At 40.3% G+C, this 56,252-nt stretch carries 66 protein-coding genes and 1 riboswitch (2 of these 67 cut by a window edge); of the genes, 58 read left to right on the top strand and 8 right to left on the bottom strand.

Translation table 11 applies throughout. From position 1 onward, the window contains the following. Together V5M37_RS20930 and lysA are read left to right on the top strand one after the other, a co-directional pair. Positions 1 to 1,339, top strand: the 3' portion of a protein-coding gene (locus tag V5M37_RS20930) for a spore germination protein (protein WP_423798997.1). Its footprint begins 149 nt before the window's first position; only the last 1,339 of its 1,488 coding nucleotides appear in the window; its start codon lies beyond the left edge, outside the window; it ends in the stop codon at positions 1,337 to 1,339. Positions 1,340 to 1,513: 174 nt separating this feature from the next. Further along, positions 1,514 to 2,818 carry a diaminopimelate decarboxylase gene (gene lysA, locus V5M37_RS20925; protein ID WP_423798996.1) on the top strand — a complete coding sequence of 435 codons (1,305 nt, stop codon included), beginning with the start codon at positions 1,514 to 1,516 and terminating at the stop codon, positions 2,816 to 2,818. Positions 2,819 to 2,863: 45 nt separating this feature from the next. On the opposite strand, the gene V5M37_RS20920 is transcribed toward lysA, so the two are convergent. Beyond that, positions 2,864 to 3,730, bottom strand: a complete 867-nt coding sequence (locus V5M37_RS20920; RefSeq protein ID WP_423802659.1) for a DUF1002 domain-containing protein — start codon at positions 3,728 to 3,730, stop codon at positions 2,864 to 2,866. 471 nt (positions 3,731 to 4,201) lie between these two features. On the opposite strand from V5M37_RS20920, the gene V5M37_RS20915 reads away from it, so the two are divergent. Then, positions 4,202 to 4,552, top strand: a complete 351-nt coding sequence (locus V5M37_RS20915) for a GNAT family N-acetyltransferase (RefSeq protein WP_423798995.1) — start codon at positions 4,202 to 4,204, stop codon at positions 4,550 to 4,552. Between the two features lie 21 nt (positions 4,553 to 4,573). Here V5M37_RS20915 and V5M37_RS20910 read toward each other — a convergent pair whose 3' ends face one another. Both V5M37_RS20910 and V5M37_RS20905 read right to left on the bottom strand, forming a co-directional pair. Continuing rightward, the gene (locus V5M37_RS20910; protein WP_423798994.1) at positions 4,574 to 5,095 is read right to left on the bottom strand and encodes a DUF309 domain-containing protein; all 522 of its coding nucleotides are present in this window, start codon (positions 5,093 to 5,095) and stop codon (positions 4,574 to 4,576) included. A gap of 126 nt (positions 5,096 to 5,221) precedes the next feature. Continuing rightward, a complete protein-coding gene (locus tag V5M37_RS20905; RefSeq protein ID WP_213144979.1) occupies positions 5,222 to 5,323 on the bottom strand; it encodes a YjcZ family sporulation protein in 102 nt (33 codons plus the stop codon). 196 nt (positions 5,324 to 5,519) lie between these two features. Between V5M37_RS20905 and V5M37_RS20900 the strand changes: the two genes are divergently transcribed. From V5M37_RS20900 to V5M37_RS20810, 19 genes are all read left to right on the top strand, one after another. Continuing rightward, positions 5,520 to 6,293: a segregation/condensation protein A gene (locus V5M37_RS20900; protein WP_423798993.1), complete on the top strand. Its 774-nt coding sequence runs from the start codon at positions 5,520 to 5,522 to the stop codon at positions 6,291 to 6,293. After that, the gene (scpB, locus tag V5M37_RS20895; RefSeq protein WP_423798992.1) at positions 6,280 to 6,867 is read left to right on the top strand and encodes an SMC-Scp complex subunit ScpB; all 588 of its coding nucleotides are present in this window, start codon (positions 6,280 to 6,282) and stop codon (positions 6,865 to 6,867) included. The genes V5M37_RS20900 and scpB overlap by 14 nt, the downstream gene beginning before the upstream one ends. A gap of 92 nt (positions 6,868 to 6,959) precedes the next feature. Continuing rightward, positions 6,960 to 7,379 (top strand): hypothetical protein, encoded by a 420-nt coding sequence (locus V5M37_RS20890; protein WP_423798991.1) that lies wholly within the window; start codon positions 6,960 to 6,962, stop codon positions 7,377 to 7,379. A gap of 17 nt (positions 7,380 to 7,396) precedes the next feature. Further along, positions 7,397 to 7,885 (top strand): YpuI family protein, encoded by a 489-nt coding sequence (locus V5M37_RS20885; protein ID WP_423798990.1) that lies wholly within the window; start codon positions 7,397 to 7,399, stop codon positions 7,883 to 7,885. 111 nt (positions 7,886 to 7,996) lie between these two features. Then, positions 7,997 to 8,893, top strand: a complete 897-nt coding sequence (locus V5M37_RS20880; RefSeq protein WP_423798989.1) for a superoxide dismutase — start codon at positions 7,997 to 7,999, stop codon at positions 8,891 to 8,893. Between the two features lie 92 nt (positions 8,894 to 8,985). Further along, complete coding sequence (locus V5M37_RS20875) at positions 8,986 to 10,131, top strand: D-alanyl-D-alanine carboxypeptidase family protein (protein ID WP_423798988.1); 1,146 nt, start codon at positions 8,986 to 8,988, stop codon at positions 10,129 to 10,131. Further along, positions 10,124 to 10,711: a nucleoside recognition domain-containing protein gene (locus V5M37_RS20870; protein WP_213144986.1), complete on the top strand. Its 588-nt coding sequence runs from the start codon at positions 10,124 to 10,126 to the stop codon at positions 10,709 to 10,711. The genes V5M37_RS20875 and V5M37_RS20870 overlap by 8 nt, the downstream gene beginning before the upstream one ends. A 6-nt stretch (positions 10,712 to 10,717) precedes the next feature. Further along, positions 10,718 to 11,254, top strand: a complete 537-nt coding sequence (locus V5M37_RS20865) for a spore maturation protein (protein WP_423798987.1) — start codon at positions 10,718 to 10,720, stop codon at positions 11,252 to 11,254. Positions 11,255 to 11,561: 307 nt separating this feature from the next. Then, a complete protein-coding gene (locus V5M37_RS20860) occupies positions 11,562 to 11,684 on the top strand; it encodes a hypothetical protein (protein WP_423798986.1) in 123 nt (40 codons plus the stop codon). Between the two features lie 461 nt (positions 11,685 to 12,145). Continuing rightward, on the top strand, positions 12,146 to 12,889 hold the full coding sequence (rluB, locus tag V5M37_RS20855) for a 23S rRNA pseudouridine(2605) synthase RluB (RefSeq protein WP_423798985.1): 744 nt from the start codon (positions 12,146 to 12,148) through the stop codon (positions 12,887 to 12,889). Between the two features lie 98 nt (positions 12,890 to 12,987). After that, positions 12,988 to 13,512, top strand: a complete 525-nt coding sequence (resA, locus tag V5M37_RS20850) for a thiol-disulfide oxidoreductase ResA (RefSeq protein WP_213144989.1) — start codon at positions 12,988 to 12,990, stop codon at positions 13,510 to 13,512. A 22-nt stretch (positions 13,513 to 13,534) separates the two neighbouring features. Next, positions 13,535 to 15,154 (top strand): cytochrome c biogenesis protein ResB, encoded by a 1,620-nt coding sequence (resB, locus tag V5M37_RS20845; RefSeq protein WP_423798984.1) that lies wholly within the window; start codon positions 13,535 to 13,537, stop codon positions 15,152 to 15,154. Further along, a complete protein-coding gene (ccsB, locus tag V5M37_RS20840; RefSeq protein ID WP_423798983.1) occupies positions 15,155 to 16,339 on the top strand; it encodes a c-type cytochrome biogenesis protein CcsB in 1,185 nt (394 codons plus the stop codon). It abuts the gene before it with no gap. Positions 16,340 to 16,518: 179 nt separating this feature from the next. Next, positions 16,519 to 17,235 (top strand): response regulator transcription factor, encoded by a 717-nt coding sequence (locus tag V5M37_RS20835; RefSeq protein ID WP_213120323.1) that lies wholly within the window; start codon positions 16,519 to 16,521, stop codon positions 17,233 to 17,235. Further along, positions 17,232 to 19,013: an ATP-binding protein gene (locus tag V5M37_RS20830; protein ID WP_423798982.1), complete on the top strand. Its 1,782-nt coding sequence runs from the start codon at positions 17,232 to 17,234 to the stop codon at positions 19,011 to 19,013. Before V5M37_RS20835 ends, V5M37_RS20830 begins: the two co-directional genes overlap by 4 nt. Before the next feature lie 170 nt (positions 19,014 to 19,183). Next, positions 19,184 to 19,756, top strand: coding sequence for an RNA polymerase sigma factor SigX (gene sigX, locus V5M37_RS20825; protein ID WP_423798981.1), 573 nt, complete (start codon positions 19,184 to 19,186; stop codon positions 19,754 to 19,756). Next, entirely contained in the window at positions 19,731 to 20,909 is a 1,179-nt protein-coding gene (locus V5M37_RS20820; protein ID WP_423798980.1) for a negative regulator of sigma-X activity, read from the top strand. The genes sigX and V5M37_RS20820 overlap by 26 nt, the downstream gene beginning before the upstream one ends. Before the next feature lie 167 nt (positions 20,910 to 21,076). Next, on the top strand, positions 21,077 to 21,826 hold the full coding sequence (locus V5M37_RS20815) for a peptidoglycan DD-metalloendopeptidase family protein (protein ID WP_423798979.1): 750 nt from the start codon (positions 21,077 to 21,079) through the stop codon (positions 21,824 to 21,826). Between the two features lie 127 nt (positions 21,827 to 21,953). Next, a riboswitch (FMN riboswitch) is annotated at positions 21,954 to 22,086 on the top strand. A 167-nt stretch (positions 22,087 to 22,253) separates the two neighbouring features. Then, entirely contained in the window at positions 22,254 to 22,817 is a 564-nt protein-coding gene (locus V5M37_RS20810) for an ECF transporter S component (RefSeq protein ID WP_423802658.1), read from the top strand. A gap of 108 nt (positions 22,818 to 22,925) precedes the next feature. On the opposite strand, the gene V5M37_RS20805 is transcribed toward V5M37_RS20810, so the two are convergent. Beyond that, a complete protein-coding gene (locus tag V5M37_RS20805; protein ID WP_042355233.1) occupies positions 22,926 to 23,174 on the bottom strand; it encodes a ferredoxin in 249 nt (82 codons plus the stop codon). A gap of 247 nt (positions 23,175 to 23,421) precedes the next feature. On the opposite strand from V5M37_RS20805, the gene V5M37_RS20800 reads away from it, so the two are divergent. The 5 genes from V5M37_RS20800 (at position 23,422) to V5M37_RS20780 (ending at position 27,830) form a co-directional block, all read left to right on the top strand. Beyond that, positions 23,422 to 24,468, top strand: coding sequence for a helix-turn-helix domain-containing protein (locus tag V5M37_RS20800; protein ID WP_423798978.1), 1,047 nt, complete (start codon positions 23,422 to 23,424; stop codon positions 24,466 to 24,468). After that, the gene (locus V5M37_RS20795) at positions 24,459 to 25,967 is read left to right on the top strand and encodes a RecQ family ATP-dependent DNA helicase (protein WP_423798977.1); all 1,509 of its coding nucleotides are present in this window, start codon (positions 24,459 to 24,461) and stop codon (positions 25,965 to 25,967) included. The genes V5M37_RS20800 and V5M37_RS20795 overlap by 10 nt, the downstream gene beginning before the upstream one ends. Continuing rightward, a complete protein-coding gene (locus V5M37_RS20790) occupies positions 25,964 to 26,575 on the top strand; it encodes a lysostaphin resistance A-like protein (RefSeq protein WP_423798976.1) in 612 nt (203 codons plus the stop codon). Before V5M37_RS20795 ends, V5M37_RS20790 begins: the two co-directional genes overlap by 4 nt. Next, positions 26,568 to 27,284, top strand: coding sequence for a LysM peptidoglycan-binding domain-containing protein (locus tag V5M37_RS20785; RefSeq protein WP_423798975.1), 717 nt, complete (start codon positions 26,568 to 26,570; stop codon positions 27,282 to 27,284). The genes V5M37_RS20790 and V5M37_RS20785 overlap by 8 nt, the downstream gene beginning before the upstream one ends. 90 nt (positions 27,285 to 27,374) lie before the next feature. Then, positions 27,375 to 27,830 carry a DUF2663 family protein gene (locus V5M37_RS20780; protein ID WP_423798974.1) on the top strand — a complete coding sequence of 152 codons (456 nt, stop codon included), beginning with the start codon at positions 27,375 to 27,377 and terminating at the stop codon, positions 27,828 to 27,830. Positions 27,831 to 27,857: 27 nt separating this feature from the next. Here V5M37_RS20780 and V5M37_RS20775 read toward each other — a convergent pair whose 3' ends face one another. The 3 genes from V5M37_RS20775 to V5M37_RS20765 are packed head-to-tail and all read right to left on the bottom strand — an operon-like array spanning position 27,858 to position 28,967. After that, positions 27,858 to 28,427, bottom strand: coding sequence for a manganese catalase family protein (locus V5M37_RS20775; RefSeq protein WP_213145002.1), 570 nt, complete (start codon positions 28,425 to 28,427; stop codon positions 27,858 to 27,860). 52 nt (positions 28,428 to 28,479) lie between these two features. Then, the gene (locus tag V5M37_RS20770; RefSeq protein ID WP_423798973.1) at positions 28,480 to 28,740 is read right to left on the bottom strand and encodes a spore coat protein CotJB; all 261 of its coding nucleotides are present in this window, start codon (positions 28,738 to 28,740) and stop codon (positions 28,480 to 28,482) included. Beyond that, positions 28,737 to 28,967 (bottom strand): spore coat associated protein CotJA, encoded by a 231-nt coding sequence (locus V5M37_RS20765; protein WP_423798972.1) that lies wholly within the window; start codon positions 28,965 to 28,967, stop codon positions 28,737 to 28,739. Before V5M37_RS20765 ends, V5M37_RS20770 begins: the two co-directional genes overlap by 4 nt. Before the next feature lie 146 nt (positions 28,968 to 29,113). Here V5M37_RS20765 and V5M37_RS20760 point away from each other — a divergent pair, with 146 nt between their 5' ends. The 15 genes from V5M37_RS20760 (at position 29,114) to fni (ending at position 42,142) form a co-directional block, all read left to right on the top strand. Next, positions 29,114 to 29,746, top strand: a complete 633-nt coding sequence (locus V5M37_RS20760) for a CBS domain-containing protein (RefSeq protein ID WP_423798971.1) — start codon at positions 29,114 to 29,116, stop codon at positions 29,744 to 29,746. A 64-nt stretch (positions 29,747 to 29,810) separates the two neighbouring features. Continuing rightward, complete coding sequence (locus tag V5M37_RS20755) at positions 29,811 to 30,167, top strand: hypothetical protein (RefSeq protein ID WP_423798970.1); 357 nt, start codon at positions 29,811 to 29,813, stop codon at positions 30,165 to 30,167. Between the two features lie 22 nt (positions 30,168 to 30,189). Continuing rightward, on the top strand, positions 30,190 to 30,978 hold the full coding sequence (locus V5M37_RS20750; RefSeq protein ID WP_423798969.1) for a metallophosphoesterase: 789 nt from the start codon (positions 30,190 to 30,192) through the stop codon (positions 30,976 to 30,978). 75 nt (positions 30,979 to 31,053) lie between these two features. Further along, positions 31,054 to 31,635 carry an adaptor protein MecA gene (locus tag V5M37_RS20745; RefSeq protein ID WP_423798968.1) on the top strand — a complete coding sequence of 194 codons (582 nt, stop codon included), beginning with the start codon at positions 31,054 to 31,056 and terminating at the stop codon, positions 31,633 to 31,635. Positions 31,636 to 31,861: 226 nt separating this feature from the next. Then, positions 31,862 to 33,139: a Glu/Leu/Phe/Val family dehydrogenase gene (locus tag V5M37_RS20740; protein ID WP_213120339.1), complete on the top strand. Its 1,278-nt coding sequence runs from the start codon at positions 31,862 to 31,864 to the stop codon at positions 33,137 to 33,139. A gap of 104 nt (positions 33,140 to 33,243) precedes the next feature. Then, complete coding sequence (locus tag V5M37_RS20735) at positions 33,244 to 34,215, top strand: YpdA family putative bacillithiol disulfide reductase (protein ID WP_423798967.1); 972 nt, start codon at positions 33,244 to 33,246, stop codon at positions 34,213 to 34,215. Between the two features lie 7 nt (positions 34,216 to 34,222). Further along, on the top strand, positions 34,223 to 35,179 hold the full coding sequence (locus tag V5M37_RS20730) for an asparaginase (protein ID WP_213145009.1): 957 nt from the start codon (positions 34,223 to 34,225) through the stop codon (positions 35,177 to 35,179). A gap of 82 nt (positions 35,180 to 35,261) precedes the next feature. Further along, on the top strand, positions 35,262 to 35,951 hold the full coding sequence (gene prsW / locus V5M37_RS20725) for a glutamic-type intramembrane protease PrsW (RefSeq protein ID WP_213145010.1): 690 nt from the start codon (positions 35,262 to 35,264) through the stop codon (positions 35,949 to 35,951). A gap of 93 nt (positions 35,952 to 36,044) precedes the next feature. Beyond that, positions 36,045 to 36,800 carry a spore cortex-lytic enzyme gene (gene sleB, locus V5M37_RS20720; protein WP_423798966.1) on the top strand — a complete coding sequence of 252 codons (756 nt, stop codon included), beginning with the start codon at positions 36,045 to 36,047 and terminating at the stop codon, positions 36,798 to 36,800. A gap of 12 nt (positions 36,801 to 36,812) precedes the next feature. After that, on the top strand, positions 36,813 to 38,162 hold the full coding sequence (ypeB, locus tag V5M37_RS20715) for a germination protein YpeB (protein ID WP_423798965.1): 1,350 nt from the start codon (positions 36,813 to 36,815) through the stop codon (positions 38,160 to 38,162). Positions 38,163 to 38,264: 102 nt separating this feature from the next. Continuing rightward, positions 38,265 to 38,444, top strand: coding sequence for a YpfB family protein (locus V5M37_RS20710; RefSeq protein ID WP_423798964.1), 180 nt, complete (start codon positions 38,265 to 38,267; stop codon positions 38,442 to 38,444). Between the two features lie 114 nt (positions 38,445 to 38,558). Further along, complete coding sequence (cmk, locus tag V5M37_RS20705) at positions 38,559 to 39,233, top strand: (d)CMP kinase (RefSeq protein ID WP_213145014.1); 675 nt, start codon at positions 38,559 to 38,561, stop codon at positions 39,231 to 39,233. Between the two features lies 1 nt (position 39,234). Further along, the gene (locus V5M37_RS20700) at positions 39,235 to 39,816 is read left to right on the top strand and encodes a lysophospholipid acyltransferase family protein (RefSeq protein WP_423798963.1); all 582 of its coding nucleotides are present in this window, start codon (positions 39,235 to 39,237) and stop codon (positions 39,814 to 39,816) included. Positions 39,817 to 39,937: 121 nt separating this feature from the next. Further along, positions 39,938 to 41,077, top strand: a complete 1,140-nt coding sequence (gene rpsA / locus V5M37_RS20695; RefSeq protein ID WP_423798962.1) for a 30S ribosomal protein S1 — start codon at positions 39,938 to 39,940, stop codon at positions 41,075 to 41,077. A gap of 12 nt (positions 41,078 to 41,089) precedes the next feature. Then, entirely contained in the window at positions 41,090 to 42,142 is a 1,053-nt protein-coding gene (gene fni, locus V5M37_RS20690) for a type 2 isopentenyl-diphosphate Delta-isomerase (protein ID WP_423798961.1), read from the top strand. 156 nt (positions 42,143 to 42,298) lie between these two features. Here the strand turns inward: fni and V5M37_RS20685 are convergent, their stop codons facing one another. Continuing rightward, complete coding sequence (locus V5M37_RS20685) at positions 42,299 to 42,445, bottom strand: YpzI family protein (protein WP_213145018.1); 147 nt, start codon at positions 42,443 to 42,445, stop codon at positions 42,299 to 42,301. A 106-nt stretch (positions 42,446 to 42,551) separates the two neighbouring features. On the opposite strand from V5M37_RS20685, the gene V5M37_RS20680 reads away from it, so the two are divergent. From V5M37_RS20680 to aroH, 16 genes are all read left to right on the top strand, one after another. Further along, on the top strand, positions 42,552 to 43,160 hold the full coding sequence (locus V5M37_RS20680; RefSeq protein WP_423798960.1) for a YphA family membrane protein: 609 nt from the start codon (positions 42,552 to 42,554) through the stop codon (positions 43,158 to 43,160). A 161-nt stretch (positions 43,161 to 43,321) separates the two neighbouring features. After that, the gene (der, locus tag V5M37_RS20675; protein WP_423798959.1) at positions 43,322 to 44,632 is read left to right on the top strand and encodes a ribosome biogenesis GTPase Der; all 1,311 of its coding nucleotides are present in this window, start codon (positions 43,322 to 43,324) and stop codon (positions 44,630 to 44,632) included. 19 nt (positions 44,633 to 44,651) lie between these two features. Next, a complete protein-coding gene (locus V5M37_RS20670; protein WP_213145021.1) occupies positions 44,652 to 45,701 on the top strand; it encodes an NAD(P)H-dependent glycerol-3-phosphate dehydrogenase in 1,050 nt (349 codons plus the stop codon). A gap of 211 nt (positions 45,702 to 45,912) precedes the next feature. Then, positions 45,913 to 46,098, top strand: coding sequence for a DUF2768 domain-containing protein (locus V5M37_RS20665; protein ID WP_423798958.1), 186 nt, complete (start codon positions 45,913 to 45,915; stop codon positions 46,096 to 46,098). Between the two features lie 28 nt (positions 46,099 to 46,126). Next, positions 46,127 to 46,834 (top strand): hypothetical protein, encoded by a 708-nt coding sequence (locus tag V5M37_RS20660; protein ID WP_213145023.1) that lies wholly within the window; start codon positions 46,127 to 46,129, stop codon positions 46,832 to 46,834. Between the two features lie 308 nt (positions 46,835 to 47,142). Beyond that, on the top strand, positions 47,143 to 48,621 hold the full coding sequence (gene spoIVA, locus V5M37_RS20655; protein WP_423798957.1) for a stage IV sporulation protein A: 1,479 nt from the start codon (positions 47,143 to 47,145) through the stop codon (positions 48,619 to 48,621). A 344-nt stretch (positions 48,622 to 48,965) separates the two neighbouring features. After that, a complete protein-coding gene (locus V5M37_RS20650) occupies positions 48,966 to 49,238 on the top strand; it encodes an HU family DNA-binding protein (protein WP_213120357.1) in 273 nt (90 codons plus the stop codon). 154 nt (positions 49,239 to 49,392) lie between these two features. Continuing rightward, positions 49,393 to 49,959, top strand: a complete 567-nt coding sequence (gene folE, locus V5M37_RS20645; protein WP_423798956.1) for a GTP cyclohydrolase I FolE — start codon at positions 49,393 to 49,395, stop codon at positions 49,957 to 49,959. Between the two features lie 29 nt (positions 49,960 to 49,988). Then, positions 49,989 to 50,225, top strand: a complete 237-nt coding sequence (gene mtrB / locus V5M37_RS20640) for a trp RNA-binding attenuation protein MtrB (RefSeq protein WP_423798955.1) — start codon at positions 49,989 to 49,991, stop codon at positions 50,223 to 50,225. Positions 50,226 to 50,448: 223 nt separating this feature from the next. Further along, positions 50,449 to 51,255: a heptaprenyl diphosphate synthase component 1 gene (locus V5M37_RS20635; RefSeq protein ID WP_423798954.1), complete on the top strand. Its 807-nt coding sequence runs from the start codon at positions 50,449 to 50,451 to the stop codon at positions 51,253 to 51,255. A 3-nt stretch (positions 51,256 to 51,258) separates the two neighbouring features. Then, complete coding sequence (locus V5M37_RS20630; RefSeq protein WP_213145027.1) at positions 51,259 to 51,963, top strand: demethylmenaquinone methyltransferase; 705 nt, start codon at positions 51,259 to 51,261, stop codon at positions 51,961 to 51,963. 39 nt (positions 51,964 to 52,002) lie between these two features. Further along, the gene (gene hepT / locus V5M37_RS20625; RefSeq protein WP_423798953.1) at positions 52,003 to 52,965 is read left to right on the top strand and encodes a heptaprenyl diphosphate synthase component II; all 963 of its coding nucleotides are present in this window, start codon (positions 52,003 to 52,005) and stop codon (positions 52,963 to 52,965) included. Between the two features lie 97 nt (positions 52,966 to 53,062). After that, on the top strand, positions 53,063 to 53,509 hold the full coding sequence (ndk, locus tag V5M37_RS20620; protein ID WP_423798952.1) for a nucleoside-diphosphate kinase: 447 nt from the start codon (positions 53,063 to 53,065) through the stop codon (positions 53,507 to 53,509). Between the two features lie 164 nt (positions 53,510 to 53,673). Next, a complete protein-coding gene (gene aroC, locus V5M37_RS20615) occupies positions 53,674 to 54,846 on the top strand; it encodes a chorismate synthase (protein ID WP_423802657.1) in 1,173 nt (390 codons plus the stop codon). After that, complete coding sequence (gene aroB, locus V5M37_RS20610) at positions 54,846 to 55,916, top strand: 3-dehydroquinate synthase (RefSeq protein WP_423798951.1); 1,071 nt, start codon at positions 54,846 to 54,848, stop codon at positions 55,914 to 55,916. Before aroC ends, aroB begins: the two co-directional genes overlap by 1 nt. Before the next feature lie 20 nt (positions 55,917 to 55,936). Then, positions 55,937 to 56,252, top strand: the 5' portion of a protein-coding gene (gene aroH, locus V5M37_RS20605; protein WP_213145031.1) for a chorismate mutase. 59 nt of this gene lie beyond the right edge of the window; the window shows 316 of its 375 coding nt (coding positions 1-316); the start codon lies at positions 55,937 to 55,939; its stop codon lies beyond the right edge, outside the window.

Here is a 56,252-nt window from a genome sequence, read left to right as displayed (position 1 = left end):
CTACTATGTAAATGGTTTATGCGATACGATGTACATTATTCAATTGATCAAAGAGCTGGTCGGCATCAATAATCGAGAAAAGCTTTCTACCGACCTTTTTAAGCTAATTGAAAATAGATTAGTAAACCAATCGGTAGAGCAAATTACCCAGCTTGACCAATTGGTGGATAAGGTTTTATCTGGGTTAATCGCGATTGTCATTGATGGTGAAAGTACAGGGTTTGCGATTGATGTCAGGAGTTATCCAGGACGGTCGCCTCAAGAGCCTGATACGGAAAAGGTAGTGAGAGGCGCCCGTGATGGATTTGTTGAAAATATTATTTTAAATACAGCTTTAACAAGACGGAGAATTCGTGACGAACGGCTCCGCTTTGAAATGATTAAGGTAGGCAGGCGCTCAAAAGCAGACATTGCTTTAGGCTATCTGGAGGATGTGGCCGACCCTGATTTACTTAATATTCTAAGAAAAGAATTAAATGCGATAGATATTGACGGAATTCCCATGGCAGATAAAACTCTAGAGGAATTTATCGTAAAACAAGGATTTAATCCATATCCGATTGTCAGATATACGGAACGGGCAGATGTTGCTGCTGCCCATATCTTAGAGGGGCATGTAATTATTTATTGTGACACCTCACCAAGTGTCATTATTACACCTACTACATATTTTCATCATGTCCAGCATGCCGAGGAATTTCGAGAATCACCTGCAATGGGAACCTTCGTCCGTTGGATGCGGTTTTTGGGAGTTTCATCATCCATTTTTTTACTTCCATTTTGGCTGTTGATGGTCTTAGAACCATCCTTGTTGCCGGAGAAAATTGCCTTTATTGGTCCAAATGAGCAGACCAATATTCCATTAATTGTCCAACTGTTTTTGGCGGATTTTGGGTTAGAATTTTTGAAGCTTGCTGCCATTCATACACCAACACCGTTGTCAACGGCCATGGGCTTAATTGCAGCAGTATTAATTGGACAAATTGCCATTGATGTCGGCCTTTTTGTGCCTGAGGTCATCCTTTATGTAGCGGTCGCCGGCATCGGGACCTTCACGACCCCAAGCTATGAATTAAGTGTTGCCAATAAAATCGCCAGAATGATCTTGATGTTAGCGGTAGCATTTTTCCATGCACCGGGTTTCATTATTGGATCAACCATCTTTTTTATCTATCTTATTCATATGCGGGCGCTCAACACCCCTTATTTATGGCCGTTTCTTCCGTTCGAACCAAAAGGATTTTTACAAATTGTCTTCCGGCGGGCCATCCCGGGTGCTGTGCTTAGGCCAAGCATTGTCCATCCGAGAAACCGTTACCGTCAGCCTCCAAATGGGTAAGTTGTTTCAAAACAAATTGCAGAATGTGTATAATTATGCTAAAGTGTTTAATTAAATAAAGGATTAAAGAAATAAAAATAGGCAGGTTCTAATGCGGATTCTGTCTATTTGTTTATTATTTTTACTCATTGTCTACATAGACTGTAGTGAGTCGTTACGGAGAGAGGGAAGGGAATGTATTTTTACGGTACAACAGGTGTAAATAAGGATGGGCATCTGGAAATTGGCGGTCTCGATGCTGTCGAGCTTACGAAAAACTTTGGAACTCCCCTGTATGTTTATGATGTTGCTTTAATCAGGGAACGTGCAAGGGGATTTAAACAAACCTTTGAACAACAAAATGTAAGGGCTCAGGTTGCATATGCCAGCAAAGCATTTTCGACCGTTGCAATGGTGCAGCTTGCGGAGGAAGAAGGTCTATCATTGGACGTTGTTTCCGGCGGTGAATTATATACAGCCATAACAGCTGGTTTCCCTCCCGAGAAAATTCATTTTCATGGAAATAATAAGAGCAGGGAAGAATTAGAAATGGCAGTGGACCAAAAAATCGGCTGCATTGTTGTTGATAATTTTTATGAAATGGAACTATTAAAAGCAATCTGTTTGGAGAAACAGGTGAAGACAAATATTTTGCTGAGGATCACTCCTGGCATCGAGGCACATACCCACGATTATATTTTGACTGGTCAGGAAGATTCGAAATTTGGCTTTGACTTGCAAAACGGCCAAGCGGAAAAGGCATTAACCACCGCTATTCCGTTTGACCATTTTAATGTGCTGGGGATCCATTGTCACATTGGTTCGCAAATCTTCGAAACAACCGGATTCATATTAGCAGCACAAAAAATAGTTGAAAAGCTGGCAGAATGGAAGGAACGTATTGGCTTTGAGTCAGAAGTTTTAAATCTTGGCGGCGGTTTTGGAATCCGCTATACAAAAGAGGACGAGCCAATTCCACCGTCGCAATATGTCAGTGAAATCATTAAAGAGGTTAAAAAGCTGGCTGGCGAATATTCACTTAAAATGCCAGAAATTTGGATTGAACCAGGGCGCTCTCTTGTAGGAGATGCCGGGATTACTCTTTATCAGGTCGGAGCTTCCAAAGATGTTCCGGGTGTCAGGAAATATTTGGCGGTTGATGGCGGGATGAGTGATAATATCCGTCCGGCACTCTACCAGGCAAAATACGAGGCGGTCTTTGCCAACAGGCCGCTGGCACAAGCATCAGAAACTGTCTCGATTGCAGGCAAATGCTGTGAATCAGGAGATATGCTGATTTGGGATTTGCCATTGCCGGAGCAAGAGGATGAGGATATTTTAGCCGTATTCTGTACTGGTGCTTACGGCTATTCCATGGCCAACAACTATAACCGGATTCCACGTCCGGCAGTAGTTTTCGTCGAAGATGGAAAAGCCACCCTCGTCGTGAAAAGAGAAACATACGAAGATCTTGTAAGATATGATTTACCATTAAAATAATAAAACTGCCGCTCGCGAGCGGCAGTTTTCATTTATAGAAAAAAACTATGAGAATAGGGCCTTAATGGCATCAATGAGCCAAATGAAGAATTGTTTGACCTTCTCCAGGAATCCCTGCCCTTCCTCAGATTGCAGGAATTTGGAAATACGGTCTTTTGCTTTGTTGAGTTGGTCACTAACCTGATTCCAGTCAATATTCAAGCTTTTCAATTTATTAAATAAATCCATCAACCTTTGAATCTGTTCCTCAGTAAGAGTTACATTTAGTTCTTTCGCCGCTTGCTCGATAATGGCCCGTAATTCCTGATCGTTTTTCGGCTGGTTCTTGGCAATTTCCTCTTTTATTTTTGCGATTAAGGCGGCTGCATTTTCTGCACCGATGGCGTCACCAAGCTTTGCTGTTTCTACCATTTCCTGATTGGCCGCTTGCTTTACTTCCTCAGGGATTGTTTTATCGGCGGAAATTTCATACGCCTTAATAATCCCTGTCAGTGCTGCGGTGCCCGAAACAGAGATAGGAGCGGTTATATAGATGTCAGCATCCTTCACGCCAGCCGTGATCAAAGCATTGACATACATTTCATCTGTAACCCAGTTAATGTTTTTCGTTTTTACTTTTATGCCAGAGCCGCTTGGTGCAATTGTAATCGCTGATGAAGAAATTGCCTTCGTTCCAATCAATGATTTTGAGACATATTTCCCTAAATATTGATGCTCTTCTTGATTGGATACGGTCACAATTTGAACATCCTTCGGCGCGCCCATTTCCTCCAACAATTGATTTTTTTGCGTTTCAGTTAAATTTTCACCTAATGTTACAATCATATCTCCTTCAGCCATGTCTGCAAAACTGCGGATCGGAACGAGAAATAAACAGACTGCCGTGAGGAGTATCAATAATTTTTTCATAATAGCCTCCTTGATTTTTAAAACGCTTTTGACAATAATAAAGATTCTTCTTTAATAATATAACCGATTCCATTATTATATAACGATAAAAACAAATTAGAAGTTTCATAGGTTCAAATTATTCACGAAAAATTGTCTGACTTAGGAGAAATGGATTATTTTTGTATTTTGGTGTAGAATGTAGGACAGGTAAGTAAGTTAATGGGGGATTTGTATGAATAGAAATAACTGGGCTTTATTTGGCATTCTTATTGTGATATCAATTATTTGGGGAATTATCTATTGGATGTTCATAGCGCCAGGCAAGTAGAGATTTTCCATTGAAGAATGATGACGAATTCGGTATGATTATGGTTAGTGAACATAAAGATTTTCTAATACATATACTGCATAAAGAAAATCATTAAACCAGTTTGAAAAATACACTATTGTTAAACCAAACCATTGGTTTATTGAAAATAATGAGGGATACGTATGTTAATTCGCTATAAGAAAACATTCGAAAAAATTGCGATGGGGTTAATGTCTTTTATGCCAACTGAAAAAGATCTCAAGAAACTCCAGCAAACCATGAAGGAATACGAAACAGAAGAGAATCACAGGCTGTTCCTTTGGAAGGAAGAAGATATTATTGGACTGATTGGGGCGATTTATCATCAGGATACCAATACTTTGGAAATTCAACATGTTTCTGTTAATCCCTCACACCGCTTCCAAGGAGTAGGCAAAAGAATGGTTAAAGCTTTAAAGGAAATGTATCCGGATAAAAATATTACTTCGAACGCGAACACAGCTTCTTTTATTGAGAAATGTGATGTTTGCTAAATATAGGAAAAGGCAGCGGCCTCATGCCCCGCTGCCTTTTTTAAATTTCGCGTTGTTTCTTTCTACAATGACACTTGACCGGTCCCGTAATTTGTGGCGATGGATGATTTCTAGATCCGCCAAATCACTTTCCCTTTGCCAGTCAAAACCTTTTTCATCACACAATTTCATACAGGCTTGGAGCAATTCAGGATCGCTTATGGGCAGATTCATGCTTTTATATTCTTCACGATTTTGCAGACCTATTAACTGTTCTTTTATGGTCTGAAGGAAAATCCGGCCATCCAAACCCAGATCCGGTAGTAAGGAAGATTGGTCAGAAATGATTGTAATCGCCTTTTCCAATGTTCTCTGTGCACCGTTAAAATTCTTGCGGCGATGGTGGTAAGCCGATACTGCCAATAATATAAACCCTACCCAAATAGACTCTTTGTTGCCGGGGTCAGACCCTTTCCAAAAGTCTTCGAGGATCTCATGGCACTCAAAATAATCCCTGTCGCCATGAAAATGACTTAAAAATTCGATATATTCTTTTGGGTACAAGCATTTCCCCTCCAGTTTCTTTATATATGTACAGTTTAACATATTCGGCAATTGAAGGTCATGACCAGGCTGTAAAACAATAGACCCGTTTGAAACGGGTCCTTTAGTTATTAAAATCATTTTTAATTACCAAACCCAGGAAGCACCGATGATAATTAATAAAATGAACAGTACGACGATTAACGCAAAGCCGCCGCCGAGTCCGAAGCCTGCTGCTCCATCAGCCATAATTATTACCTCCCGTCACTTTTTCTCTTTCCATGTCATCATATGTGATGAATTTGTCCATTGTTATGGGCGCACTTACCAGTATTTACAGAAGGGCAGAGTGTTCAGTTGATTTTTCTATTGGATAACCATCCTGAATCCTCTATACTATTAGTAGTTGTTTGTATAATATGATTTTAGAATTTTGGTGAGATGAATGCCTTATCAGGTGAAAATTGATGCATTTGAAGGGCCGCTTGATTTGCTGCTCCATTTAATAAACAGGCTTGAAATTGATATTTATGATATTCCCGTGGCACAGATAACGGAACAATATCTAATCTATATTCATACCATGAAGGAATTAAAATTGGATGTTGCCAGTGAATATTTGGTAATGGCGGCAACACTGCTGGCGATAAAAAGCAAAATGCTTCTTCCTAAGCATGAGGAAGAGTTTGAAGACGTTGATCCACTTGAGACAGCCTACGAGGAAGACCCGAGGGATGAACTGGTTGAGCGATTGATAGAATACCGAAAGTACAAGGAGGCTGCTCACGATTTAAAAACGATGGAAGAAGAGCGATCACTTATATACACCAAACCGCCAAGTGATTTATCCGATTTTACGAAGGAAGTACAGTCTGGGAAAAAAGATATGAATGTTTCCCTTTACGATATGCTGGCTGCGTTCCAAAAACTAATGAGAAGAAAGAAACTGCAGCGGCCGCTTGCCGCGAAAATTACTCGGCAGGAAATTTCCATTGAGACAAGAATGACCGAGATCATGGAAGAATTAAAGCATCTTAAGGGCAGGAGAAATTTTACTGAATTATTTCCTTTTCCGGCAAAGGACCATATCGTTGTTACTTTTCTAGCTATTTTAGAACTGATGAAAAGAAAGGAAGTTAACGTCCATCAACAAGAAAACTTTGGGGACATTTTAATTGAAGCAGTAATAGAAGGAGCAGATGTTGGTGGATATCATTAATTGGACAAGTATATTGGAAAGCCTGTTGTTCGCCGCAGGAGACGAAGGGCTTTCCCTTAAACAAATCGCCGAGGTCCTAGAAGTGGATGATCTTCATGCAAGTGAGATTATTGAGAATTTAAAACAAGAGTATGAATCTAATGAAAATCGAGGAATTATGATAGTTCAACTGGCCGGAACGTTTCAGCTTGCCACAAAGAAAGACAATGCAGACTACTTAAAAAAGCTTGTTGATTCTCCACACACCTCGACATTGTCGCAGGCTGCTTTGGAGACTTTGGCAATTATCGCGTATAAACAGCCAATCACCAGGGCTGAAATTGAGGAAATCCGTGGTGTCAAAACGGAACGGCCGTTAAACACGCTTATGGCAAAAGCCTTGATCAAAGAAGTCGGCCGTGCTGAGGGGACTGGACGCGCCATTTTGTATGGTACTACCAAAGAGTTTCTTGATTATTTTGGGTTGAAGAACTTGAATGAACTGCCGCCTCTTCCTGAAAAAGTGGAGGATGAATTTGTTCAGGAGGAAGCCGATTTATTTTTTGAAAAATTTCAAGAAACATTGAACTCATAATATCCGCACAGAGAATATGTGATAAAATAAAGCTATCCATATTTTTTTATGCAACAATGGTTTAAGCATATTTACAAGGAGCGGGATTTAAGTTGCTGATTAAAGAATGTAAAGGGTATGAATTAGAAAAAGAAAAATCCAATACTTCAGAGGATTTCTTTAACAGAAGTGAGATAACATTTGTGGAAGATGGGACTGAAAAAACATTGCATGTTTTGTATGTCCGTTATTTTGATTCTATTTTTCAAGAACTTACTCCATTTAAGCAAGATCCCATTTTTGCCCAAGATGGACTTGAGGTGAGCTTTAAAGATATTGTTGCCCTTGTTTGTTTACTGAAAAATCCAGGCTTACGCGGGCGCAAACGGCTTTATATTAATTCCAAACAAGAATTTGCTTCCTATTTTCAAGGTATCAATTTCGAAAAATTGCCGGAAATCTTTTCAAGCCTAAAGCAAAAAAACGGCTATCAGCTGCGTTCGCCACTAGAGTTTATCTTGCAGCCTAATTAAACATAGGAGGGGTTAAGATGGGGAATTCATTAGTTCATTCACAATTACACGATGTCAAAAATTTCCTTGCAAAGACCATTACCGCGATTGGGGATTTTTTAAATGAAACAACAATTTCACAATTGCAATTAGAAAATGAGGAAGACGTTAACTATCATAAATTAATCTTTTCAACGTTAAGAAAGCTTGCTGTGTACAGCGAGGAGGGTTTCGAAGCATGTACGGTTATTTTGCAGGGAGATCCGTTTCAAAAAGCTGCTGCTGAGAAAACATTGTATAAGATTTATCATCAATGCATCGAAGAATTCTTCTCACCAAAAAATGATGCCTGGTTTGAAAACAGCCGTTCTGCTTATACCGGGAAAAATTCCATCAAGTTTTACCGGATTGCAGCCGAGCAAATCCAGCAATTGGTTAAAAGCTTGGAAGGTGAGTTTCAGCGCATAAGAGAAGAACTGGAATATTATGAAACAGATTATCGCACGAAGATGATTCAATCCAAATAATTAATATTTTAAGGCTGTCCTTGCAAAGGTCAGCCTTTTCTCTTGTTCTTACCGACCTTATTTCCTCATACCTTTTAGGGAGACTCGTGCAGTGGAAAGGAAGGGGAGAAAATGAGCCGGTTTAGCGGGTATGTAAATGAATTATTTAAATGGAATGAGCAGATGCGGCATTTTCTGCAGTCTGAACGGGTCAGCCAAAACTCTGAATTATGGGATGAACTTGATGAATTTACGGATATGATTGAAGGTTCAAGAAAAGAGCTTTCCAATGAAGAACTGATTGGTCTTCAGGCAAGAGCTGAACAAATCCATGGTAAATTGGAAAATTATTTTAGCCAAAAACGTGACCAGGAGATAGGGACCATTTGGGCAATTGAAAAACAAATCCCACCGGGAGGCCACAAACTACCCGAGCTGCCCTATCCTTATAACGCGTTAGAGCCATATATCTCTGAGGAGATCTTGCAGCTTCACCATGATAAGCACCACCGTGCATATGTTGAGGGATTAAACAAGGCAGAGTTAAACCTAAAATCAGCAAGGGAAAGAAACGATTTTTCCCTCGTCAAGCATTGGTCAAGGGAGCTGGCATTCCACGGGTCCGGTCATTATCTTCATTCGATATTTTGGAAAAACATGAGCCCAAATGGCGGAGGTAACCCGTACGGATTAGTGCAAAAGGAAATCACCAATTATTTCGGAACCATCACGGCTTTTAAGAACCATTTCACCGAGGCCGCCAAACAGGTTGAAGGGTCAGGCTGGGCGTTATTGGTTTGGTCGCCAAGAGCACACCATTTGGAAATTTTACAAACGGAACGGCATATGCTGCTGACACAGTGGGATACCATCCCACTGCTTGTCTTAGACGTATGGGAGCATGCCTATTATCTTCAATATCAAAACAACCGGGCCGAGTACATCAATAACTGGTGGAATGTTGTAAACTGGCACGATGTAGAAATGAGATTTGAAAAAACAGTGGACACGAAATGGTCTCCCCTATGACAAGGAAGCGGCGCCGCCGCTTTCTTTTTTGTCATATCACACTTTGTCCTGCATAAAATTTACTAAATAACGAGGAGGACGAGGTATATCTAATGAGAAGTATATTGAAAATAGCCTGTTTTTGCCTCATAGTCTCACTTTTTGCCGCTAATCATCCTCAGAGAGCCGAGGCTTCCTTTGATGTTAGTGCTGCTAGTGCGGTTCTAATTGAGCAAAATTCCGGCCGCATTCTTTATGAAAAGGATGCTTTTACGAAAAGACGAATCGCCAGCATTACGAAAATTATGACCGCGATTCTAGCAATCGAATCTGGAAAACTAGATCAATATGTAAAGGTAAGTGAACAAGCAGTCCGTGCAGAGGGCTCATCCGTGTACTTGAAGCCGGGTGAAAAAATAAAACTTGAGGATTTGGTCTATGGGTTAATGCTGCGGTCCGGAAATGATACAGCTGTTGCCATCGCCGAATATGTCGGTGGAAGTGTCGATGGCTTTGCTTTTTTAATGAACCAAAAGGCAAAGGAAATCGGCATGTTAAACACTCATTTTGCAAATCCCCATGGCTTGGATGACCATGAAAACCATTATTCAACTGCCTATGATATGGCCATTTTGACACGTTATGCGATGCATAACAAAATCTATCAAAAAATTTCCGGCACAAAGGTGCATCGCGCTCCTAATCCAACCGAAAGCTGGGACAGGGTATGGAAGAACAAAAATCGGTTATTAACAAAATATAAATATACAACCGGAGGTAAGACAGGCTATACAAAACGGGCCAAGCGGACGCTGGTAACGACAGCGGCAAAAGGTGATATGAATTTAATCGCGGTCACCTTGAACGACCCAAATGATTGGGATGATCATATTTCCATGTATGAATACGGATTTAAAGATTATGATATGGCAGAAGTCTTAACAAAAGGGAAAATTGATATCAAAAGTCCGAAATATTTTCAAAATCATTTGTTCTTAAAGAAATCAATTGTTTACCCGGCAACCAGCCAAGAGATGGACTTATTCAGCATTAAGTATAAGTTAAACAAGCCTGATAAAAAATGGGATGATGAAAATAAACAAGAGAGAGTAGTCGGAAAAGCTATTGTTTATTTGGATGGAAGGGCCGTAAAGGAATCGCCTATTTACTATCAAAGCTTGCCGAAAAAGGAGAAGGGTCTGTTCGAAAGTGTTAAAAAAATATTTTTTTCACTAATAGGTGTGAACGCGCATGGTTAATTATATCTGGGTTGGAATGACCGTCATTGGGATTGTGTTTGCCCTGTTTAATGGGACCATTGAGGATGTAAACAGGGCGGTATTTGATGGGGCGAAAGAAGCGGTTACCTTATGTATCGGCTTGATCAGCGTGCTTGTCTTTTGGCTTGGAATGATGCGGATTGCGGAGGAATCAGGACTTCTTGAAAAACTGGCTAAATTATTTCGCCCGCTTGTAAAGATATTGTTTCCGGACGTTCCAGTCCAACATCCAGCGATGGGATATATGCTGTCAAATATGATTTCCAACATGTTTGGCCTTGGGAATGCCGCAACGCCGCTTGGCATCAAAGCAATGGAGGAGCTAAAAAAGTTAAATGGCGGAAAAAACTCGGCTTCAAGGTCCATGGTCACATTTTTGGCGATTAATACGGCGAGCATTACCATTATCCCGACCACCGTCATTGCTATCAGAATGACCTATCATTCAACATCCCCTACCGAAATTGTTGTTCCAACCATTATTGCCACCATCCTTTCGGCGATAGGGGCCGTTCTCATCGACCGTTACTTCTATTATCGCAGAAGCCGAAAAGGATGATCATTTATGGAATTTATCTCATTAATATCTTTGACATTTATACCCTTATTAATAGGCTTTATCCTGATTTATGGCACTATTAAACAGGTGCCGACTTACGAAAGCTTTGTTGAGGGCGGTAAGGAAGGGATAAAAATCGCTGTTTCGATTATCCCGTTTTTAGTCGGAATGATGGTGGCCATCTCCATTTTCCGGGCATCAGGTGCACTGGATGCCATCATGGATTGGTTTCGTCCATTTATGAAGATGATGGGTGTACCAGCAGAAATCGTTCCGTTATTATTGATTCGTCCCATTTCCGGTACGGCAGCCTTGGGTATGACCAGTGACTTAATCGCTGTGTACGGACCGGATTCCTTCATTGGCAGACTAGCGTCCGTATTGCAGGGGAGCACCGACACGACCTTTTACGTTTTAACTGTTTATTTCGGTGCAGTCGGCATCAAAAAAATGGGCGATGCCTTAAAAGTAGGGCTCTTGGCAGACGTATTCGGCATCATAGTATCCATCATCGTCATCACCTTCATTTTCGGAACAAAATAACAAAAAGCAGGTTCTTGTATAATGTTTCTTAGGCTGTTGAAAAACTTTCGATAGCCTTTTTATTTTTTTCATTAATCAACGCTTTATAAATATAAAGGCATAACAATAGGTCTGTTGATTGGCGCTCCAGGCGCGAGCGGTTCGCGGGCGTGCCGGGGAGCCTCCTCGGCGCTGAAGCGCCTGCGGGGTCTCCCCAGCCCCGTACTCCCGCAGGAGTCTTCGCGCCTTCCGCGCCAATCAACAGGTGTATTCAATAAAGACTTCAACTCACAACAAAAAATAAGTGGTGAAATATAGAGAGAAAAAAATGAGTGAAGCTTTGAAGACAAAAAAAACTGCAAGGCACTTCGCTCCTTCTGGTTACGGAGCTAAAAATGTAAGTGAACAGGCTCTCCCTACTGGCATCCTGCCAAAATACAAAAAAGATTAAAACACACTTAGCTATGTTGAAAAATGTGTTGCAGTACTTTTAATTGATTTGCCTCCTGTTGATTGGAGCGGAGGGCACTCGACTCCTGCGGGATATAGAGGTCACTGGAGACCCCACAGGCGCCCTGCGCCGAGGAGGCTTCAGGACCTCCCCGCGGAAAGCGAGTGCCCGTAGCGGAAATCAACAGGCCCATTAGCAGGGACAATCAATAAATATCGGTTTTTAATTCTGGTAAAGTAAGAAATTGTCGATAAAAACAAACTATCTCGACAATCTAAGCAGGTTCTTAACAGAGCCTGCTTTTTGTATTTTATCTGGCACGCCGCTTAGGCTTTGAAAAGTGGAGAATTTGTGTCATAATTCAGTAGGATAGAACAAATGCATTTTTAAAATAAGAATTATTACTATAGCAAAATTATATTTGTTCCCTATACTATGGATAGATTTTTTGAGGTGAAAGAATGGAAAGATTGCAGAAAGTAATTGCCCGCGCCGGAATTTCTTCTAGAAGGAAAGCGGAAGAACTGATCAAAGAGGGCAGGGTAAAAGTAAATGGAAAAGTCGTCACCGAGCTAGGTGTAAAGGTTTCACCCTCCGATAAAGTAGAGGTAAATGAAGTACCGCTTGAGAAAGAGGTGCCTGTTTACTTCCTATTATATAAACCAAGAGGGGTTATTTCGAGTGTCAGCGATGAAAAAGGCCGAAAGGTAGTAACAGATTTCTTTCCGGCTATAAAAGAAAGAATCTTCCCTGTAGGGCGCCTGGATTATGATACTTCTGGGTTATTGCTGCTTACTAACGATGGTGAATTTGCCAATCTACTAATGCATCCTAAGAACGAAATCGAAAAGGTTTATGTCGCTAAAGTAAAAGGCCTTCCTTTAAGGGAAAATCTTAAGAAGCTTGAAAAAGGAATCCGTTTAGAGGATGGAAAAACAGCGCCGGCGAAAGTGAAGCTGCTGTCAACTGATAAGAAAAAACAAACCTCTATCGTTGAGATTATTATTCACGAAGGCAAAAACCGTCAGGTAAGGAGAATGTTTGAGGCAATCGGCCATGAAGTTTTGAAGTTAAAGAGGGAACGTTATGGATTTTTAACCTTAACAGGGCTAAGGGCTGGAGAAGCTAGAGAACTAACTACCCATGAGGTGAAGCAGATAAGGGCACTTGCTTTGGATGTATCGAAGCGGCGAAAAAATTCATAGAATCGTCACAATTAGATTCTGTGGTAATCACTGTGGGTACATTGATAAATGATATAATTTAGACTAACTGTGCTCTGTAGTAAATGGAGGAGATTCGAATGAAAAAACGGCGATTGGTGATGAGAACGATTATTCTGCTTATTCTCGGTGCTGCCGTTGCTTACAGCCTATATGCCAATTTGACAAAGGATACGAAACAAAAGGTAGCCGTTGGGGAAAAAGCTCCTGATTTTGTATTAACGGATATGGACGGGAATAAACATCGTTTGTCCGATTACCGCGGTCAGGGAGTTTTCTTAAACTTTTGGGGAACATGGTGTCCACCATGCAAGAAAGAGATGCCATACATCAATAATCAATACCAACAATATAAAGACAAAGGGGTTCAAGTTTTATCAGTTGATATTCAGGAATCCGAGCTGCAAGTAAACCAATTTGCTGAGCATTATAAGCTGGAATTTCCGATTATGATCGATACCGATAAAGAAGTCATGACGGCTTATGGTATTAACCCGCTGCCAGCAACATTTCTAATCGATAAAAACGGGGAAGTTGTGAAATATCATACCGGCGAAATGACGGAAAAAATGGTAAGGGAGTTTATGGAGAAAATTAAACCTTAAAGGTTGTTGGGAGTTTTTTTAAATGAACGATGTAAAATGTGAATGCGGTCATGTGAATCCGCACGGCACTGTGTTATGTGAGGCCTGCGGTAAGGTGCTGGATGAAACAGACAACAAGAAAGAACTTCTTGATATGCGCTATGAGGGCAGTGCGCGCCGCTCGCAAACCTATAACAAAACCATCATTGATAAAATATGGAACTTCTTTTCCTCTGTAAAGGTTGGCGTCTGGCTGATTATTATCACGCTGATAGCTTCTATTCTGGGCACGATTCTGCCTCAGGAAATGTATATCAATCTGCCGCCGGATGTCTATTACGAGCAGGAATACGGCTGGTTTGGAAAATTGTACTACCAGCTAGGCTTTCATGATTTGTATGGGTCATGGTGGTATTTATTATTAATCGCCATGATTGGCATTTCCCTTGTTATTTGCAGTCTTGACAGGGTAGTTCCTTTGTATAAAGCATTAAAAGCACAAAGGGTCACAAGACATGAGGGATTTCTCAAACGTCAGCGGGTGTTTGGCACAAATTCCGAGGCTGAGCAAACCGACCTTGAAACGGTGAAAAAACATTTGCATGCAAAACGTTACCATGTCCGTGAAGAAAATGGCGATATTCTTGCAGAGAAAAATCGTTTTTCCCGTTGGGGTCCATATATAAACCATATCGGACTAATAATTTTCTTATTTGGCGGAATGCTGCGCTTTATCCCTGGTTTTTATGTAAATGAGGACCTTTGGGTTCGTGAAGGGGAAACAGCATTAGTTCCGGAAACGAATGAACAATATTATATTAAAAATAATCAATTTATATTAGAACATTACGATAAAAACAATAAGACTTTCGAAAAGGCACTTAACCGGGCAGGCGAGGTTGTGAAGAACTATCAATCAAACGTCGTTCTGTATCAGCGGGAGGGAGAGAAAATCCCAGGGGAAAAGCCGAAGTTAAAGAAGTTAGAGGAATATAAGATTAGAGTAAATCAGCCACTATCCTTTGATGGTTACTCTGTCTTTCAATCTTCCTTTAAAACTGAATTTAAAGCGATGACATTTACTCTCACTAATAAGAGCACAAATCAAGCCTTTGGCGAGGTGAGGGTTGACTTAACTAACCCGCAGGAGAAGTACGATTTAGGTAATGGCTATTCAGTGGAACTTCTAAACTATTTCCCGGATTTCGAATTTGACGATAACGGGGAACCATCAACAAAATCGCGGGTACCAAATAACCCGGCCTTCATTTTCCGGATGAATACACCGGATAAGCCAAAAGGGGAAACAAGCTTTGTAGCCATCAGACAGACTATTGAACCGTTTGGTGATAATACCTATAAACTGGCCTTCAAGGGAATTGAAACAAAAAATGTTTCCGGATTTATTGTTAGAAAGGATTCCTCTTTATGGGTGTTCATTATTGGCGGAATCATTTTCATGATGGGGGTTATTCAAGGTGCCTACTGGAACCACCGCCGTATTTGGGTTCAGCGCAAAAACGGGCAGGTCTGGATTGCCGCCCATACAAACAAGAATTGGTACGGCATGAAACGGGAGCTTGAAACTATTCTAGCAGGCACTAAATTGACGATGCCGGAGGATCAGCTTCAAAGGGACAAAGAGGTTAAGGAGGTAGTATAGTTGGCAGCATTAAGCAGTAATCTATTGTTTGTAGCTTTTATTCTATATTTAATAGCGACGCTGTTTTTCGGCGGTTCAATCAAGGAGAAAAAAGGTTTATCTGAAAAGAAAGAAACGAATAAGTGGGGAAAAATTGCTGTATTTTTAACCATCGTGGGCTTTGTTTCTCAGCTTGGCTATTTTATTACCAGATGGATTGCGGCCGGACATGCACCGGTCAGTAATATGTTTGAGTTTACGACATTCTTTGGAATGGCCCTTGTCGGCGCGTTTATCGTGATTTATTTTATATACCGCACGACGCTGCTTGGTCTGTTTACAATGCCTGTAGCCATCCTGGTCATCGCGTATGCTAGTATGTTCCCAAGGGATATTACTCCATTAATACCGGCCCTGCAAAGCTATTGGCTGCATATTCATGTTACCACTGCTGCAATCGGGGAAGCCATTTTGGCAATAAGCTTTGCTGCAGGTCTTATCTATTTAGTAAAAGCCATTGATCAAACCAAATCCAGTAAACGAACCTTTTGGCTCGAGGCGGTTATGTTTTCTTTAGTTACGGTTTTGGGCTTTGTAGCCATTTCTTCGATCTTCTCCGGAATGGGGTACCAAGAGAAATTTAATTGGGTTGATAAGCATGATAACGAGGCAGTTGTCGAATATACGATGCCTGCCATTACAGGACCTCACGAAGGAGAACTGTTGACAAAGGATGGCTTTAAACCATTGGTTGAGATGCCAGCTATTGTTAATGCAAAAAAACTAAATACGGTCATTTGGTCATTGATCGGTGGAATTATCCTTTACGGACTTATTAGGCTGATTATTAGAAAGCGAATTTCCGCCGCTCTTAAACCGCTGGTTAAAAATATAAACCTTGATTTTGTTGATGAGATTAGCTATCGTTCTGTATTAATTGGATTCCCTGTTTTTACACTGGGAGCACTGATTTTTGCGATGATTTGGGCACAAATGGCTTGGTCCCGTTTCTGGGGCTGGGACCCTAAGGAAGTATGGGCATTAATAACCTGGTTATTTTATGCCGCCTTCATGCATCTTCGTCTGTCAAAGGGCTGGCATGGAGAGAAGTCTGCTTGGCTTGCCGTAATCGGCTTTGTTATCATCATGTTTAACCTTGTCGCCGTCAACCTCATCATAGCCGGACTTCATTCTTACGCAGGATAACTGTCAAAATTTAGCCTTCACTTTGATTAAGTGAGGGCTTTTTTCAAATAATAGTAAAAAATTATTTATCTTAATTCACATTGTCAAATTATTGACACTTTTTATCGGATTTATTAGCTTTCAACATATAGCAAAAATGGAGACCATTTTGTAAAATAAACAACATGGGGGGATTAATAATGGATCAGGACGTTAAAATCTTAGTTGTAGATGATGAAGAAAGAATTCGCAGATTATTAAAAATGTATTTAGAGCGCGAAGATTTTATAATTGATGAAGCAGAGGATGGTAATCAAGCATTAGCGAAAGCGTTGGCTAACGATTATGATGTCATTCTTTTGGATTTAATGATGCCTGGCAAGGATGGCATTGAGGTTTGCCGCGAATTAAGGGAGAAAAAGGCGACTCCTGTTATCATGTTAACGGCAAAGGGTGAAGAGGTGAACCGGGTACAGGGCTTTGAAGTCGGTACGGATGACTATATCGTTAAACCATTCAGCCCGCGTGAGGTAGTACTAAGGGTAAAAGCACTGTTAAGACGATCATCACAAACTACCTTCCTGCAAACAGAGACAACAACAAAGGATGTCATTGTATTTCCTCATTTAACAATAGATAATGATGCCCACCGGGTATCTGCTGATGGTAAAGAGGTTAGCTTAACGCCTAAAGAATATGAGCTGTTATATTTTCTTGCCAAAGCACCGGACAAAGTATTTGACCGTGAGCAGCTGTTAAAGGAAGTATGGCATTATGAGTTTTTCGGAGACCTAAGGACAGTTGATACACATGTAAAACGTCTTCGCGAAAAACTAAATAAAGTTTCGGAACAAGCTGCTAGAATGATCGTTACCGTTTGGGGAGTAGGTTACAAATTTGAGGTAGTAAATGAATGACCTTCTTAAGAAGTGTAGTCGGTAAGCTTTGGTTTACCATCATTTTATTAGTTTCATTTGTCCTGTTTATTTTAACAGTGATGCTCCTTGAGTTTTTTCAAAACTATAATATTAATGAAACAAAGAATGATTTGACCCATACAGCCGAAAAAATTGCCACTGTATTGGAGGAGCATCCAGCGGATAAATGGCCGCTCGGTTTGGAAATCTCGTGGGAAATCATTGATGATGTCACCAAAGTAGTCATTATAAAAGGTGATGAAGTTTATTATTCTCCAAACACAAAGGGAGGAAATAAATTAACGATTGATGATATACGGAACGATCCCGAGTTATCAAGTGTATTACACAAAAATAAACGGGTCGAAAAAATCTCTAATCTTTCATCCGAAAAAAATAGCGCTGGCACTGCCGCCAATTATTCAATCATCGGGGTGCCGCTTAAACTCTCCGGAAATCACAATGGGGCAGTGTTCATTTACCAATCTTTAAGGGTTATGCAGGAAACATCCCGGTCAGCAACCAAATTTATTTTGCTTGTGGCTGGTGTTGCCATTATTCTTACAACCATTTTCGCATTCTTTTTGTCCACAAGAATAACCGCTCCGTTAAGGAAAATGCGGGAAGCTGCATTTGAGGTGGCAAGAGGGAAATTTGATACAAAGGTCCCTATTTTGACCCATGATGAAATTGGTGAACTGGCTACTGCTTTTAATCAAATGGGCCGGCAATTAAAGTTTAACATGAACGCGCTCAATCAGGAAAAAGAGCAGTTGGCAAGCATCCTAAGCAGTATGGCTGATGGGGTTATTACCTTCAACCGGGATGGAACGATTTTAATCACAAATCCTCCGGCAGACCGCTTTCTTCAATATTGGTATTATGAGAAAGGGGTTATCTCCGGATCGGAAGCCATTCCTTCTCAAGTCATGAATCTTTTTCAAAAAGCAGTTGATACAGAAAAAGAGCAGATCGGGGAAATTTCCCTGCAAGGACGCCATTGGGTCATACTGGTAAGCCCTCTTTACAGTAATCGGTTTATTCGCGGGGCGGTTGCGGTCTTAAGGGATATGACTGAGGAACGGCAATTGGAGAAAATGAGAAGAGACTTCATTGCCAATGTTTCACACGAACTGAGAACGCCAATTTCCATGCTTCAGGGCTACAGCGAAGCGATTGTTGACGATATCGCGGAAACGCAGGAAGAGAAAAAAGAAATGGCAAAAGTCATTTATGATGAATCGCTAAGAATGGGCCGACTTGTCAATGAATTGCTGGATTTGGCAAGAATGGAAGCAGGTCATATTCAATTAACAATGGAAGAGGTCAATATCTCTACTTTTATCAAACGGATTATTCATAAATTCCAAGGATTAGCCAAAGATAATGGAATTCAATTACTGGCTGAAATCGACAACGAAATACCAACCTTTACAATGGACCCTGATCGAATTGAACAGGTTCTTACGAATTTAATTGATAATGCAATCAGGCATACGCCGAAAGATGGTTCTGTGACCTTAAAAGTCACTTCCGAGGACAAAGGCGTCAGAATGGATGTTGTGGACTCAGGAACAGGGATTCCTGAGGAAGATTTACCGTTTGTTTTTGAACGATTTTATAAAGCTGATAAGGCACGAACCCGCGGCAGGTCAGGAACAGGTCTTGGACTGGCTATTGCCAAAAATATCATTGATGCCCACCGGGGACATATTTCCGTTCAAAGTAAAGTTGAACAGGGAACGACATTTTCCTTCATACTCCCACGAAAATCGTAAAATGACCATGGATTTTGCCGATTTCTATTGATTCACAAGGAACATTTTTAAGAGGCTGGCTACTCGCGCCAGTCTCTTTTTATTTTTCCATTAAACACCTTCCTTTTCATCCCAAAAAAGTCTATATTTAAGAAAGTGTAACCTTTTATACATAAACATCGACTAATATTTTGAACGGGGAGGGGAAAAAGTTGGACTCCGTTTTCGATGAACTTTATCAAAAATATCACCATGATGTATTTCAATTTCTTTTTTATATGGTTAGAAACAGAGAGCAGGCGGAGGATCTTGTTCAAGAGGTTTATATTAGAGTGTTTAAGTCTTATAATCGCTTTGAAGGAAAAAGCAGCGAAAAAACCTGGCTTTTTTCGATTGCGAGAAATGTTGCGATTGATTATTTTCGAAAGCAAAAGGGCTGGAAGGAAAGAATCCTTGAGAAATTTGATTGGTCTTCAAATCAGGTAAAGGACGACCATCCTATCCCTGAGGAAATGGCTGTTCAAAGAGAAGAAATTAAATGGGTATATAAATGCTTGGAATATTGTACCGTGGACCAAAGGGCCGTCGTTATCTTACGATTTATTCACGATTTATCAATAGCGGAGACAGCAGATGCTCTAGGATGGACAGAAAGTAAAGTCAAAACGACCCAGCATCGCTCGTTGAAGGTTTTAAAGAAGCATATGGAAACATTTTACCGAAGGGAGGAGGGAAGTAGTGAGAAAGTCAGAGTGGAGCGATAAAGAGCTCATAGATTTGTTAAAACAAATGCCTAAAATAGAAGACTATCGCCATCCTCGTGACATTTACCAAAACCTTTCACGTAAAAAACGGAAAACTGTTTCATGGCTCCTGCCGGGTATTGCAGCTGCAGCGGCACTATTTTTATTTTTTATTTTGGCTCCTAAGTTTATGGATACGAATCATTATTCAATCAATAATGCCAAACAAGAATCAACAAAAGAAGCGAAAATTGCCAAGGATAATAGCGATGCGGGCGGTATGGCCAATCAGGAATCGCAAACGGGTCAAATTTCAACATTAAAGAAAGCCGAAGGGCAAAACGATCATGCCGGGAAAACGGCTGTTTATGATGATGAAATTAAAGACGGCGTCGTGTTGACCTATTGGATCCCTGATAATCAGGCGCTAAATCTAGTACCAGTATCAACTATAGTCAAAAATACTGAAGGAAAAGACTGGCTTACCCTATATAATGAACATATGGCAAACCTAAATGAATCGGAATGGGGCCTAAGTGAATTTTATCCGCTCAAGGCAACATTGCATTATGATAATGCTAATGAAACTGTTATTGTCGATGTACCTTCAGACCATCCATACCGCCAAGGCAGTGCAACGGAACAAATCTTTCTCGGTGCGTTAAAAAATGATATTTCTTCCAATAGCAGCGTCAAAACGATTAAGTTCACCACAAACGGCGAACCTGGAATCGAACTAAGCAATGACTTTTTAGAAAAATTGACCATCACTGATGTGAAAAAACATGCCTACCTCTTTTACTATCCTAATGGCAGTGATGTTCCGTTCTTGGTGCCAACACCTGAATCATATAAGGATATTAAGGCTGCAATTGATGCGATGAAGTCAGTGGTAGAGGAATATCAATTACAAAGATCTTTGTTGCCAAATTTGGCAATTCAGGATGTAACAGCAAATGATAACACGTTAACCATCACTTTTGCGAAAGATGCCAGTTTAGAAGATGAACGGTTGGCAGTCTGGTCGATGGAGGCCATCCTTTTAACGGCAAAAGAATTCGGATTTGAAAAAGTGGTTGTGAGCAATCCTCCCGCAGCAAATATTGGCCCGTTTGATTTAACAAAAGAAATCAAGGTGCCAGCGGCCCCAAATCTTCGGACAATCGAGAAATGATAAAAAAATCAACCAAAACGGTTGATTTTTTTATGCATAAAATAGCAATTGACTCCAAATTATAACAAATATGGTCAGGCCGTCCCATGCCTCACCATATGTTCTAAACTCGAGTATAAGAACATATGGTGAGGTATGGACAAGATGTAAGGAGGATTAATAGTGAAATGCGTGACTATATAAAGAGGTTTTTTATTGCCATTATCATGGCGATTTGTGTAGGTTTGTTGTTTCTCGGAGGGAGACACTCGGAAGCTGCAGGATTGCCTGAGGCGAAAACGGAGAAGGAGAGATGGATTTGGCCGGCGGATGGTGTTATTTCTGATACATATGGGACAAGACAGGGTAAGCATAAAGGAATCGATATCGCCGGAAAATATGGCACCCCGGTCTTGACAGTTGAAGATGGGGCTGTGATCAAGTCTTATTATTCCAATACATATGGTCAGGTTGTATTTATCAAGCACCCAAGCAATTTCGTTACGGTTTATGCCCACTTAAGCAAACGGGCCGTTGTGCCAGGTCAAATGGTTAAGCGAGGGGAGGCCATCGGAACTATGGGAAGGACCGGTCAGGCTACCGGCACCCATCTTCATTTTGAATCACACCAATTAGAATGGAGATATGACAAAAAGTTTGCCATTAATCCGGAACTCCTTTTGGGAGATGCCGATGTTGGTGAAGCGGTTCAGGGCGGAATTGCAGCCAGTGGCAAGGATGTTTTGGAGGTAAGCAGCCGTCCGCAAAATATTCCTGAACCCAGCGGGCAGCCGCTTGTAAACCAATATATTGTAATAAATGGTGACAACTTGTCCTCCATTGCCCAAAAGTTTAATGTGACAGTGGCAAGATTAAAGGAAATCAACAACCTAAACACGGATATAATCAAGCCTAATCAAGTCTTAATCGTCAAGTAAATTAAAACTTTTTAACCCGCAGCCTATTGCTGCGGGTGTTTTTTATCTAAATATTTAAAAAACGGAAACAACTTTAACTTAACAAAGTGACTGATTTTCAGTATAATAAACTTATAATTTTATAACGATCTATCTTCGGGGCAGGGTGAAATTCCCGATCGGCGGTATTAGAGTATAACTCTTCAGCCCGCGAGCCTAATTGGGCAGGATTTGGTGTGATTCCAAAGCCGACAGTATAGTCTGGATGGGAGAAGATGGAGGTTCTGCAAGCATTCGAAAATTTTTCTTGGATCGAATGTTTATTAAGCGTACCTAAAATTACTCCCTCAAGCTTCAATCTTGAGGGAGTTTTATTTTGCGTACCTATAAAAGCTGAATCTCTCTTCCTAACGTGATGGATCAAAAAGGAGAGAGGAAGATGAAGAAAATGAAGAACACAAAGGTAAAAGCTATGGTTTCAATCGGGATGCTGAGCAGCATCGCATATTTATTAATGTTTTTAAACTTTCCGCTGCCAATGTTCCCTAATTTTTTGTTTGTGGACTTTAGTGATATTCCTGCTTTGATTGCTGCGCTAATTTTCGGACCAGTGGCAGGAATTTTAGTAGAATTGTTTAAGAATATGTTAAATTATTTTGCAACAGGGAGCCCGACAGGCATTCCTATTGGCCACCTTGCCAATTTCGCAGCAGGGATTGTGTTTATTCTGCCGACTTGCTATGTGTATAATAAATTGAAATCAAAAAAGGGAATGACACTTGCCTTAGTAGCTGGAACTATAATCATGGCTGTAGTGATGAGCATTGCCAACTACTTTATTGTTTTACCTGCCTATACGGCCTTAATGGGTTTCCCGGATATGCGGAACCTCGTCGTACCTGCCATTTTGCCTTTTAATATCTTAAAGGGCGTAATGATGTCGATCATTTTCATGCTTCTATTTATTCGGATGCAAGCATGGCTAAATAAATTTTCAGTAAAAAATGCTTAAAACGAACAGAGGCCGCAAAACTTGGGCCTCTGTTTTTTATCGAAAAAAATAACCCCCCGGCTTATATTAGGCGGGGGGTAGCAGCTTAAGAATATCTTCAGTCAAAGATTATTCAAATTTAGTTGGGTTACCGTCGAATGGCTCATCAGCAACTTTAATAGAATCAGTTGGGCAGCCTTCGAAAGCGTCCATCATGTCATCGATTAAAACATCTGGAATTTCAACGATACCTTCGTTATCGTCAAGTGTTACGAATGCGATACCTTCATCATCGTAATCATAGATATCTGGTGCAGCAGCGCCGCATGCGCCACACGCGATGCAAGTTTCCTTGTCAACAATTGTATACTTTGCCATGAAAAAAACCTCCCAGTAAAATAACAAGTAATATGCTTACTTATTTTCCATTTGTGATGGAAAATACAATTCACATATCTATTGTAAAGCTGTATGAATAACTTTTCAATAGAAATTTGATTTTGGTACCTTTAGTCCCATTATTTCTTAAACTTCCACATTTTTGGACAACACAATACCTGTTTCATGTTAAAATATAATAAAATTTAACTGTTTTTGTCGAATCAGGATAAGTGGTGAGTCTAAAATGGAATGGGTAGAATCAGTTATTCTTTATTGTTTGAAAAAAATTAATAACGAAAGAACTATTTATTCTGTTTACCACATTTTAAAAGGAAAGAAATCGTCGCAAACCATTCAGGATATTCATTTATATTCGTTAAAAAGATTATTTGGAGTACTTGAACCGCTGACAAGAGACTCCTTTGAAGCCATAATTCATTGTATGAGGGACAACGGGTGGATTATTGAGCAAGGGGAGCAAAAATACTCGCTCAGTTCCTCAGGAGAGCAGCGCTTGAAAAATATCGGTATTCCAATCTTTCTTAATGGCTGGCGTTATCACCAAATGACCACTATATTTTGGGAACGGCTCTCTTTATTAGTTCAAGTAGTCTCTAACCTCATTAATCAGGAACCAAGCTATATACCGATTCAAAAAAATAAGAAGGTTCTTATCTGGGTTAAAGCTGTTCTTAAAGAAAGCCATCTCTCAAGAAACGAAATTGGCGAAAAATTATATGAAGAATTGAACGAATGCTTCGAAGATGGGCAGGAAATTGATCCGTCTATGATTGTCTTCCGTTTAACTGGATTCCGGCAAATAGGATTAACCGCTCAACAAGCATCCAAAAAAATGAATGTTAATGTGTACGAATATCATCTTACATTTACTAATACACTGCATTATTTGATTGAAAAAATAGAAACAAGAGGCGTTAATTTTCCGATATTAACCCATCTACTAAAAGGCTTGGAGCATGGGGATGAATTAACCATTACGGCGCGAAAAACATGGAAATTGCTATCGCAGGGATATTCGATAGAGATGATAGCTAAAAACAGAAATTTAAAAACAAGCACAATCGAAGATCATTTAGTGGAATTTGCGCTGCAAATAGACCAGTTTTCAATCGATGCTTTTGTTGATAGAGAATTACAGCTGGAAATTTTGCAAATTGCTAATCAAGCCGCCACAAAGCAATTAAAATTAATAAGGGAAAAAGTCAGCCGTGCCAGTTATTTTCAAATCAGGTTAGTGTTGGCAAAGTATGGTGACCGGCAATGGAATTAGAAAATCTCTTAAAAAAACATTTTGGCTATTTATCATTTAAAACAGGGCAAAAGGAAGCAATTTCAGCTATCTTAAATGGACAGCATACCCTGGCCATGCTCCCGACCGGTACGGGCAAATCCCTATGCTACCAGCTTCCTGGTTATGTTTTTGAGGGATCGATATTAATCGTTTCCCCGCTTCTATCCCTTATGCAAGATCAAGTAGAACAATTAGGTCGTTTGGGTGAGAAAAGGGTTATTGCTTTAAACTCCTTTCTTTCTTTGGAGGAAAAAAATTATGTTCTAGACCGGCTGCACGACTATAAGTTTATCTTTATATCACCGGAGATGCTTCAGTCCTCTTTCATCTTACAAAAGCTTCGGAACCAAGACATCTGCTTATTTGTAGTGGATGAAGCGCATTGTATTTCTCAATGGGGGTATGATTTTCGGCCGGATTACTCCAAATTGGGTGAAATAAGGAAAAGCTTAGGGTGCCCCCTTACACTAGCTCTGACCGCTACCGCTACAAGAAAGGTCCGGAAGGATATTATCCAATCATTAGGCATAGAGGATGCTGTAAAAGTGGAATCGACAATTGACCGTCCTAATATAGCCATATGGATCGAGGAAATAGAAGAGTATCAGAAAAAGACAGACCGGGTTTTGGAGCTTGCTGCAAAGCTTGAAAAACCTGGTATTATTTACTTTTCAAGCAAAAAAATGGCCGAACAAATGGCTTTATTGCTAGAGGAAAAGAATATCTGCAACGCAAGTGCTTACCACGGGGGATTGGACCAGGACACAAGAATATTAATCCAGCAACAATTTATTCATAACCAGCTAGATGTTATTTGTGCCACGAGTGCATTCGGGATGGGAGTGAATAAGGATAATATCAGATTTATTATTCATTTTCATATGCCGATGCAAATCGAGTCGTATCTTCAGGAAATTGGCCGGGCAGGACGCGATGGTCTGCCGAGTATCGCATATCTTTTATATTCACCTGGAGATGAACAGCTGCCTTTTCAGCTTGCTGAAAGCGAACTCCCGTCGGAACAGCAAATTGACTGGCTGTTTCATGAATTGGAAATTGGACACGGAATAAAAGGCGATGCACTTCAATTCAATCAAGGCACCCAGGAAAGAGGAGGGTTTTCTGAGGTTCAGTGGAGATTAGTGGAGAATCTTCTCCGGAAAGAAGCCAAAGAAAAAAGTTCTCTTCTTGACGGCAAAGAAAGAATTAAAGGATTTGTTAATGAACGCATAACAATGAAGAAAAAAAATATTTACCAAATGTTACAATGGGTTTTGTCAAATCGGTGCCGGCGCGAATTCCTTTTGAATTATTTTGAGGAACAGGTGACAAGTAAAATTGAGCAATGCTGTGATATTTGCGGAATTGACGAAAAAAACTATTCAGCCTCCCATAAAATGAGGAAGAATCATTTAGGGAAAATTGAATGGAAGGAATACCTAGCCGGATTATTACTTAATAGCGAGTTGAGGGAATGAAAAAGAAATATAATGAACTAATTAGCAGCTTAACTGATAAAGATTTACTTTTTCACTTATATATGACACAGGTCATATTGCTTGTGATCTCACTCATTTTAGGATTGCTCCTATTTGACCATTTCTCTTTTTTGAAAACAATCGATGTAAGGGACGTTAAGATTATTTCCATAGGCGTGCCATTGGGGATAGCGGTTGTCATCGTTGACTTAATCCTAATGAAATGGCTGCCTGCATCTTTTTATGATGATGGCGGCTTAAATGAACGGATTTTCCGGAAAAGAAATATATTCCATATTTTTATTATTGCCGCGTTTGTTTCCTTTAGCGAGGAATTATTATTTAGAGGGATCATCCAAACGAAAGTCGGGCTTATTTTGGCTAGTCTTATTTTTGCGTTAATCCATTACCGCTACCTGTTTAATGTGTTTTTATTTATCAACATTATCACGCTTAGTTTTGTTATTGGGGCAGTCTATGAATCGACAAATAATCTGGCTGTCACCATTATGATGCATTTTATTATCGATTTCTTATTAGGTATTTTTATAAAGTATAAACATTCTTCGGCAGATGATCAGAAAGGAGGGGGAGGGCTTCATGAATAGAGAAGAACCATATAGAGAGCAAGCCGAAAGATTAAAACAACGAATACAAAAGGTGAATGAAAATATCGAAGTAAACGATGAATTGCCTCCAAGGGAACTGGTCCATCGGGAAAAAAAGAAAAAAGTAAAATGGAAAATAAAATATCCGGTTATTCGGATCCTGGTATTATTCTTTATTCTTCTTCCTGTGATTATTTTCAGTGTTATTTCTTATCTTGATGGAAAACAAATAAATGGCTCTAAGAAAGCTTCAACGGATCCTGTTGGTTATGAAACTATTAACCTAAAAAAATCAACTTCAGAAGAGACTGATAAAGTGGAGGAAGAACAATCCGTAAATGCCGATGGAGCTGATAATCCGGAAAGTGTAGAAGCGGGCACCTCATTAACTCCACCAGCCGAAGAACAGCCGACTGCCAATACGGAAAAAAATGTGTCAACGGAAAGTCCTGTTTCACCTCAAGGGGCTGCCAGCAATAATGCACCAGTGCAGATTCAGAATCAACCAACACAAACGGATACAAGTAAAAGTGAACCAGTACAACAGACGATCATTCGTCATAAGGTTCAGCAGCAAGAAACATTATTTAGTATTTCGATGAAGTATTATAAATCTCAAAAAGGGATGGACATTATAAAAAAAGCAAACAACATGTCCAATGAAGAAATCTATGTTGGTCAGGTATTGAAAATCCCAATTAGCAACTAACCGATCGTTTTTAGGTCGGTTTTTTTGTTTTTTAATTCATAAGTTTGCGGACAAGTTCATATTTATTAATGGAGAAATGGAGGGATGGATATGGATTCTCCCATTAGGGAGCTTGAGCATACGGATGAAGCGACCAAGCAGGTTCTAGAAAATGTCAGGAAAAAGAAGGAAAAATTTGATAAAGCAGAAAAGTTACATTATCTTTCAATCTATTCGACTCTTTTAGTGGCTGCCATCTTTTTTTGTTATTTTTATTTTGCCATTGCGAAATATTATTCTTATTCCTTTTTTGCCATGTTTTCTGCTTCGTTAAATGATTCGGTTATCATATTTTTAATGGCGATTACGATCATTGGGTACGGTTCAATGAATATTTTGAAGCAGCAAAAGGATAAGAAGGAGAAGGAATATCAGGAATTGAGGGCTGAGATTGCCGACCGCAGTAAAGATTTTTGGAAGAAGGAAGAAGAGTGGAAAAACCGCCATATTGTTTTTGCAATGATGAAAAAAAATTACGATATCAATCTATACCATGAAAAAAAATAAAGAAGCAGAATCTCTGCCTCTTCCTAATTAAAAAATCTTCTTCTTTCCTTTTTCTTCTTTTAAAATTTCGACCGCTTCACGGAAGCGTTGCGAGTGGATGATTTCTCTTTCCCGTAGGAAACGAAGACCGTCATTCAAGTCTGGGTCATCGCTCATATTGATAATCCATTGGTAGGTTGCCCGTGCTTTCTCTTCTGCAGCAATGTCTTCATAAAGGTCGGCGATTGGGTCACCTTTAGCTTGGATATACTGAGTGGTAAAAGGAATTCCCGCGGCATTATGGTAAAATAGGGCTTTATCATGATCGGCATAGTGCCCGTCAAGCCCTGCTGCCTTCATTTGTTCAACGGTAGCGTCTTTTGTGAGCTTGTAGACCATAGTGGCAATCATTTCCAGGTGGGCGAACTCTTCCGTTCCAATATCTGTCAAAAGGCCGATGACTTTGTCGGGAATCGTGTATCGTTGGTTCAAATATCGGAGCGCTGCAGCAAGCTCTCCATCGGCACCTCCATATTGTTCTATCAAAAATTTGGCTAACATCGGGTTGCAGGTGCTGACACGGACAGGATATTGCAGTTTCTTTTCATATATCCACATTTTCCTTTATCCCTCCCCTTGAACATTCACTACTGCTGATTTTTATGTGAATTTATACCTGCCATGGCCAAGGTGAATCGTCCCAATTCCATGGATGCCCCGAATAGCTGTTGCCAAACTGCTGAAGGGGGCCAAATTGGCTTTCAAAGGCTTTTTTTATTCTCTTTCTTTCCTTTACATAATGGTTAAATTGGTTTATCGCTTCAAGATCATCATTGTGAGTATCCAAATACAAAGTGAGCTCGACCAGGACAAAGTCGACGGCTTGGAGCTGTTCCATCAATTGATAATACTCGGCAGGAACTTGCTTCATGAAGGGATACCCCCTTTTGCAATTTCATTGGGGCCGTACCAGGGATCATAAAAATCTTTCCAAAGCGTACCTGCTTTAAGAGCCTCAAATGGAGAAAATTGTGGGAGATTTGGTGGTTGAAAACCCATATATAAATGAGGCGGTGTGGAATACTTTTTTTCAAGCATCGGCTTACAGGGGTCGAAAGGACTTACATATGGATGATAGGTCTTAAGATGAGTGTTCATGGAAACCCTCCCTTTATTTCAGCATCAGTTAATCATATGATAATATTCTTATGACATGACATAAAAGTTTAATAAATGAAAGGTTTTCGAACGCTGACATAGAATTATAATATAGTTGAAGTATTAACCTTAGAGGTGATAGGAATATGTTCGTAAAAAATATGATGATTCCAAAGCATGACTGTATTACAGCACAGGAAAACGAAACGCTAAAAGCAGCCTTGGATCGATTGGAAGCTCAGCAAATTGACGGCCTACCTGTTTTGCAAGGTAATAAATATGTCGGTGTAGTAACCAGATATGGGATTTATGAAAATTATTTTCTTTCCAATAAAACAAAGGAAGAATATTTAACAACGACGAGTGTGAAAGACATTGCTACCCACCAAGAGATGTTTTTAGAAGGTGCGGAACTATTTGAAAGGACGATGCTTGATTTAAAAGATTTTCCTCTGCTTGCAGTAGTAGATGAGGATCGTAATTTTCTAGGGGTGATAACTCGCTCAGATGTTCTGAGCTTCTTTGAGAGTGCTTTTGGAGTCAATCGCCCCGGGGTGAGGATTGCGTTTACATCAGTAGAGACGGAAGGACGGATTGCTCGCTTGTCGGAAATCGCCCATCATTTTCACGAGCATATCATTTCGCTGGTCACCTTTGACGAAACAGATAAGCTGGTCCGAAGAATTGTCATGAAAATTGAAAAGAAAGATAACATTGATAAATTTACGAAAAAACTTGAAGAACATGGCTTCCGTATTTTAAGTATCGAAGAAGTGTAAAAATGCTTAATCGTGGAAATAATACCAATCCCCCTCATACATTGTTATGGGGGGGATTTTTTGCATGCTTGCAGTAGGGAGGATTTTGTTTATCTACTTATTCGGCTATTTATTCATTAAATGGATTTGGATTCCGAAACCATTTGCTTTGGCTGATTTTTTTATTGTTTTAATTACACACCCGCTTGAGTTTTTGGCTGCCTCCTTAGCCCTGTTCCTTGGTGTCCTTCTTACGGGTGGTCTTATTAAGGATTTCATACATAAATTAAGAGGTGCACAGAAGAAGCATATTCTCTTGAAGATTATAGAAATGGTCTTTCTGATTGTCGTATTCACGATTCTTTTTCGATTTGGCTGGGAGCAGGCACTTGTTTTTTTTAGTTTAAGTATCGTTTATGGTACCATTTCATTAGAATCTTAGAGTTTTAAAGGGGTATGTGAATATGGGTTTAATCCCAATTATCTTGTTGATTGTTCTCATCATTGGGTTATGCCTGCTTTTATATATGCTGCGGGAGGCCTTTTTAAATGTTGTTGTCCGGCATGAATTCCTTTTTCAGGATTTTCCTGAAACGTTTGGAAGAATGACCATCTTTTTTATTTCCGATATTCATAAACGGACAATATCTGATAAGGTCATTCAAACGGCCATAGGGAAGGCTGATTTTGTTGTAGTAGGCGGGGATTTGACAGAAAGAGATGTGCCTTTACAAAGGGTAAAGGCAAATTTAATGAAGTTAAGACAAATTGGTCCCGTTTATTTTGTATGGGGAAATAACGATTATGAGGCCAATTTACATCAGTTACATACGGTGTTTCTGGAAACTGACATTAATGTCTTGGATAACTCAGCCGTCAGCCTGCATTCTAACCAAGGCGAAAAGATTTTTTTACTCGGAGTTGACGATGTCACTTTAGGAAGGGACCGGCTTGAGTTGGCCTTAGACAGAACAGAAGCCAATCACTTTAAAATCTTGGTCAGCCATTCCCCGGATATTATCAAGAAAGTTGGTACAAAGCAGAATATCCGGCTGATTTTAAGCGGACATACACACGGTGGCCAAATCCGTCTTTTTGGATTCAGTCCCGGAGAAAAAGGGGGAATAAAAAGAGTGCAGCAAACAGTGCTTTTCATTAGCAACGGTTATGGAACAACTGCCATCCCCCTTAGATTGGGAGCCCCGGCACAATGCCATTTGATTACTGTTAGAAAATGTTCCGATACTCCTTAGTTAGGGGAGACAATTCACAACCGCCTCTCTGCTTTCATAATCTAACACAAGAGATGTCTAGCAGGGGGCAAAAACATGCGCTTAGAACGCTTAGCAGCAAATAAAATAAAAATTATTTTAACGTCCGATGATTTGTTTGAAAGAGGGCTTTCCAAGGAGGATATTTGGAAAGAATCCGGCAAATGGAATCAGCTATTTCACGATATGCTTGAAGAGGCAAGTGAAGAATTCGATGTTGATATAAGGGGTTCGGTAGCGGTTGAAATTTTCTCCCTTCAAGCACAAGGAATTATCATGATTATAACCGTCGACCATACGCGGGAAGATGAGGAAGCATTGGATGATGGTTTAATTGAAATGCAGGTAAGAGTAGGGGGCTGTGAGGACTTTTTATATGAATTTGAAGAATTAGAAGATATAATCGGTCTCGCGAAACGGCTTTCCTTATTAGGTATTTATGGTGGGAGTCTATATGTATATCGCAGCCGCTACTTTCTTTTGCTGACAAAAATAGAAACCGAACAGAGCTCTATTACCGCCTCATTGATGTCGGAGTTTGGCAATGCATCCATATTAAGTCCCTATGTCTTAAAAGAATATGGAAAACTAATCGTCGGTCACGCAGCGATCGAAACCCTTCTCCACTATTTCAAATGAATAATACACATATCTAATAAGGAGGGGGTTAAACCGCTCCTTAAGTTTTTTTACAAGGCTATTTGTTATTTTAAAATAGTAAATAAATGCGAATGACCGCCTTTGCATAATCACAATATATAAAAGGAAAGGTGGATTTTTGTTCTTGCATTAATTGCCTAAAGGTGTATACTTGTGACTGATAGCGGACATTAATCGTTTTAGTATTTTCTTAGGAGGTTTATAAATGTCTACCGAAAAAGGTAATGAAAAGACTAATCATGAGGGTAAGCACGATGTGTTAAAATCAACACAGACCGTTATACATAAAGCCCTTGAAAAATTAGGTTACCCTGAAGAGGTATACGAGCTCTTAAAAGAGCCGCTAAGAATGATGACAGTCAAGATTCCAGTTAGAATGGATGATGGATCTGTAAAAATATTTACTGGATACCGTGCGCAGCATAATGATGCAGTAGGCCCAACAAAGGGAGGAATTCGCTTCCATCCAGGTGTAACAGAGACAGAAGTGAAAGCCCTTTCAATTTGGATGAGCTTAAAATGCGGAATCGTTGATCTTCCATATGGCGGCGGTAAAGGCGGGATTATCTGTGACCCGCGCGATATGTCATTCCGTGAGCTTGAAAGATTAAGCCGCGGATATGTAAGGGCAATCAGCCAAATTGTCGGCCCAACAAAAGATATTCCTGCTCCTGACGTATTTACAAACTCGCAAATAATGGCCTGGATGATGGACGAGTACAGCCGGATTGATGAATTTAACAATCCTGGTTTTATCACTGGAAAACCGCTTGTACTTGGCGGTTCCCATGGTCGTGAGTCGGCAACAGCAAAAGGGGTCACCATTTGTATCCGAGAGGCAGCGAAAAAGAGAGGCATCAATATCGAAGGAGCTAGAGTCGTTGTCCAAGGTTTTGGCAACGCTGGCAGCTACTTGTCAAAATTCATGCATGATGCAGGTGCTAAAGTAGTAGGGATTTCAGATGCCTATGGTGCACTTTATGATCCGAATGGACTAGATATCGATTACCTGCTCGACCGAAGGGACAGTTTTGGAACAGTAACAAAGCTATTCAATAACACAATTACCAATAAGGAACTGCTTGAATTGGAATGTGACATTCTCGTTCCGGCAGCAATTGAAAACCAAATTACCGAAGAGAATGCCCACAATATTCGTGCCGGCATCGTGGTTGAGGCCGCAAACGGACCTACCACATTAGAAGCTACGGAAATTTTAACCGAGCGCGGAATTCTTCTTGTACCTGACGTATTAGCTTCTGCAGGTGGAGTAACTGTTTCCTATTTTGAATGGGTACAAAATAACCAGGGTTACTATTGGTCTGAGGAAGAAGTAGAAGAAAAGCTTGAAAAAGTGATGGTCAAATCCTTTAACAATATATATGATACAGCCCAAACTCGCCGCGTTGATATGCGTCTTGCTGCTTACATGGTTGGTGTAAGAAAAATGGCTGAAGCAAGCCGCTTCAGAGGCTGGATTTAAGTTGTTACCATTGAAATATATCCTCAAAACTCCTATCATTAACAGGTAGGAGTTTTTTCTATATATTAAAACAGATGCATGAATGTTTTAAGGAGTGTTCCATTGTGCAAATAGAAGACGTAATTATTATTGGCGGTGGCCCGTGTGGTATGGCGGCTGCGATCGCCTTACAGGAAATAGGAAAAAGCCCGCTTATCATCGAAAAGGGCAATATTGTAAACTCTTTATATAACTATCCAACACATCAAACCTTTTTTAGTACAAGTGAAAAATTAGAAATTGGTGATGTCGCTTTTCTAACCGAAAATTATAAACCAAAAAGAAACCAAGCTCTAGTCTATTATAGAGAGGTTGCAAAAAGAAAAAAGCTTCGTATTAATCCCTTTGAAAAAGTGACGCAAGTGAGAAAAAACAATCAATTGTTTACAGTTGTAACAGAAAAAAATACTTATCGTGCCAATTATGTTGTCATAGCCACCGGCTACTATGATAACCCCAATTTTATGAAGGTACCTGGTGAGGATCTGCCTAAAGTGTTTCATTACTTTAAAGAAGCGCATCCCTATTTTGACCAGGATGTCTGTGTTATAGGCGGGAAAAATTCCAGTGTAGATGCGTCCATAGAGCTTGTAAAGGCGGGTGCAAGAGTAACTGTTTTATATCGCGGAAATGAATATTCTCCAAGTATCAAGCCATGGATTCTTCCGGAATTTGAAGCCTTGGTCCGGAATGGAGTCATCCATATGGAGTTTAATGCAAATCTCAAAGAAATAACTGAAAATGAGGTCATTTATGTAAAAGAAGGCCAAGAAAAGACCATAAAAAATGACTTTGTGTTTGCCATGACTGGCTACCACCCTGATCATCAATTCATTAAAAATATGGGAGTGATAATCGACCAAGAATCAGGAAGGCCGATTTTTAACTCTGAAACGATGGAAACAAACGTAGAAGGGATTTATATTGCAGGGGTACTAGCGGCCGGTAACAATGCAAATGAAATCTTTATCGAAAATGGAAGATTTCATGGCGGACAAATTGCAGGTTCTATCTTAGAGAAAGAATCAAAAGGGTGATATTACTATGAAAAAGGTTGTTTTGTTAACTACAGGCGGTACAATTGCAAGCAAACCAAATAAAGATTCTGGAAAACTTGCATCTGGTGCTTTAACGGGTGAAGAACTGGCTGCTATGTGCCAATTGCCAAATGATATTGAAGTCATTGTTGAATCTGTCTTTCAAAAAGCTAGTATTCATATTACTTTTGACGATTTACTTTTATTAAAATCAAAAATTGAGGGCTATTTTAAAGATGATACGGTTTGTGGAGTGGTCGTCACACACGGGACAGATACAATGGAAGAAACAGCCTACTTCCTTGATTTAACAATTGCCGATTCCCGTCCAGTTGTAGTAACCGGTTCACAGCGTTCCCCAGAAGATTTGGGGAGTGATGTCTACATTAACCTCAGGCATGCCATCTATTCTGCTTGTGCTAAAGATTTGCATGATGCCGGGGCAGTTGTCGTTTTTAATGAGCGGATTTTTGCAGCAAGATACGTCAAAAAGGAACACGCATCCAATATTCAGGGGTTTAACTCCTTTGGATTTGGCTATCTAGGAATCATTGATAACGACCAGGTTCATATTTTTCAAAAGCCTATAAAACGGGAATTTTATAAGGTTCTTACAGCTATCCCCCAGGTTGAGATCATTAAATGCTATATTGGTGCCGATGGAAAATTTATTAAGGCCGCAAGAGAAGCGGGAGTAAAAGGAATCATCCTCGAGGGGGTAGGGCGCGGCCAGGTAGCCCCTAAAATGATGGAAGAAATAGAACTATCAATAAAAGCTGGAATTAAGATGGTCGTTACCACCAGCGCTGAAGAGGGTTCTGTTTACACAACCTATGATTACGAGGGCAGTGCCTATGATCTTTATAAAAAGGGAGTCATCCTTGGCAGCGATAATGACTGCAAAAAGGCAAGAATTAAACTTGCTGTTTCGCTAGCAAGCGGACTAGAAAATATTCAATATTAATGGAAGCTGGAATAAATCTTTCATTTTCCTTACGTCATTTCCATGTTAGACTTAAGAAAATGGAGTTGAAAAGAGGTTCATCATGCTGGGAATCTTATCTGCCGGGATCGCTCCCGGCTTGGCCTTGCTAAGTTATTTTTATTTAAAAGATGAATATGAATCTGAGCCTATTCCCCTTGTTCTTAGAACATTTTTATATGGTGCGCTGTTGGTATTTCCGATTATGTTTATCCAGCATGTCCTAAAGACAGAGCAATTACTTGATTCAAGCATGATTAACGCATTTATCAGTACCGGTTTTCTTGAGGAATTTTTTAAGTGGTTTATTGTTTTTTATGCCATTTATCAACATGTTGAATTTGATGAACCGTTTGATGGAATTGTCTACGGTGCGGCAGTTTCCCTTGGTTTTGCTACCGTTGAAAATATTTTTTACCTTATTGCTAACGGCATTGAACATGCCATAACCCGGGCGTTGCTCCCGGTCTCCAGTCATGCACTCTTTGGGGTTATAATGGGATTTTATTTTGGCAAGGCAAAGTTTACCGAAGGCAATAAAGCGAAATGGCTTGCTTTGTCGTTGCTACTCCCATTTGTTCTGCACGGCTTCTACGATTTAATCCTGTTATCTTTAGAAAATTGGCTGCTTATCATTTTTCCTTTCATGATCTTTCTATGGTGGTTTGGACTTAGAAAAGTGAAAAAAGCGAAATTGCTAAGTGCTAACCATTTTAAAAAACAATATTCACTTGAAAAGACCCTTCATCATTGATGTTGGGTTTTTTCATTTAATTGGAATAAAAACACCATTTAAACAAAAAATAGGATTAATGCAAAAAGATTTACAAATGGGGGTTAATGTTCCATGTTGAAGAAATCGATATTAATAAATCTGCTAATCTTATCCCTTTTAATAACGCCATTACCATTCGTAAAAACCAATCAGGTTCAGGCTTTTTCCGGACAGGTAATCCAGCATGGTGCGGTTGGCGCCGATGTCATTGAATTACAAGAAAGGCTCAAACATTTAGGTTTTTTTACAGGGACAGTGGATGGAGTTTTCGGCTGGCGGACCTATTGGGCATTACGGAATTTTCAGTATGAATTTGGGATGCCGATTGATGGGATGGCAGGGCCGGATACAAAAGCGAAACTTGTGAAGGCGAGCAAAAACTATAAGGCGGGCAATAATTCTGCGGCAAAACCAAATGCAAAACCGCAAGCACCTGCCAAAAAGCCCACCGCCGCAAACACTCCGGCCGGTTTTTCGCAAAATGATATTCGCTTAATGGCCAATGCCGTTCATGGGGAGTCGAGAGGTGAACCATATATCGGCCAGGTAGCAGTTGCTGCAGTTATTCTAAACAGGGTACAAAGTGCGTCATTTCCAAACACGGTTTCTGGAGTAATCTTTGAACCGGGAGCATTTACGGCAGTCGCCGATGGACAGATTTGGCTGACCCCGAATGAAACTTCCAAGAAAGCAGTGATCGATGCGATAAATGGCTGGGATCCTACGGGCGAAGCCTTGTATTATTTTAATCCGGCAACGGCCACGAGCGGATGGATTTGGGGAAGACCGCAAATTAAAAAAATTGGCCAACATATTTTTTGCAAATAGAGGTGAAAACAGTTGATTAGAGGAATATTGATTGGCGTTCTCGCGGTAGCTATTGCGGGTACTGCCTACTGGGGTTACCAGGAACATCAAGAGAAAAACGCGGTGCTTTTAAATGCAGAAAACAATTATCAACGGGCGTTCCATAATCTTACTTATCGAATGGACCTTTTAAATGACAAAATTGGCACAACACTTGCTATGAACTCAAAAAGTTCATTATCACCGTCGCTAATTGAAGTCTGGAGACTCACGTCACAGGCACACAGCGATGTTGGGCAGCTTCCATTGACGCTGCTGCCATTTAATAAAACAGAGGAATTTCTTGCGAATATCGGAAACTTCAGCTATCGGACTGCTGCCAGGGATTTGGATAAGGAGCCCCTTTCTGATCAGGAATACGAAACATTGAAATCCCTTTATAAGCAATCCGGACAAATCCAGTCAGAGCTTAGAAAAGTCCAGCATATGGTACTAAAGAACAATTTGCGCTGGATGGATGTTGAGCTTGCCTTGGCCTCAGGTAAGGAAAATACAGATAACACGATTATTGACGGTTTCAAAACGGTTGAGAAAACCGTCAGCGGCTATGAAGAAACTGCTCAGGGGCTTAGCTTAACAAACCTGCAAAAAAAGGATGAAAACTATAAAAAAATTAAAGGGAAATCCATTACAAAGCAAGAGGCTGCTGACATTGCGAAAAAATATATGAAAATTGACGGTAATGCGGATGTGAAGGTCACCAAAAATGGCAAAGGGTCTGACTATGGCTTTTACAGTGTTTCCGTAAGGAATAACAAAACGGGTCAGGAAGCTAGTATGGACATTACAAAAAAAGCCGGCCATCCCATTTGGTTTATGAACAATCGCCCGATCGATAAGCAGGCGATCAGTTTGAATGATGCCAATAATAAAGCACTTGCCTTTTTAAAAGAAACCGGCTTTAAAGACTTAGAAACTTTTGAAAGTTTTCAATATGATAATGTTGGTGTCTTTAATTTTGTCACCACTATTAATGGGGTCAGAATCTATCCGGAATCGGTAAAGGTTAAGGTTGCTCTAGATAATGGCGATATTGTCGGCGTCTCTGCGGAGGATTACTTAAAGTCCTTTCAAACAAGAAATTTAGATAAACCAACCATTACACTTGAAGATGCCAGAAAGAAAGTGAATCCAAATCTAAAGGTGATGGAGGACCGGCTTGCTGTAGTCATCAATGATTTAAATGAGGAAGTATTATGTTACGAATTTCTCGGAACAATGGGAGAAGATACTTACCGTATTTTTATTAATGCAAAAACAGGTATGGAAGAAAAAGTGGATAAACTAAAAAATGCGGAAAATATGTATGAAGGTGTTTTATAAGGAAAGGCTAATGCTTTTCCTTTCTCTTTTGTCACACTACTGAGAATAAAATAACGAATCAGCCCCCATAATAGGAATAACTTGGTACCGGGGTGAATGGATTTGGAGAAAATCGAAAAAATTTTAATGAAGATAATCATTATACAGTTTCTGTTTTTACTTCTAACGCAATTTATTCTTCATCAGCTTGACACGCTGCCAGAATTGCAGCAACTAACCAAATACGAAGGCGTCAACGAAAATTCCATCACCGAAATACTCCAGACCTTTCAAGGAAATTAACTAAAAAGCAGGCTTGCCTGCTTTTTTTGATTTAATGGATTAAATTAAGGAAGGATTCCATTCTCTTATGGTAAAATAAATATAGACAACTTTAGATATTCATTAGGAGGATTTATGAATAGAAAAATATCCATCGCAATTGACGGTCCTGCAGCTGCCGGTAAAAGCACTGTAGCAAAAATTGTGGCAGAAAACTTATCGTATATTTACATTGATACAGGTGCCATGTATCGGGCGTTGACATATAAAGCAATTGCGAACAATCTTGATCTTGAAGATGAAGACTCCCTAGTGGAAATGCTGCTCAAAACAGAAATAGGACTCCTGCCTTCTGATAACGGGCAAATCGTTTTACTCGATAATCTGGATGTTACTAACGAAATTCGCACATCTGAAGTAACCAATTTGGTATCCATTCCTTCCAAACACCTAAGGGTAAGGGAAGAAATGGTGAGAAGACAGCAATCGTTTGCGAAAAGCGGCGGTGTTGTCATGGATGGGCGTGACATTGGCACCCATGTTTTACCGAATGCAGAGGTAAAAGTCTTTTTACTCGCCAGTGTGGACGAAAGAGCTGAGCGGCGCCATAATGAAAATCTTCAAAAGGGATTCCCATCAGACTTGGAAAAACTAAAAGAAGAAATTGCGCGTAGAGATAAAATCGACTCTGAAAGAGAAGTAGCTCCTTTGAAAAAGGCCGAAGATGCCATCGAAATTGATACCACCTCTTTGACTATTCCGGAAGTAGTCGATAAAATTATGGCTCTTGTGCACGAAAGGATTGGATGAGTTGACGTTTTATACCTTTGCCAGATCAGTAGTTAACGCAATTTTTAAACCATGGTATCGAGTTGAAACGATTGGAGCGGAGAATATTCCGAAAGAGGGCGGCGTGCTTCTTTGTTCCAATCATATTCATAATTTTGACCCCATTATTGTCGGGATTACCGGGAAAAGACCTGTCTATTTTATGGCCAAAGAGGAAATCTTCCAAGTCCCTGTCTTGGGGAACATCGTGCGGAAATGTAACGCTTTTCCTGTAAAAAGGGGAATGAGTGATCGCGAAGCACTAAGAAAAGGAATCAACATCTTAAAGGATGGGCATGTGCTTGGGCTTTTTCCAGAAGGAACGAGAAGTAAAACTGGGGAATTAGGGAAGGGTCTTGCCGGTGCTGGTTTTTTTGCCTTGAAAACAAATTGTGCTGTTGTTCCGTGTGCGATTCTTGGTCCTTACAAAAACCTGCAAAAGTTAAAGGTAGTTTATGGTAAACCCATTCAAATGGACGAACTTAGAACTTCGAAGGCATCTGCAGAAGCAGCCACTGAATTAATTATGGCTGAAATTCATAAACTTATTAAAGAGGATCGATAGGTTTCCGCTTGACAAAAGACATGATTTATAAGAAGTTAAATAATGAGATTCAATTTTGGGCAAATCAGAATTTATAGATAATTATAGATTTTGCTAGTCAATGGATTAAGGAGGATTACATATGTCTGAAGAATTAAATCAGGTAGAAGTGAAAAGCTTTGAAGTTGGCGACAAGGTAACCGGGCAAGTTACTAAAGTAGAAGAAAAGCAGGTGCTTGTAAATATCCAAGGCAGCAAACTTGATGGAATTATTCCAATCAGCGAATTATCAAGCCTGCATATTGAAAAAGCCTCAGATGCCGTTAAAGAAGGCGATGAACTAGAGCTTGAAGTAATGAAGGTTGAGGAAGAAGCATTAATTCTTTCAAAAAGAAAAGTGGACGCCGGCAAGGCTTGGGAAAGCCTTGAGCAGAAATTCCAAAGCGGCGAGGTTATTGAAACTGAAGTAAAAGATGTAGTGAAAGGCGGCTTAGTTGTCGACCTAGGAGTTCGCGGCTTTGTCCCTGCTTCCCTTGTTGAGACATATTTTGTCGAGGATTTTAGCGACTATAAGGGCAGAACGATTACTTTTAAAATTGTCGAACTCGATAAAGATAAAAATCGCTTAATCCTTTCCCACCGTGCTGTTGTTGAACAGGAAAAGGCTAAGCAAAAACTAACCCGTCTTGATGCAATCCAGCCAGGGGATGTAATTGAAGGTACAGTTCAAAGATTGACTGATTTTGGTGCTTTTGTTGATATCGGCGGAATTGACGGACTTGTCCATATTTCCCAATTATCACACGAGCATGTCAATAAACCAACAGATGTTGTACATGAAGGACAAAAGGTTAATGTGAAAGTCCTAAGCGTGGATCGGGGCAGCGAAAGAATCTCATTATCCATTAAAGAGACACTTCCTGGGCCGTGGTCAAACATCTCAGAAAAGGCTCCAAAGGGCAGTGTGTTAACCGGAACCGTTAAGCGATTGGTTTCTTATGGAGCTTTCGTTGAGGTATTCCCAGGTGTTGAAGGCCTTGTTCATATCTCCCAGATTGCCCATAAACACATCGGTACCCCTCATGAGGTGTTAAAGGAAGGACAAGAGGTATCCGTTAAAGTTTTAGATGCAAATGAAGCAGAGCAGCGGTTATCTTTGAGCATCAAGGAGCTTCTTGAAAAAGAGGTTGAGGATACCTACGATTATGAACTTCCGGAAGAATCAAAAGGATTCCAGCTTGGTGAAATGATTGGAGATAAGTTAAAGAATCTGAGAAAATAATGGTGATAAAACGTGTCTAGATTGGAACGTAAATGGGATCACATCCGCCTAGCTATTGAAAATGGGCACGCGCGTTCTTCAGCATTTGATGATATTAAATTTATTCACCAAAGCTTACCGAATATTGGTATTAGTGCTGTTCGATTAAATCAAAAAATAGGCGAACTTTATTTGAGTTCGCCTATTTTTATCAATGCGATGACGGGCGGCGGCGGTAAAAAAACCTATTCGATTAATAAGGAACTGGCCATTGCTGCAAGTGAGCTTGGATTGGCGATGGCTGTCGGTTCTCAAATGTCGGCTGTTAAGGATCGAACTCAAAGATATACCTATGAAGTGGCCCGTAAAGAGAATCCGAAGGGCATTTTGATTGCCAATCTTGGCAGTGAGGCACAGTTGGATGATGCAAAATATGCGATTGAAATGATTGAAGCCAATGCGCTGCAAATTCATTTAAATGTAATCCAAGAGCTGACCATGCCGGAGGGGGATCGTGACTTTTCCGGAGCCTTAAAAAGAATTGAAACCATCGTAAACGGTGTAGAAGTCCCAGTGATCATAAAAGAGGTGGGCTTTGGTATGTCCCGTGAAACGATTCAAATGCTTTTCTCGATAGGGGTGCAAATTGCCGATTGTGGGGGAACCGGAGGAACCAACTTTGCGGAGATCGAAAATAAACGCAGAGAGAAATCCCTTCCTTTTTTCACTGATTGGGGCATACCCACTCCTGTTTCTATTGCGGAAGCTTCATCCATTTCCAACATTTCCATCCTTGGCTCTGGCGGTTTTATGAACGGTTTGGATATCGTCAAAGGAATAGCCTTGGGAGCGGATGCGATTGGAATTGCCGGTCATTTCCTGAGGATTCTTGTAGAAAAAGGGACAGAAGCCTTAGTGGATGAAATGCAGGAGCTGCTTATGGAGATTACTCTTATTATGACAGCCTTAGGGGTAAAATCCATTTCGGAATTGAAACGTGTTCCCTTGATTATTTCCGGAGAGACTTATCATTGGTTAACCCAAAGAGGAATTGATACTAAACAATACAGCCAGCGACAAGTTTAAAGCTCCTGCAAAATGCAGGAGCTTTTCTTCTTGTCTGGCTGCAGCGCCTAGGGGCTCGGGGTTCATAAGCCAATCCGTCAAGAAGGCTAAAAAACAGCCTTCTCGCCGGCTCGTCTTATGCCTGTCGCCCCTGGTCAAGGCGCTTCCGCTTTTCTTTTAGTAATCGTCCTTCCCATCATTTAAACCTCTTGCCTCATCAGGACCTGACAGCTTCGTGGACCCCTTATAGTGCAAGGCTTGATCACGGTCTGACTCCACTCTTCTGCTTGCTTTTAGCTTTTTCTCTTGGCGGTCTTTTCCCATTTTTCTACACCTCCTCTTTATAAGATGAATCACACAGGAAATATTATTCAGTGAGTATAAAAGTTCATCAGGAATATCAATAATGATAATAATAGGAGGTGTATGTATGGAAGGTGCAGCATTTTATTTGATTTTTTGGATGTTTTGGGTTTACCTTACGTTTATTTTACCTAAGGATAATCCGTATCGGCTAAAGGTTGCGGCTGCAGTATTAATCTTGATTATTTTTTCAAACCATCATTTTAGTTTCGGCATGGTTGACGTTTATGCAAGCGGGGTTGTCATCTTAGGTTATTCATATTTATTTATAAGCAAAGAAAAGCAGCGGGTTATCATATACCTTCTCATTTGTTCTTTAATTATCACAATTGCATACGTAACCTTCCATTTGTTCGAAATATTTGACCCGGTTTGGTTAATATTTAAGAAGGAATGGATGATGGGAATCGGTATCGGCTATTTGGCTATAATCCTGCAAAACACATTAAAGGGGAGACTGCTGATTATATTTAGCGGTACCATGCAGGGAGAGTTATTGTACGCGTATATTTTAAATAAATTTCAATTTCCGCATTCAATCGGAGATTTTGCTTATTTAGATGTATGTGCGTTGATTTCCGCAGTAACGGTTGGCTGGAGCCTTTTGGAAAATGCAGGAGCAGTACTGCAAAATCATTTTCATTTTTTGGAAAAAGCAAAACAAAAATCTTCTTAACAAGATTTATTCCCCCTATCCGTTGCAGGAGGAGATTAACATTTGCTAAGATAGGATAGTTAGACCTTTCTGGGGGTACCCCGAAGGGTTCTTTCATCATTTTTAGTAACTTTACATACTAAAAAAGTTTGATTAACGGATAAGAAAGGATGGCGATTTGAATGGTTAAACCTGTTATTGCCATTGTGGGAAGACCGAATGTCGGAAAATCCACTATTTTTAATAGAATTGTTGGTGAACGAATTTCCATTGTTGAAGATATCCCAGGTGTGACGAGAGACCGAATTTATAGCTCAGGCGAATGGCTCAACCATGATTTTAATATCATCGATACAGGCGGGATTGATATTGGTGATGAGCCGTTTCTGGAGCAAATCCGGCAGCAGGCGGAAGTGGCGATTGATGAAGCTGACGTCATTATCTTTTTAACGAATGGGAGAGAAGGGGTTACGGCTGCCGATGAAGAAGTGGCGAAAATTCTTTATAAAACAAAAAAACCAATTATCCTAGGGGTTAATAAGATTGATAATCCTGAAATGCGGGATATGATTTATGATTTTTACGCACTTGGGTTTGGAGAGCCAATCCCAATTTCGGGGTCACATGGACTTGGCCTTGGGGATTTGTTGGATGCTGCTGCAAAACATTTTCCAAAGGGCGGAGAAGCAGAGTATGATGAGGATGTTATTAAGTTTTCTTTAATTGGCCGGCCAAATGTCGGAAAATCTTCTTTGGTTAACGCCATATTAAGAGAAGACCGGGTAATTGTCAGCAATATCGCTGGGACAACCCGTGATGCCATCGATTCTCCTTATACGTACGAAGGACAAGAATATGTTATCATCGATACAGCAGGAATTAGAAAAAAAGGTAAAGTATACGAAAGCACCGAAAAATATAGTGTGCTGCGGGCACTTAGGGCCATTGAACGATCCGACGTGGTTTTGGTGGTCATTAATGCGGAAGAAGGAATCATTGAACAGGATAAGAAAATCGCAGGCTATGCCCACGAAGCCGGAAGAGCGGTCGTCATTGTCGTCAATAAGTGGGATGCTATTGAAAAAGATGAAAAAACGATGAAAGAATTTGAGCAGAAGATCAGAGATCATTTTCTGTTTCTTGATTACGCACCGATTGTTTTCTTATCTGCGAAAACGAAAAAAAGAATCCATACCTTGCTTCCAGTGATTAATTTGGCTAGTGAGAACCATTCTATGCGTGTTGAAACAAGTGTCTTAAACGATATTATTATGGATGCGGTTGCCATGAACCCGACACCAACGGATAAAGGCAGAAGATTGAAAATTTATTATGCAACACAGGTTGCCGTGAAGCCGCCAACCTTTGTCATTTTCGTCAACGAACCAGAATTATTGCATTTTTCTTATGAACGTTTTCTTGAAAACAGGATAAGGGATGCATTTGGCTTTGAGGGCACCCCTATTAAAATTTATGCAAGAGAAAGAAAATAGCCTTGAGGCGGTGATCGTAATGGAAGAGAAACAAAAGGCTGCTGCCGTCGTCGGTGCTGGATCCTGGGGGACAGCCCTGGCGATGGTACTGGCGGATAATGGACTCGGGGTCCGGTTGTGGAGCCATAATGAGGAACAAGTTAAAGAAATCAATCAGTTTCATACAAACAAAAAATATTTGCCCGGAATAGACCTTCCTGAATTAATCGTTGGCTATGCTTCCTTAAGCGATGCCTTGGCAAATATTAAGCATGTTATTTTAGCGGTTCCCACAAAGGCCATTCGCGAGGTCATTCGGAAAATTCAAGCTGTCGTAACTTCTCCGATTATGATAACACATGTAAGTAAAGGGATTGAGCCCGATACTTTGATGAGAATTTCGGAAATCATCAAAGAAGAAATGCCTGAAGAGCTGTTAGATGCTGTCGTTGTTCTTTCTGGTCCAAGCCATGCCGAGGAAGTTAGTCTCAGACACCCGACAACGGTCGCGGTTACTTCGGAAAATATGGAGGCTGCTGAAGAAATTCAGGATTTATTTATTAACCACAATTTCCGTGTCTATACGAATTCCGATGTAATTGGGGTTGAGATTGGCGGTGCCTTGAAAAACATTATTGCCTTGGCTGTAGGAATTACCGATGGTTTGGGCTATGGGGATAATGCCAAAGCTGCCCTAATGACAAGAGGATTGGCTGAAATCGCGCGGCTTGGCACAAAAATGGGAGCTAACCCGTTAACTTTCTCCGGCTTGGCTGGAATAGGCGATTTAATTGTCACCTGCACCAGTGTTCACTCAAGAAACTGGAGAGCAGGAAATTTATTAGGGAAAGGAAAAACCCTAGAGGAAGTACTTGATAGCATGGGTATGGTCGTGGAAGGTGTCAGAACCACGAAAGCTGCTTACCAGCTGGCCGAAAAATATGAAGTAAAAATGCCTATTACCCGTGTGCTCTATGATGTTTTGTTTAATGGCAAAAATGCAAAAGACGGGGTAGAGGTATTAATGGGTCGCAGCAAAACGCATGAGATGGAGGATTTGGTTAATATTTTGGATGAAAGAAATATATAACGAAAAAATGTGCCTTTTCCTTCAAAAAATAGGCGTTCTTCTGATACGCTTTAACATGAAAATGCATACAATGCAACGAAGCAACTTGGTAGTATGACGCTGGTGTATGGGTTATTTAGTCTTGACCTGGCTGAAGTAAAGAACTCGCCCCTCTTTACTTCAGTTTTTTATTTTTATGTTATAATAACATTCGGACAAGGGGGGAATTACATTGTCACCAGGTATGTTAAAAATGTGGATATCCGTTGGCGGAATGGCTTTAATGTTTCTCGCCATTATTACCATTTATTTGAGCAGGTATAAATTAACAGGAGTATTCCGTTTTGTTACAGCTATTCTTGCCTATCTATTTATGATTGCAGCAGGGCTGACACTGCTTATCGTATTCCTGACATGACGAAAAATATACATATAAAGGTGATTATATGAAGTGGAAGATGCTGGGTTTGTGTGCAGCTTTGGCTTTCCTGTTAACGGGATGTATGTATCCAAAGGAGGAATTGGCAAAGAATCAGATTCCGTACAAGGATCAAATACAAGCAGTTCAAACGGCTGTGGACGATTTTAGAAATGACAATGGCGGTATACTGCCAATCAAGACGAAAGAAGCGGGTACCCCCATTTATCAAAAGTATCCAATTGATTTTAAAAAGATTGCCCCCAAATATATAGCTGAGCCACCCGGTAATGCGTTTGAAAACGGGGGTATATTCCAATACGTTTTGGTTGATGTGGAAACCAGTCCAACCGTGAAACTTATTGACTTAAGAATGGCTGAAACGATCCGGGATATGAAATTAAGATTAAAGGCAATGGGGTATCCGCCCTATAAAAAACAAATTGCCAAAAATGTGTTTACTCTAGACTATAAAAAATTGGGATATAAGGAGCCTCCATATGCCGTCAGTCCGTATTCCAATCAAAATTTATCCTTTGTCATCACTGGGAATGCCGAAGTATATATAGATTACAGCCCTGACCTTTATCAGGCAATTAAGAAATCAGACCAGAAGGTGAATCCTGGCGAGGATATCCGGCCTATTCTAGTCAATAACTCTATGTTCGTTCCGGCTTTTTCCCTGCCCTACACCGTAGACCCAAAAACAAATGAACCGGTATTTCTAGAAGAATAAGATTTAAAAGTCATAACCCTTTTCCTGCGAAATATATTGTAGGAGAAGGGTTTTTTTTCAATAAATAAACGCGGTACGGCGAATTCCTAATTCCATCGTATCGATGAACATAAATAGAAACCCTCCATCCATTTTGACCTTACAGGTACTGTAAATACCAGCGTTACATGAAATTTTTTTTGAAGGAGGTAAAAAATTTTTAGAAAAGTGTCATAACTGGGTAGGACAACATCATAAACATATACTGTCCAAAAATACCTATATGGATGAAACTATCCCACTTTACTCTATGATCAGGAGGGGATCACTTGGAAAAGGTAGATATTTTTAAAGATATTGCCGAAAGAACGGGCGGCGATATTTATTTAGGAGTAGTCGGAGCAGTACGAACAGGAAAATCAACATTCATTAAAAAATTTATGGAGCTTGTTGTCTTACCGAATATAAACAGCGAAGCAGATAGATCGCGAGCACAGGATGAGCTTCCGCAAAGTGCAGCTGGAAAAACAATCATGACAACTGAACCTAAATTTGTTCCAAACCAGGCCGCAACTGTTCATGTTGATGAAGGCTTGGATGTCAACATAAGACTTGTGGATTGTGTTGGCTATACAGTACCTGGAGCTAAAGGGTATGAGGATGAAAATGGCCCTAGAATGATTAATACGCCATGGTATGACGAACCTATTCCATTCCATGAGGCCGCTGAAATTGGCACCAGAAAGGTCATTCAGGAGCATTCCACAATAGGTGTGCTGGTTACAACAGATGGAACCATTGGAGAGATTCCAAGGAGTAATTATATCGAGGCCGAGGAAAGGGTTATTGAAGAGCTCAAAGAAGTCGGCAAGCCGTTTATTATGGTGGTGAACAGTGCCCAGCCATATCATCCAAGTACAGAGACTCTTAGGTCCAACCTGGCTGAAAAATATGACATTCCTGTTATTGCCATGAGTGTTGAGAGCATGCGGGAAAATGACTGCTTAAATGTACTCCGCGAAGCACTTTATGAATTCCCTGTTCTTGAAGTCAATGTCAATCTGCCAAGCTGGGTAATGGTTCTAAAGGAAAATCATTGGCTGAGAGAAAGCTATCAGGATGCTGTTAAGGAAACGGTAAAAGATATCAAGAGATTGAGAGATGTCGACCGGGTTGTACAGCATTTCAGTGAGTTTGAGTTTATTGACAAGGCAGGACTCGCCGGAGTGGAAATGGGTTCAGGTGTAGCTGAAATCGATTTATTTGCTCCGGATGAATTATATGATGATATTTTAAAAGAAATAGTCGGGGTAGAAATCAGAGGAAAAGACCATTTGCTAGAGCTTATGCAGGATTTTGCCCATGCAAAAGCGGAATATGATCATATTGCAGATGCTCTAAAAATGGTAAAACAGACCGGCTATGGAATTGCTAGTCCAACGCTTTCAGACATGAGCCTCGAAGAGCCGGAAATAATCCGTCAGGGTTCCCGTTTCGGTGTTAGATTAAAAGCAGTTGCACCATCCATTCACATGATTAAAGTTGATGTGGAATCAGAATTTGCGCCGATTATTGGAACAGAAAAACAAAGTGAAGAGCTAGTCCGTTACCTCATGCAGGATTTTGAAGATGACCCGCTATCTATTTGGAATTCTGATATATTTGGCCGCAGTTTGAGTTCCATCGTCCGTGAAGGCATTCAGGCTAAGATTTCCTTAATGCCGGAAAATGCTAGATATAAATTAAAAGAAACACTTGAAAGAATTATCAACGAAGGCTCAGGCGGTTTGATTGCCATTATTTTATAAGATTGGACTCCTCTGGAGTCTTTTTTTTTATGCGTTTCTACTTAATTATGACCAATAAAGTAGAATTTTGTAGAAGAAAAGAAAAGATTCCCATAATTTCTTGAAATCTTCTTGATATGCTGAATTGATTATGATAATCTTTTAACAGAATTACGTTAGTAGTGCATCAGTCCTTTATTTTAAAAGGTTTTTCAAAGATTTAGAAATTGCTGTATATGCGGTAATTTTTATAACTTTTACAATAAAACTGCGCTGTTGAACGTATAGAAATCAGAAAAAGTGTTTAGAAATGTAGATAAGTAATCTTATTTATCTCGATAAACCTTTGGGAGGAGGTGAAAGGCATGAACAAGACAGAACTTATTAATGCAGTAGCGGAAGCCAGCGAACTTTCTAAAAAGGACGCAACTAAAGCGGTTGATGCTGTTTTTGATTCGATTTTAGATGCTTTAAAGAATGGTGATAAGGTTCAACTTATCGGTTTTGGTAACTTTGAAGTACGCGAGCGCGCAGCACGTAAGGGGCGTAACCCTCAAACTGGTGATGAAATCGAAATCGCGGCAAGCAAGGTTCCTGCTTTCAAACCAGGTAAAGCGCTTAAAGACGCAGTAAAATAATTACATAAATTATTGCTTTAAGCGAATGCTTAAGAGCAAAGGCCATGGCAAACACCATGGCCTTTTTCTTTGTGCGCTGTTGAAATTGCCTGCTAAGAAAACAATATGCTAATATGTATTTGACATCTATTAGAGGCAAATAGGAGGAGTTAACATGGCAGAGGTAAATCGTGCCCAAATTGAAGAGGCGGTACGTTTAATATTAGAAGCAGTCGGGGAAGATCCAAATCGGGAAGGACTTCTTGACACCCCTAAGCGTGTGGCAAAAATGTATGAAGAAGTTTTTAGCGGGTTAAAGGAAGATCCTAAAAAGCATTTTGAAACGATTTTCAGTGAGGATCATGAAGAATTGGTATTGGTGAAGGATATTCCGTTTTATTCAATGTGTGAACACCATCTTGTCCCATTTTTCGGGCTTGCTCACGTGGCCTATATCCCGCGTAATGGCCGTGTAACGGGCTTAAGCAAGCTGGCAAGAGCAGTCGAAGCTGTTGCCAAAAGACCACAGCTGCAGGAACGAATTACTTCCACCATTGCTGATAGTATTATGGAAAAATTAGAGCCGCACGGTGTAATGATTGTGGTGGAAGCAGAACATATGTGTATGACGATGCGTGGAGTGAAAAAACCGGGAGCAAAAACCGTAACAACTGCTGTTCGTGGAACACTTGCCGAGGATGTCAGCGCCCGCTCCGAAGTGCTCTCTTTAATAAAAAATTAACTTTTTCTAAAACTTTAGAGGTGATGATGATGGATAACCGGCAGCCACAAAGTAGTGATTATATTGTCATTAAAGCAAATGATGATGGAGTTAGTGTCATTGGTCTGACGAGAGGTACTGATACAAGATTTCACCATTCTGAAAAGCTTGATAAAGGTGAGGTATTAATTGCTCAATTTACAGAGCATACTTCTGCTATTAAAATTAGAGGGAATGCCAAAATTCTTACTCAATACGGGGAAATTGAAAGTGAAATAAAAAAATAGAGGACTTTTTGGTCCTTCTGTTTTTTATAAGAGTATTCTTAGTTGATGAGAAATATAATTATTTTGTGAATTCCTGCTCATGGATGTTTATATGTGTTATAATGGTGACTGCCTTGTTATTGGCAGAGTTTTTCTTACTTAATTATTTAACATGCATTTTCCTTTTGGATTAGGAAATAAGAATACATAATGATACTACTTCGGGGAACAAGGGTGATTAAAAATGCAGGATATTCGACAAAAGTTAATAAGCATTAAGGAAAAAGTCGAAAACCGTGTTTTTGATCCTTACTTGCTACAATTTATTGAGACCCCAATAGTTGACGAGGATAAACTCCTAATTTTAGTTTCCATCATGGACCGGATGGATTTGTCTTATCACGAAATGGAAAACTATGCCCTCTCGACTATGCTGGTACAAATCGCCCTCGATACCCATGAACATATTACCTCAACAAATGAGGAAAAAAACCGGCAGCTTACTGTTTTGGCCGGGGATTATTTTAGCGGATTGTATTATAAGCTCCTGGCCGATTCAGATGACATTTTCATGATAAAAGCACTGTCGGAAGGAATTAAGCAAGTAAATGAACATAAGACTTCAGTATATTTTACCGAGTCAGAGGATATCGAACAGCTGATGAAAAGCATGATGGTCATTGAAGCCTCGCTGCTTTCGAAGCTTGCCGAATATTTTAATATCGACCTTTGGAATGATGTTCTAGCCTATTACTTGCTATTCAAACGGTTATTAAACGAAAAGGCTTTATTTCTTCAAACCGGCAGTTCTATTTTATTTGCTGCATTGAAAAAAATTATGGTACCACTCCACGACCATAACAAAGACTTGCCGGATATTCAGAACGATCAGCTTTTAAAGGTATGTGACCGGTATCTTGAACTTTCAAAGCAAATAATAGAAAAAGGGATTCCAAAGCTTCCATATCTAAATCATTTGCTTGAAGGCAGGATTTCCAATTTATTAAATCAATATCAGCCATATGCCAAAACATTTGTGGAAGAAGGGTGAAACATGCAGCAATCGAAAGAACAACGTGTTCATCAAGTGTTCGAAAAAATTTCTGATAGCTACGACAAAATGAACTCTGTTATCAGCTTTCAGCAGCATATTAGATGGCGTAAGGACACGATGAAAAGAATGAATGTACAGCCTGGCTCAAAAGCCCTGGATGTCTGCTGCGGGACAGCTGATTGGACAATTGCTATGGCAGAAGCTGTCGGTCCATCCGGAAAAGTGATTGGCTTGGATTTTAGTCAAAATATGCTAAACGTAGGTAAGGAAAAAGTCCGCGAGCTTGGGTTGAATCAAGTTGAACTCATCCATGGCAATGCAATGGAACTGCCTTTTCCTGATAATAGCTTTGATTACGTCACCATTGGCTTTGGTCTAAGGAATGTGCCGGATTACCTGCAGGTACTAAAAGAAATGCAACGGGTTGTAAAACCGGGTGGAATCGGGGTTTGCCTTGAAACATCTCAGCCAACCCTTATTGGTTACAGACAGCTGTTTTTCTTTTACTTCCGCTTTATTATGCCTTTATTCGGAAAGATGTTTGCGAAAAGCTACCAGGAATACTCTTGGCTTCAAGAGTCTGCGCGCGATTTTCCTGGGATGAGAGAGCTGGCTAGAATGTTTGAGCAGGCTGGCTTTCAAAATGTTAAATATAAGCCATACAGCGGCGGTGCGGCTGCTGTTCATATCGGACATAAGAAATAACATGGAACAAAGACAGGATGAAAAGCTAGGTGGATACAAATGAAATTAAAAATGATGTATTCATTTTTGAATTCGGATATTAGTTTAATCGAGAAAAAACTGGAGGAGACGATCAAATCAGAGTCTATCCTCCTGCAGCAAGCTTCGTTGCATACATTACAAGCCGGGGGAAAAAGAATTCGTCCTGTTTTTGTTTTGCTTGCAGGAAAATTTGGCACCTATGATATAAACGTCATGAAGAATGTTGCGGTTGCATTGGAACTAATTCATATGGCCTCGCTTGTTCATGACGACGTCATCGATGATGCTGACTTAAGAAGGGGACAGCCTACTGTCAAAGCAAAATGGGATAACAAGACCGCGATGTATACGGGTGACTTCGTGTTTGCCCTTGCACTCGAATTGATGACTAATATCAAGCATCCTTTAGCCCATAAAATTTTGGCCAATGCCATAGTCGAAGTAAGCGTAGGGGAAATCCAGCAATTTAAGGATAAATATCGTTTTAATCAGAACCTTCGGGACTATCTCCGAAGAATTAAAAGAAAAACGGCTTTGTTAATTGCTGTCAGCTGCCAGCTTGGGGCGGTTGCCGCAGATGTTGAGGAAGCCATTCATAAAAAGCTTTATCGGTTTGGGTATTATGTGGGAATGTCCTATCAGATAATTGACGATATTTTGGACTTTACGGGAACAGAAAAAGAATTAGGCAAGCCTGCTGGCGGTGACCTTCTGCAAGGAAATATCACGGCTCCTGCTCTGTTTGCAATGGAAAATGAGGCAGCCCGGAAAGAAATAGAAAAGGTCCATGCAAACAGCTCAAAAGCCGACATAGAAAGAATTATTTCTTTGATCAAGCAAACCGGTGCAATTGAAAAATCGCTTGCTTTAAGTGACCTTTATTTAGAAAAGGCCCTGTCGATTCTAGAGGAACTGCCTGCCAACAAAGCAAGTAAAGCGCTTCGGGATATTGCCAGGAACATTGGCAGAAGGAAATTCTAGTTTGATTATAGTCTTGCCATTTATACCAAACAATGTTAATATTTTCGTTGATTGTTTTCGCTAGCAATCATATACATAATTTTTAGGAGTGGAATAGATGGAAAGAACTTTTTTAATGGTTAAACCAGATGGCGTACAACGTAATTTAATTGGTGAAATTGTTGCCCGTTTCGAGAAAAAGGGCTTCCAATTAGTTGGAGCAAAATTAATGAACATCTCTACAGAACTTGCTTCTGAGCATTATGGCGAGCATAAAGAGCGTCCATTCTTCGGGGAATTAGTTGATTTCATTACCTCCGGACCAGTATTTGCAATGGTATGGCAAGGTGAAAACGTGATTGCGACTGCCCGCCAAATGATGGGTTCTACCAATCCTAAGGATGCTGCACCTGGAACAATCCGCGGTGACTTTGGCATAACGGTTGGCAAAAATGTTATTCACGGCTCTGATTCACCTGCAAGTGCACAACGTGAAATCGGCATTTTCTTTAATGAGGCTGAATTAGCAGAATACACAAAATTAGGAAACGAATGGATCTATTAATCCAAATAATGAAAGCACTTGTATAACAAATACAAGTGCTTTTTTGTATACGCATTCATAAAGAAAATTTCTTTTTTCTGAATTGTCCTACTATGTTTATTCGGCTGTATATGTTATATTGATACATAATTCTTTAATGAGTTGAAGGGGGAAAGAATATGGGAATGAGGTACTTAACTGCGGGAGAATCCCATGGTCCGCAGTTAACGACAATATTAGAAGGTTTTCCAGCAGGTATGCCTTTAGAGGCAGATGATATAAATAATGATCTTTCAAGAAGGCAAAAGGGCTACGGCCGCGGCAGAAGGATGCAAATCGAAAAGGATACTGCAGAGATTATGTCAGGTGTCCGCCATGGATTGACACTCGGCTCACCGATAGCTTTAGTCGTTAAAAATAACGACTGGAAGCATTGGACAAAAATCATGGGGGCTGAACCACTTGAAGAAGGCCAGGAGGACGAAGTAAAAAGAAAAGTTAGCCGGCCAAGGCCAGGCCATGCAGACTTAAATGGTGCGATTAAATATGGACATCGTGATATGAGAAATGTCCTTGAACGTTCGTCTGCACGTGAAACAACGGTTCGGGTAGCAGCAGGGGCAGCAGCCAAAAAGCTCTTGTCGTTAGTGGGTGTGGACATTGTATCACACGTTGTTGAAATTGCCGGGATTAAGGCGAATGTTGACAGTTCAATTACACTGAAGGAATTAAAAGAGCGGACAGAAAATTCACCAGTGCGGACCGGGGACCCAAATGTGGAGCAGGAAATGATGAATGCTATTGATGAGGCCAAGAAAAATGGTGATTCCATTGGTGGCGTAGTGGAGGTCATTGCGACTGGGATGCCGGCTGGCGTGGGTAGCTATGTTCATTATGATCGTAAATTAGATGCCAAATTGGCAGCGGCGATTGTCAGCATTAACGCATTTAAAGGTGTGGAAATCGGCATTGGTTTTGAAGCAGCCTCTAAACCAGGCAGTCAAGTCCATGATGAAATAGCTTGGAATAAAGAGCAGGGCTACCACCGTTTGACAAACCGGCTAGGCGGTTTTGAAGGCGGAATGACAACAGGTATGCCAATTGTTGTCCGCGGTGTCATGAAGCCGATTCCGACCCTTTATAAACCGCTAATGAGCGTTGATATTGAAACAAAAGAACCGTTTTCAGCCAGCGTTGAACGTTCCGACAGCTGTGCCGTTCCAGCGGCTGCTGTGGTGGCGGAAAGTGTCGTAGCTTGGGAGCTTGCAAACGCGTTAGTAGAGCAATTTTACAGCGACCGTTTCGACTCCTTTGCTGCAGAAATCGATAAGCAGCGTGCCTATGCGAGGGATTTCTAATGGACAGAATTCAAATCCATACAAAGTCAAAAAACTATCCTGTCTTTGTTGGAGAAGGTACCCTTCAAGACATAGGCCCGTTTTTAACAGATCACTTTCCTAAATTGACAAAACTATTCATTATCACAGATGAAACAGTTGCAGGGCTTCATCTAGAGAAGCTTCTGGCTGTCTTAGAACCATTCAAAACGACTGTTTTTACTGCTCCGAAGGGTGAGAAGGCTAAAACCTTTGAGGTCTATTATAATGCCTTATCAACCGCACTTGAGAACCGTCTTGACCGGAAATCCATCGTATTAGCCTTGGGCGGGGGGGCTGTTGGAGACTTGTCAGGATTTGTTGCGGCTTCTTTTATGAGAGGAATTCCATTTATTCAGATACCTACCACAATCCTTGCACACGATAGTGCCGTAGGCGGTAAGGTAGCCATTAATCACCCGCTTGGCAAAAATATGATCGGCGCTTTTTATCAGCCAGAAGCTGTTTTTTATGACTTGGAATTGCTTAAGACTCTGCCGATCCAGGAGATTCGCTCGGGATTCGCGGAAGTGATTAAGCATGCCCTTATCAATGATGCTTATTTTTATCAATGGCTTTCCTCCAATATAGATGATTTAAATTCCCTAACACTGGAGAAATTATCGAAGTCATTAACAAAAGGAATTCGGATTAAAAATGAATTTGTCAGTCAAGATGAAAGGGAAACAGGCGTCCGTGCCTTTTTGAATTTCGGGCACACATTGGGTCATGCCATTGAAGCGGAAATGGGCTATGGGAATTTCACTCATGGTGAATCGATCATGATTGGGATGGTGTTTGCCTTAAAGCTCAGTATCGAGTATAAAGGGCTCTCTTTTCCATTGCCAGATTTCATCCAATGGGTTGAAAGGCTGGGGTATCAAACCAAGATACCTGATCATTTATCTCTTGAGAAATTAGTAACCAAAATGAAACAGGACAAAAAGTCCATTGGGGAAACGATTCATTTTGTATTCCTCGAAGAAATAGGGAAACCGGTACTTCAAGAAGTAAATGATGCTGATATTCTTGAAAGACTCAAAAGTTTTTAAAGCGAAGGGGGAGTTTAGCCATGATTAGAGGGGTGAGAGGAGCGACAACGGTTGACGCAAACACGGAAGAAGCGATTGTATCTGCAACCGAGGAGCTTTTGGCAAAATTGATTGAGGTCAATCATATCGAGCCGGACTCCGTCGCATCCGTTTTTATTTCTACAACTGAGGATGTCAATGCCGTTTTTCCTGCAAAGGCATTGCGTAATTTCGCTGGCTGGACATATGTTCCGGTCGTATGCATGAGAGAGATTCCTGTTCCAGGTTCTTTAAAAATGTGCGTAAGAATCATGATGCACGTCAACACATCTGTTTCCCAAAAAGACATCATTCATG

Origin of the sequence: Neobacillus sp. SAB-20_R2A, assembly GCF_049568635.1 — a bacterium.
Taxonomy (GTDB): Bacteria; Bacillota; Bacilli; order Bacillales; family Cytobacillaceae; genus Neobacillus; species Neobacillus citreus.
The sequence above is the reverse complement of the archived record's forward strand: the minus strand, read 5'-3'. Positions and strand labels throughout refer to the sequence as shown.

What these genes read in the sequence shown, in the direction of transcription:
- V5M37_RS20730 (WP_213145009.1), top strand. Translation starts at nt 34,223, where the DNA reads ATGAAAAAGGTTGTTTTGTTAACTACAGGCGGTACAATTGCAAGCAAA.
- V5M37_RS20860 (WP_423798986.1), top strand. Translation starts at nt 11,562, where the DNA reads ATGAGTGAAGCTTTGAAGACAAAAAAAACTGCAAGGCACTTCGCTCCT.
- V5M37_RS20765 (WP_423798972.1), bottom strand. Translation starts at nt 28,967, where the DNA reads ATGAACACTCATCTTAAGACCTATCATCCATATGTAAGTCCTTTCGAC.
- V5M37_RS20740 (WP_213120339.1), top strand. Translation starts at nt 31,862, where the DNA reads ATGTCTACCGAAAAAGGTAATGAAAAGACTAATCATGAGGGTAAGCAC.
- V5M37_RS20770 (WP_423798973.1), bottom strand. Translation starts at nt 28,740, where the DNA reads ATGAAGCAAGTTCCTGCCGAGTATTATCAATTGATGGAACAGCTCCAA.
- V5M37_RS20780 (WP_423798974.1), top strand. Translation starts at nt 27,375, where the DNA reads ATGGATTCTCCCATTAGGGAGCTTGAGCATACGGATGAAGCGACCAAG.
- sleB (WP_423798966.1), top strand. Translation starts at nt 36,045, where the DNA reads ATGTTGAAGAAATCGATATTAATAAATCTGCTAATCTTATCCCTTTTA.
- V5M37_RS20680 (WP_423798960.1), top strand. Translation starts at nt 42,552, where the DNA reads ATGGAAGGTGCAGCATTTTATTTGATTTTTTGGATGTTTTGGGTTTAC.
- resB (WP_423798984.1), top strand. Translation starts at nt 13,535, where the DNA reads ATGAACGATGTAAAATGTGAATGCGGTCATGTGAATCCGCACGGCACT.
- mtrB (WP_423798955.1), top strand. Translation starts at nt 49,989, where the DNA reads ATGGATAACCGGCAGCCACAAAGTAGTGATTATATTGTCATTAAAGCA.
- V5M37_RS20635 (WP_423798954.1), top strand. Translation starts at nt 50,449, where the DNA reads ATGCAGGATATTCGACAAAAGTTAATAAGCATTAAGGAAAAAGTCGAA.
- V5M37_RS20900 (WP_423798993.1), top strand. Translation starts at nt 5,520, where the DNA reads ATGCCTTATCAGGTGAAAATTGATGCATTTGAAGGGCCGCTTGATTTG.
- lysA (WP_423798996.1), top strand. Translation starts at nt 1,514, where the DNA reads ATGTATTTTTACGGTACAACAGGTGTAAATAAGGATGGGCATCTGGAA.
- V5M37_RS20830 (WP_423798982.1), top strand. Translation starts at nt 17,232, where the DNA reads ATGACCTTCTTAAGAAGTGTAGTCGGTAAGCTTTGGTTTACCATCATT.
- prsW (WP_213145010.1), top strand. Translation starts at nt 35,262, where the DNA reads ATGCTGGGAATCTTATCTGCCGGGATCGCTCCCGGCTTGGCCTTGCTA.
- der (WP_423798959.1), top strand. Translation starts at nt 43,322, where the DNA reads ATGGTTAAACCTGTTATTGCCATTGTGGGAAGACCGAATGTCGGAAAA.
- folE (WP_423798956.1), top strand. Translation starts at nt 49,393, where the DNA reads ATGGCAGAGGTAAATCGTGCCCAAATTGAAGAGGCGGTACGTTTAATA.
- rpsA (WP_423798962.1), top strand. Translation starts at nt 39,938, where the DNA reads ATGTCTGAAGAATTAAATCAGGTAGAAGTGAAAAGCTTTGAAGTTGGC.
- V5M37_RS20870 (WP_213144986.1), top strand. Translation starts at nt 10,124, where the DNA reads ATGGTTAATTATATCTGGGTTGGAATGACCGTCATTGGGATTGTGTTT.
- V5M37_RS20750 (WP_423798969.1), top strand. Translation starts at nt 30,190, where the DNA reads ATGGGTTTAATCCCAATTATCTTGTTGATTGTTCTCATCATTGGGTTA.
- V5M37_RS20800 (WP_423798978.1), top strand. Translation starts at nt 23,422, where the DNA reads ATGGAATGGGTAGAATCAGTTATTCTTTATTGTTTGAAAAAAATTAAT.
- V5M37_RS20915 (WP_423798995.1), top strand. Translation starts at nt 4,202, where the DNA reads ATGTTAATTCGCTATAAGAAAACATTCGAAAAAATTGCGATGGGGTTA.
- V5M37_RS20755 (WP_423798970.1), top strand. Translation starts at nt 29,811, where the DNA reads ATGCTTGCAGTAGGGAGGATTTTGTTTATCTACTTATTCGGCTATTTA.
- V5M37_RS20835 (WP_213120323.1), top strand. Translation starts at nt 16,519, where the DNA reads ATGGATCAGGACGTTAAAATCTTAGTTGTAGATGATGAAGAAAGAATT.
- V5M37_RS20760 (WP_423798971.1), top strand. Translation starts at nt 29,114, where the DNA reads ATGTTCGTAAAAAATATGATGATTCCAAAGCATGACTGTATTACAGCA.
- cmk (WP_213145014.1), top strand. Translation starts at nt 38,559, where the DNA reads ATGAATAGAAAAATATCCATCGCAATTGACGGTCCTGCAGCTGCCGGT.
- hepT (WP_423798953.1), top strand. Translation starts at nt 52,003, where the DNA reads ATGAAATTAAAAATGATGTATTCATTTTTGAATTCGGATATTAGTTTA.
- resA (WP_213144989.1), top strand. Translation starts at nt 12,988, where the DNA reads ATGAAAAAACGGCGATTGGTGATGAGAACGATTATTCTGCTTATTCTC.
- rluB (WP_423798985.1), top strand. Translation starts at nt 12,146, where the DNA reads ATGGAAAGATTGCAGAAAGTAATTGCCCGCGCCGGAATTTCTTCTAGA.
- V5M37_RS20745 (WP_423798968.1), top strand. Translation starts at nt 31,054, where the DNA reads ATGCGCTTAGAACGCTTAGCAGCAAATAAAATAAAAATTATTTTAACG.
- V5M37_RS20875 (WP_423798988.1), top strand. Translation starts at nt 8,986, where the DNA reads ATGAGAAGTATATTGAAAATAGCCTGTTTTTGCCTCATAGTCTCACTT.
- V5M37_RS20785 (WP_423798975.1), top strand. Translation starts at nt 26,568, where the DNA reads ATGAATAGAGAAGAACCATATAGAGAGCAAGCCGAAAGATTAAAACAA.
- ndk (WP_423798952.1), top strand. Translation starts at nt 53,063, where the DNA reads ATGGAAAGAACTTTTTTAATGGTTAAACCAGATGGCGTACAACGTAAT.
- V5M37_RS20775 (WP_213145002.1), bottom strand. Translation starts at nt 28,427, where the DNA reads ATGTGGATATATGAAAAGAAACTGCAATATCCTGTCCGTGTCAGCACC.
- V5M37_RS20805 (WP_042355233.1), bottom strand. Translation starts at nt 23,174, where the DNA reads ATGGCAAAGTATACAATTGTTGACAAGGAAACTTGCATCGCGTGTGGC.
- V5M37_RS20790 (WP_423798976.1), top strand. Translation starts at nt 25,964, where the DNA reads ATGAAAAAGAAATATAATGAACTAATTAGCAGCTTAACTGATAAAGAT.
- V5M37_RS20885 (WP_423798990.1), top strand. Translation starts at nt 7,397, where the DNA reads ATGGGGAATTCATTAGTTCATTCACAATTACACGATGTCAAAAATTTC.
- aroC (WP_423802657.1), top strand. Translation starts at nt 53,674, where the DNA reads ATGAGGTACTTAACTGCGGGAGAATCCCATGGTCCGCAGTTAACGACA.
- V5M37_RS20670 (WP_213145021.1), top strand. Translation starts at nt 44,652, where the DNA reads ATGGAAGAGAAACAAAAGGCTGCTGCCGTCGTCGGTGCTGGATCCTGG.
- V5M37_RS20795 (WP_423798977.1), top strand. Translation starts at nt 24,459, where the DNA reads ATGGAATTAGAAAATCTCTTAAAAAAACATTTTGGCTATTTATCATTT.
- V5M37_RS20810 (WP_423802658.1), top strand. Translation starts at nt 22,254, where the DNA reads ATGAAGAACACAAAGGTAAAAGCTATGGTTTCAATCGGGATGCTGAGC.
- V5M37_RS20880 (WP_423798989.1), top strand. Translation starts at nt 7,997, where the DNA reads ATGAGCCGGTTTAGCGGGTATGTAAATGAATTATTTAAATGGAATGAG.
- V5M37_RS20905 (WP_213144979.1), bottom strand. Translation starts at nt 5,323, where the DNA reads ATGGCTGATGGAGCAGCAGGCTTCGGACTCGGCGGCGGCTTTGCGTTA.
- V5M37_RS20650 (WP_213120357.1), top strand. Translation starts at nt 48,966, where the DNA reads ATGAACAAGACAGAACTTATTAATGCAGTAGCGGAAGCCAGCGAACTT.
- V5M37_RS20660 (WP_213145023.1), top strand. Translation starts at nt 46,127, where the DNA reads ATGAAGTGGAAGATGCTGGGTTTGTGTGCAGCTTTGGCTTTCCTGTTA.
- V5M37_RS20865 (WP_423798987.1), top strand. Translation starts at nt 10,718, where the DNA reads ATGGAATTTATCTCATTAATATCTTTGACATTTATACCCTTATTAATA.
- V5M37_RS20685 (WP_213145018.1), bottom strand. Translation starts at nt 42,445, where the DNA reads ATGGGAAAAGACCGCCAAGAGAAAAAGCTAAAAGCAAGCAGAAGAGTG.
- V5M37_RS20630 (WP_213145027.1), top strand. Translation starts at nt 51,259, where the DNA reads ATGCAGCAATCGAAAGAACAACGTGTTCATCAAGTGTTCGAAAAAATT.
- aroB (WP_423798951.1), top strand. Translation starts at nt 54,846, where the DNA reads ATGGACAGAATTCAAATCCATACAAAGTCAAAAAACTATCCTGTCTTT.
- V5M37_RS20815 (WP_423798979.1), top strand. Translation starts at nt 21,077, where the DNA reads ATGCGTGACTATATAAAGAGGTTTTTTATTGCCATTATCATGGCGATT.